Annotated in this window: 55 protein-coding genes and 1 pseudogene (2 of these 56 running past the window's edge); 22 read left to right on the top strand and 34 right to left on the bottom strand. The window is 37.8% G+C overall.

The window, feature by feature from the left end; all coding sequences use genetic code 11:
• A protein-coding gene (gltB, locus tag OW492_RS03785) for a glutamate synthase large subunit (protein WP_290038539.1) crosses the window boundary here: on the bottom strand, positions 1-1,580 show its beginning. 2,938 nt of this gene lie to the left of the window's left edge; the window shows 1,580 of its 4,518 coding nt (coding positions 1-1,580); the start codon lies at positions 1,578-1,580; its stop codon lies off the left edge, out of view.
• Positions 1,581-3,424: 1,844 nt separating this feature from the next.
• A complete protein-coding gene (locus OW492_RS03790; RefSeq protein ID WP_290038540.1) occupies positions 3,425-5,038 on the bottom strand; it encodes a diguanylate cyclase in 1,614 nt (537 codons plus the stop codon).
• A 126-nt stretch (positions 5,039-5,164) separates the two neighbouring features.
• Between OW492_RS03790 and OW492_RS03795 the strand changes: the two genes are divergently transcribed.
• Positions 5,165-5,461: an MGMT family protein gene (locus tag OW492_RS03795; protein WP_290038542.1), complete on the top strand. Its 297-nt coding sequence runs from the start codon at positions 5,165-5,167 to the stop codon at positions 5,459-5,461.
• A gap of 46 nt (positions 5,462-5,507) precedes the next feature.
• Positions 5,508-6,401, top strand: a complete 894-nt coding sequence (gene ppk2, locus OW492_RS03800) for a polyphosphate kinase 2 (protein WP_290038543.1) — start codon at positions 5,508-5,510, stop codon at positions 6,399-6,401.
• 128 nt (positions 6,402-6,529) lie between these two features.
• Here ppk2 and aroC read toward each other — a convergent pair whose 3' ends face one another.
• Both aroC and prmB read right to left on the bottom strand, forming a co-directional pair.
• Positions 6,530-7,618 carry a chorismate synthase gene (gene aroC, locus OW492_RS03805; protein WP_290038545.1) on the bottom strand — a complete coding sequence of 363 codons (1,089 nt, stop codon included), beginning with the start codon at positions 7,616-7,618 and terminating at the stop codon, positions 6,530-6,532.
• A 41-nt stretch (positions 7,619-7,659) separates the two neighbouring features.
• Positions 7,660-8,571 carry a 50S ribosomal protein L3 N(5)-glutamine methyltransferase gene (prmB, locus tag OW492_RS03810; protein WP_290038547.1) on the bottom strand — a complete coding sequence of 304 codons (912 nt, stop codon included), beginning with the start codon at positions 8,569-8,571 and terminating at the stop codon, positions 7,660-7,662.
• 57 nt (positions 8,572-8,628) lie between these two features.
• Between prmB and smrB the strand changes: the two genes are divergently transcribed.
• The 3 genes from smrB to OW492_RS03825 all read left to right on the top strand — a co-directional run bounded on the left by smrB (position 8,629) and on the right by OW492_RS03825 (position 11,156).
• Positions 8,629-9,174, top strand: coding sequence for an endonuclease SmrB (smrB, locus tag OW492_RS03815; protein ID WP_290038549.1), 546 nt, complete (start codon positions 8,629-8,631; stop codon positions 9,172-9,174).
• 43 nt (positions 9,175-9,217) lie between these two features.
• Positions 9,218-10,138 (top strand): DUF808 domain-containing protein, encoded by a 921-nt coding sequence (locus OW492_RS03820; protein WP_290038550.1) that lies wholly within the window; start codon positions 9,218-9,220, stop codon positions 10,136-10,138.
• A gap of 361 nt (positions 10,139-10,499) precedes the next feature.
• Positions 10,500-11,156 (top strand): nitroreductase family protein, encoded by a 657-nt coding sequence (locus tag OW492_RS03825; protein ID WP_290038552.1) that lies wholly within the window; start codon positions 10,500-10,502, stop codon positions 11,154-11,156.
• A gap of 80 nt (positions 11,157-11,236) precedes the next feature.
• On the opposite strand, the gene OW492_RS03830 is transcribed toward OW492_RS03825, so the two are convergent.
• Positions 11,237-11,884: a glutathione S-transferase family protein gene (locus OW492_RS03830; RefSeq protein ID WP_290038554.1), complete on the bottom strand. Its 648-nt coding sequence runs from the start codon at positions 11,882-11,884 to the stop codon at positions 11,237-11,239.
• A gap of 118 nt (positions 11,885-12,002) precedes the next feature.
• On the opposite strand from OW492_RS03830, the gene OW492_RS03835 reads away from it, so the two are divergent.
• Positions 12,003-12,869: a LysR family transcriptional regulator gene (locus OW492_RS03835; protein WP_290038555.1), complete on the top strand. Its 867-nt coding sequence runs from the start codon at positions 12,003-12,005 to the stop codon at positions 12,867-12,869.
• A gap of 14 nt (positions 12,870-12,883) precedes the next feature.
• Here OW492_RS03835 and OW492_RS03840 read toward each other — a convergent pair whose 3' ends face one another.
• The 12 genes and pseudogenes from OW492_RS03840 to OW492_RS03895 form a co-directional block, all read right to left on the bottom strand.
• A complete protein-coding gene (locus OW492_RS03840; protein WP_290038557.1) occupies positions 12,884-13,129 on the bottom strand; it encodes a glutaredoxin in 246 nt (81 codons plus the stop codon).
• A 94-nt stretch (positions 13,130-13,223) separates the two neighbouring features.
• On the bottom strand, positions 13,224-13,616 hold the full coding sequence (locus OW492_RS03845; protein ID WP_290038559.1) for a DUF4112 domain-containing protein: 393 nt from the start codon (positions 13,614-13,616) through the stop codon (positions 13,224-13,226).
• A 275-nt stretch (positions 13,617-13,891) separates the two neighbouring features.
• Positions 13,892-14,341, bottom strand: coding sequence for a carboxymuconolactone decarboxylase family protein (locus OW492_RS03850; protein ID WP_354669217.1), 450 nt, complete (start codon positions 14,339-14,341; stop codon positions 13,892-13,894).
• Positions 14,324-14,701, bottom strand: a pseudogene (locus OW492_RS03855) (carboxymuconolactone decarboxylase family protein); the annotation flags it as partial. The gene OW492_RS03850 and the pseudogene OW492_RS03855, both read right to left, overlap by 18 nt.
• Positions 14,702-14,759: 58 nt before the next feature.
• Positions 14,760-15,125 (bottom strand): MerR family transcriptional regulator, encoded by a 366-nt coding sequence (locus OW492_RS03860; RefSeq protein ID WP_290038560.1) that lies wholly within the window; start codon positions 15,123-15,125, stop codon positions 14,760-14,762.
• 96 nt (positions 15,126-15,221) lie between these two features.
• Positions 15,222-15,629: a GFA family protein gene (locus OW492_RS03865; protein WP_290038561.1), complete on the bottom strand. Its 408-nt coding sequence runs from the start codon at positions 15,627-15,629 to the stop codon at positions 15,222-15,224.
• Between the two features lie 791 nt (positions 15,630-16,420).
• Positions 16,421-16,960: a hypothetical protein gene (locus tag OW492_RS03870; RefSeq protein WP_290038563.1), complete on the bottom strand. Its 540-nt coding sequence runs from the start codon at positions 16,958-16,960 to the stop codon at positions 16,421-16,423.
• A 589-nt stretch (positions 16,961-17,549) separates the two neighbouring features.
• Complete coding sequence (gene arsJ / locus OW492_RS03875) at positions 17,550-18,791, bottom strand: organoarsenical effux MFS transporter ArsJ (protein ID WP_290038564.1); 1,242 nt, start codon at positions 18,789-18,791, stop codon at positions 17,550-17,552.
• A gap of 21 nt (positions 18,792-18,812) precedes the next feature.
• Positions 18,813-19,814 (bottom strand): ArsJ-associated glyceraldehyde-3-phosphate dehydrogenase, encoded by a 1,002-nt coding sequence (locus OW492_RS03880; RefSeq protein WP_290038566.1) that lies wholly within the window; start codon positions 19,812-19,814, stop codon positions 18,813-18,815.
• 35 nt (positions 19,815-19,849) lie between these two features.
• The gene (locus OW492_RS03885) at positions 19,850-20,182 is read right to left on the bottom strand and encodes a metalloregulator ArsR/SmtB family transcription factor (protein WP_290038567.1); all 333 of its coding nucleotides are present in this window, start codon (positions 20,180-20,182) and stop codon (positions 19,850-19,852) included.
• Between the two features lie 219 nt (positions 20,183-20,401).
• On the bottom strand, positions 20,402-21,304 hold the full coding sequence (locus OW492_RS03890; protein WP_290038568.1) for a pyridoxamine 5'-phosphate oxidase family protein: 903 nt from the start codon (positions 21,302-21,304) through the stop codon (positions 20,402-20,404).
• Positions 21,305-21,314: 10 nt separating this feature from the next.
• Positions 21,315-21,752: a VOC family protein gene (locus tag OW492_RS03895; protein WP_290038569.1), complete on the bottom strand. Its 438-nt coding sequence runs from the start codon at positions 21,750-21,752 to the stop codon at positions 21,315-21,317.
• A 212-nt stretch (positions 21,753-21,964) separates the two neighbouring features.
• Here OW492_RS03895 and OW492_RS03900 point away from each other — a divergent pair, with 212 nt between their 5' ends.
• Positions 21,965-22,540, top strand: coding sequence for a TetR/AcrR family transcriptional regulator (locus tag OW492_RS03900; RefSeq protein WP_290038571.1), 576 nt, complete (start codon positions 21,965-21,967; stop codon positions 22,538-22,540).
• Positions 22,541-22,557: 17 nt separating this feature from the next.
• Here the strand turns inward: OW492_RS03900 and OW492_RS03905 are convergent, their stop codons facing one another.
• Both OW492_RS03905 and sixA read right to left on the bottom strand, forming a co-directional pair.
• Positions 22,558-23,955, bottom strand: coding sequence for an aldehyde dehydrogenase (locus OW492_RS03905; protein ID WP_290038573.1), 1,398 nt, complete (start codon positions 23,953-23,955; stop codon positions 22,558-22,560).
• Between the two features lie 78 nt (positions 23,956-24,033).
• On the bottom strand, positions 24,034-24,510 hold the full coding sequence (sixA, locus tag OW492_RS03910) for a phosphohistidine phosphatase SixA (RefSeq protein ID WP_290038575.1): 477 nt from the start codon (positions 24,508-24,510) through the stop codon (positions 24,034-24,036).
• A 415-nt stretch (positions 24,511-24,925) separates the two neighbouring features.
• On the opposite strand from sixA, the gene OW492_RS03915 reads away from it, so the two are divergent.
• From OW492_RS03915 to OW492_RS03960, 10 genes are all read left to right on the top strand, one after another.
• Entirely contained in the window at positions 24,926-25,885 is a 960-nt protein-coding gene (locus OW492_RS03915) for a MoxR family ATPase (protein WP_290038577.1), read from the top strand.
• Positions 25,885-26,826 carry a DUF58 domain-containing protein gene (locus tag OW492_RS03920; protein WP_290038579.1) on the top strand — a complete coding sequence of 314 codons (942 nt, stop codon included), beginning with the start codon at positions 25,885-25,887 and terminating at the stop codon, positions 26,824-26,826. The genes OW492_RS03915 and OW492_RS03920 overlap by 1 nt, the downstream gene beginning before the upstream one ends.
• On the top strand, positions 26,810-27,325 hold the full coding sequence (locus OW492_RS03925; protein WP_290038581.1) for a DUF4381 domain-containing protein: 516 nt from the start codon (positions 26,810-26,812) through the stop codon (positions 27,323-27,325). The genes OW492_RS03920 and OW492_RS03925 overlap by 17 nt, the downstream gene beginning before the upstream one ends.
• Positions 27,318-28,301 (top strand): VWA domain-containing protein, encoded by a 984-nt coding sequence (locus OW492_RS03930; RefSeq protein WP_290038583.1) that lies wholly within the window; start codon positions 27,318-27,320, stop codon positions 28,299-28,301. The genes OW492_RS03925 and OW492_RS03930 overlap by 8 nt, the downstream gene beginning before the upstream one ends.
• Positions 28,291-30,162, top strand: a complete 1,872-nt coding sequence (locus tag OW492_RS03935; protein WP_290038584.1) for a VWA domain-containing protein — start codon at positions 28,291-28,293, stop codon at positions 30,160-30,162. The genes OW492_RS03930 and OW492_RS03935 overlap by 11 nt, the downstream gene beginning before the upstream one ends.
• A complete protein-coding gene (locus OW492_RS03940; RefSeq protein WP_290038585.1) occupies positions 30,162-31,886 on the top strand; it encodes a BatD family protein in 1,725 nt (574 codons plus the stop codon). Before OW492_RS03935 ends, OW492_RS03940 begins: the two co-directional genes overlap by 1 nt.
• Positions 31,887-32,228: 342 nt before the next feature.
• Positions 32,229-33,245, top strand: a complete 1,017-nt coding sequence (locus OW492_RS03945) for an amino acid ABC transporter substrate-binding protein (RefSeq protein ID WP_290038588.1) — start codon at positions 32,229-32,231, stop codon at positions 33,243-33,245.
• 63 nt (positions 33,246-33,308) lie between these two features.
• Entirely contained in the window at positions 33,309-34,493 is a 1,185-nt protein-coding gene (locus OW492_RS03950) for an amino acid ABC transporter permease (protein WP_290038589.1), read from the top strand.
• Between the two features lies 1 nt (position 34,494).
• On the top strand, positions 34,495-35,574 hold the full coding sequence (locus OW492_RS03955; RefSeq protein ID WP_290038590.1) for an amino acid ABC transporter permease: 1,080 nt from the start codon (positions 34,495-34,497) through the stop codon (positions 35,572-35,574).
• Between the two features lie 12 nt (positions 35,575-35,586).
• Positions 35,587-36,333: an amino acid ABC transporter ATP-binding protein gene (locus tag OW492_RS03960; protein WP_354669214.1), complete on the top strand. Its 747-nt coding sequence runs from the start codon at positions 35,587-35,589 to the stop codon at positions 36,331-36,333.
• 84 nt (positions 36,334-36,417) lie between these two features.
• Here OW492_RS03960 and OW492_RS03965 read toward each other — a convergent pair whose 3' ends face one another.
• The 4 genes from OW492_RS03965 to OW492_RS03980 all read right to left on the bottom strand — a co-directional run bounded on the left by OW492_RS03965 (position 36,418) and on the right by OW492_RS03980 (position 38,368).
• The gene (locus OW492_RS03965) at positions 36,418-36,921 is read right to left on the bottom strand and encodes a GNAT family N-acetyltransferase (protein WP_290038591.1); all 504 of its coding nucleotides are present in this window, start codon (positions 36,919-36,921) and stop codon (positions 36,418-36,420) included.
• Positions 36,922-36,967: 46 nt separating this feature from the next.
• Complete coding sequence (nrtS, locus tag OW492_RS03970; RefSeq protein ID WP_290038593.1) at positions 36,968-37,204, bottom strand: nitrate/nitrite transporter NrtS; 237 nt, start codon at positions 37,202-37,204, stop codon at positions 36,968-36,970.
• A 90-nt stretch (positions 37,205-37,294) separates the two neighbouring features.
• The gene (locus OW492_RS03975) at positions 37,295-37,624 is read right to left on the bottom strand and encodes a multidrug efflux SMR transporter (protein ID WP_290038595.1); all 330 of its coding nucleotides are present in this window, start codon (positions 37,622-37,624) and stop codon (positions 37,295-37,297) included.
• Positions 37,625-37,873: 249 nt separating this feature from the next.
• A complete protein-coding gene (locus OW492_RS03980) occupies positions 37,874-38,368 on the bottom strand; it encodes a DUF2798 domain-containing protein (RefSeq protein WP_290038597.1) in 495 nt (164 codons plus the stop codon).
• 166 nt (positions 38,369-38,534) lie between these two features.
• On the opposite strand from OW492_RS03980, the gene OW492_RS03985 reads away from it, so the two are divergent.
• Positions 38,535-38,717: a DUF6435 family protein gene (locus tag OW492_RS03985; protein ID WP_290038598.1), complete on the top strand. Its 183-nt coding sequence runs from the start codon at positions 38,535-38,537 to the stop codon at positions 38,715-38,717.
• Between the two features lie 43 nt (positions 38,718-38,760).
• Here the strand turns inward: OW492_RS03985 and OW492_RS03990 are convergent, their stop codons facing one another.
• Both OW492_RS03990 and OW492_RS03995 read right to left on the bottom strand, forming a co-directional pair.
• Positions 38,761-39,090: a rhodanese-like domain-containing protein gene (locus OW492_RS03990; RefSeq protein ID WP_290038599.1), complete on the bottom strand. Its 330-nt coding sequence runs from the start codon at positions 39,088-39,090 to the stop codon at positions 38,761-38,763.
• Between the two features lie 65 nt (positions 39,091-39,155).
• Positions 39,156-40,472, bottom strand: coding sequence for a CinA family nicotinamide mononucleotide deamidase-related protein (locus tag OW492_RS03995; RefSeq protein WP_290038601.1), 1,317 nt, complete (start codon positions 40,470-40,472; stop codon positions 39,156-39,158).
• 308 nt (positions 40,473-40,780) lie between these two features.
• Here OW492_RS03995 and OW492_RS04000 point away from each other — a divergent pair, with 308 nt between their 5' ends.
• The gene (locus OW492_RS04000; RefSeq protein WP_290038603.1) at positions 40,781-41,965 is read left to right on the top strand and encodes an efflux RND transporter periplasmic adaptor subunit; all 1,185 of its coding nucleotides are present in this window, start codon (positions 40,781-40,783) and stop codon (positions 41,963-41,965) included.
• Between the two features lie 9 nt (positions 41,966-41,974).
• Entirely contained in the window at positions 41,975-45,088 is a 3,114-nt protein-coding gene (locus OW492_RS04005) for an efflux RND transporter permease subunit (protein ID WP_290038605.1), read from the top strand.
• A gap of 64 nt (positions 45,089-45,152) precedes the next feature.
• On the opposite strand, the gene OW492_RS04010 is transcribed toward OW492_RS04005, so the two are convergent.
• Together OW492_RS04010 and OW492_RS04015 are read right to left on the bottom strand one after the other, a co-directional pair.
• Positions 45,153-46,226 (bottom strand): alkene reductase, encoded by a 1,074-nt coding sequence (locus OW492_RS04010; protein WP_290038607.1) that lies wholly within the window; start codon positions 46,224-46,226, stop codon positions 45,153-45,155.
• Positions 46,227-46,457: 231 nt separating this feature from the next.
• Complete coding sequence (locus OW492_RS04015; protein ID WP_290038609.1) at positions 46,458-46,853, bottom strand: hypothetical protein; 396 nt, start codon at positions 46,851-46,853, stop codon at positions 46,458-46,460.
• A 358-nt stretch (positions 46,854-47,211) separates the two neighbouring features.
• Here OW492_RS04015 and OW492_RS04020 point away from each other — a divergent pair, with 358 nt between their 5' ends.
• Positions 47,212-48,582 carry an MFS transporter gene (locus tag OW492_RS04020; protein WP_290038610.1) on the top strand — a complete coding sequence of 457 codons (1,371 nt, stop codon included), beginning with the start codon at positions 47,212-47,214 and terminating at the stop codon, positions 48,580-48,582.
• A gap of 596 nt (positions 48,583-49,178) precedes the next feature.
• On the opposite strand, the gene cyoE is transcribed toward OW492_RS04020, so the two are convergent.
• From cyoE to OW492_RS04050, 6 genes are all read right to left on the bottom strand, one after another.
• Positions 49,179-50,060, bottom strand: coding sequence for a heme o synthase (gene cyoE / locus OW492_RS04025; RefSeq protein ID WP_290038612.1), 882 nt, complete (start codon positions 50,058-50,060; stop codon positions 49,179-49,181).
• A gap of 34 nt (positions 50,061-50,094) precedes the next feature.
• The gene (cyoD, locus tag OW492_RS04030; RefSeq protein WP_290038614.1) at positions 50,095-50,421 is read right to left on the bottom strand and encodes a cytochrome o ubiquinol oxidase subunit IV; all 327 of its coding nucleotides are present in this window, start codon (positions 50,419-50,421) and stop codon (positions 50,095-50,097) included.
• On the bottom strand, positions 50,421-51,056 hold the full coding sequence (gene cyoC / locus OW492_RS04035) for a cytochrome o ubiquinol oxidase subunit III (RefSeq protein ID WP_290038615.1): 636 nt from the start codon (positions 51,054-51,056) through the stop codon (positions 50,421-50,423). Before cyoC ends, cyoD begins: the two co-directional genes overlap by 1 nt.
• A complete protein-coding gene (cyoB, locus tag OW492_RS04040) occupies positions 51,053-53,041 on the bottom strand; it encodes a cytochrome o ubiquinol oxidase subunit I (RefSeq protein WP_290038617.1) in 1,989 nt (662 codons plus the stop codon). Before cyoB ends, cyoC begins: the two co-directional genes overlap by 4 nt.
• Positions 53,042-53,043: 2 nt before the next feature.
• Positions 53,044-54,012, bottom strand: a complete 969-nt coding sequence (gene cyoA, locus OW492_RS04045; RefSeq protein ID WP_290038619.1) for a ubiquinol oxidase subunit II — start codon at positions 54,010-54,012, stop codon at positions 53,044-53,046.
• Between the two features lie 316 nt (positions 54,013-54,328).
• Positions 54,329-54,610: a hypothetical protein gene (locus OW492_RS04050; RefSeq protein WP_290038620.1), complete on the bottom strand. Its 282-nt coding sequence runs from the start codon at positions 54,608-54,610 to the stop codon at positions 54,329-54,331.
• Positions 54,611-55,166: 556 nt separating this feature from the next.
• On the opposite strand from OW492_RS04050, the gene ylqF reads away from it, so the two are divergent.
• A complete protein-coding gene (ylqF, locus tag OW492_RS04055; protein WP_290038621.1) occupies positions 55,167-56,108 on the top strand; it encodes a ribosome biogenesis GTPase YlqF in 942 nt (313 codons plus the stop codon).
• A gap of 178 nt (positions 56,109-56,286) precedes the next feature.
• Here the strand turns inward: ylqF and OW492_RS04060 are convergent, their stop codons facing one another.
• Positions 56,287-57,671, bottom strand: the 3' portion of a protein-coding gene (locus tag OW492_RS04060; protein ID WP_290038622.1) for a peptidoglycan-binding domain-containing protein. Its footprint extends 100 nt past the window's final position; 1,385 of the gene's 1,485 nt are visible here — the last part of the coding sequence; its start codon lies beyond the right edge, outside the window; its stop codon occupies positions 56,287-56,289.

Here is a 57,671-nt window from a genome sequence, read left to right on the forward strand (position 1 = left end):
TGCGCAAATAACTGCTTAAAGTAATGAGACAAATGTTGAGATTGATGCGATAACACAGCTAACGGCCAATCCACACCCATAGCACCCAATGGCTCTTTACCATCGCGGAACATAGGTAGAATGATTTCGTTAACTTCTTCTGATGTCACACCAAAAGCTTGTAAACGTTTTAATAACTTACCTGCATCAGGTTGAATATTACGCTCTAATGCCGCAGGTTGGTTTTCTAACTTAACTAAGTTGTTTTCTAACCATGTTTCATAAGGTTTTCTTGCTGCAATACCATCTTTCACTTCATCATCAGAGATGATACGACCTTGCTCAAGGTCAGCAACGAAGATACGACCAGGTTGTAAACGACCACGTAACTTAATATTTTCAGGTTCAATTTCTACAACACCTGATTCAGATGCCATCACTAGGAAGTCATCTTTAGTTACAGTGTAACGTGATGGACGTAAACCGTTACGGTCAAGCGTTGCCCCTACTTGCACACCATCAGTGAAACAAACAGACGCTGGGCCATCCCAAGGTTCCATTAAGTTTGCATGGTATTGGTAGAAAGCACGGCGCTTAGGATCCATGTTTTTATTTTCTTGCCAAGCTTCAGGAATCATCATCATTAATGCATGAGGAAGACTACGACCTGAAAGTACTAATAACTCCAGTGCCATATCGAAACTTGCTGAGTCAGACATACCATCAGTACAGATTGGCATTAACATATCTAATTCAGAGCGAGTGAAGTATTCTGCTTCTAGCAATGCTTCACGCGCTTTCATCCAGTTGATGTTACCGCGAACCGTATTAATTTCGCCATTGTGAGCAATGTAACGGAACGGTTGCGCTAAACGCCAGCGTGGGAATGTATTAGTAGAGAAACGAGAGTGAACTAACGCTAATGCAGTTACCATACTTGGGTTTTGTAAGTCTAAGAAGTATTGAGGTACTTGCTCAGTAGTTAACTGCCCTTTATAAACAATCGTTTTATAAGAAAAAGTATTAATGTAGAAGTTATCTTCAATACCATTAACTGATTCTAGACAAATACGTGTTGCGTAGTTACGTAAAATAAATAATTTACGCTCTAATACAGCCGGCTCCATATCTGGGCCACCAGTAACAAACATATGCTCGAACTGTGGTTCACTGCTTAGGGGGTCAGCACCAATCATCGAGTTATCTGTAGGAAGAACGCGGTAACCAATGACTTCAAGACAAAGACGTTCAGCGGTACGTGCTAAAATGTCACGACAATGATCACGATGATTTTTATCTTTAGGGAATAGGATGGTACCTACGCCATATTGATCAAACTTAGGAAGGGTAATCCCTTCTTTTAATGCTTCAGTTACTAAAAACTCATGCGGTTTTTGTAAAAGAATACCTGCACCATCACCACTACATGGATCACAACCTTGACCACCACGGTGTTCCATACGCGCTAGCATATCTAAAGCTTGTGTCACAATTTTGTGAGACTTGCTATTTTTAAGATGTGCTACAAAACCGATACCACAGGCATCGTGCTCCATTTCTGGCACATAAAGGCCTTGAGCATTCTGCTCTTTATTAGTCATAAACATGTCCTTCAAGATAAAACAGTAAAAATTTCCCGCACTGCTAAATCTAATGTTTCGAAGTGCTACACACGGCTTGTGATTTATTGAACAAAAAACAAGCAATTAATTTTTTATTACTTTTTGTAAGAAAACTACTTTTTTGAGAAAAGTGCACTTTTACAAAACGTCCTTGCTTAGTAAATAACTCGCATGACAACCCTACTAGCATAGGGCCAGTACACGAATTATTGATAACCACCCTACTGTTAGAGGTGAGAATTCGACGCTATTCTATCTTTTAAGCGACATAAAATCCAATTTTCTTATTCACTTATACTCTTTAGGCTAAAGAATGCAAGATAATGAAACCTAGATCACTTTTTTGAACATTAATTTCCCCAAACACGTTTAAATATGTAGGTAGCCGCTATATCGAAGAAATTAGATTACGAAGAATAATGACTATCATCTACAAAAAAATAGCGCTAAAACCTGCACAAACATGAATTTACATGCGGTAAAAGTGAATATTAATTCATAAGTTAAATGCTTGAAAAACTGTAAAAACAAATTAACAAGTGCTTTACATTTCAACCAAAACCAATCCAGATGATAAAAAAATTACATTTAAATTTTATTTAGTTGAAGTTCTGACAGGGTGATATTCGGACTTGTTTTTTATAACCTTCCCCGTGACAGCTCACACTTTTTTAAAAAAAACTGAAAGTTTATTACTTTATATGGCATTCGTAATGACATAAATTTTCAGTAGAAGTCATTTTATTAAATAACCCTGTGATAAAAAAATTAATTTTAATTACATTGCTTTGTGACTTTACGAGTTTTAAGAGAGCGCCTCAGGATTTTTAACTTTTACTATCATCACTTTATATTTAAAAAGCAAAACACGCAGTTTTACGCTTAGTAATGACTCACATTGACCTTACTATAATAGAGATTTCCTCTTCTAAACTGGTTTGTATCTAACGGTAATGAGTGATACCTCTCGGCTTACATTAAGTTAAAGTAATTAACTCATTGTCCTTTGAAATCGGTTGCTAAATCAGCAATACAAACTTAAACAGTAAGTTATTTTCGAAAAAGAATAGCTTAATTATTAGTCTATACGTGCTCGCGGAACTTATAGATTGCTTTATGATTAATTATTAAAAATCTACCCTAGGGGGAGGTTTAGCTTTGAGCTTCACACCAATAATAATCAGTCCTTTCCAACCAGGTAAACAACGAACAGCACAAAGTAAAAACTATGATTAAAAAAACACTACCGATTAGATTCAATGCAAACTTTCATCAGAGAGTCTAACCATAGACGTTTATCGTACTTGCAGCTTTTTAAGGGGTAAGAGCTCCATTATAGAGTTATGAAGTGAGCTCATTATCGTTTGATAAATGGGGAGGACACTTATAATGTATAGAACAAAGCCTGTAAGTAGATTCTTTTAATCCGGTTTAAGTGTTGTTATTTAAATAAATTCAATAACGCATTTTATTTATTATCTATGCTTTAGTAGATAACTCAACACTAATAAGCTCATAAATAACAACTAAATAGCCATCTATTTTTGAGGCGTTTGTAATTAAACCAGACTTTAAAAATAACTATCAAAAAAGATATCTAGCAAGGCAGGTATTAGTTAAATTATTAATTTCATTATAAAAGCTGTAACTCTAGAATTTTCAGCACACCTTCAGATGGCATTTCTCCGCTAAGATATTTTATCATGGGAGTTAAATTGTTTACTACGCTGCTCGGTACTGTTTAGCTAAAACCAAGAAAAGTGATTAGTTTACCTAGTAATAAATAACCACCTAAATATAAAAAACTTTAGGTTAGTTTTTTATTACTTTAATGGTTTAGTAAAGCAAAGTGTATTTTTTCCTGCTGATTTTGCATCATACATAGCTAAATCTGCGGCTCTCATTAACTGGTCATATTCTTGGCCATCTTCAGGAAATAATGCTACTCCAGCACTACCTGTCACCTTCAAATTAAGGTGTTGATTCATTTTGTATTCATCAAAAACAATATCCAGTAAATCTTTAATAACCGAAGAAACGTGCTGTTTATCCTTCACATCTTGCAATAAAATAACAAACTCATCTCCCCCTAACCTAGCAGGAATAACCTTAGGTAAAGAGTCATAAAAAGCTAATTCAGTTTTAGTTAAATCATTGATAGCAAAATAGTGAGTAAGGCGTTGTCCGAATAAGTACAATAGTTCGTCCCCCACTTTGTGCCCATAGGTGTCGTTAACCTCTTTAAACCCATCAAAATCAATAAAAACTAAAGCGCCCTTTTGATTGTATTTGATCATTTTAGCTAATGCTTTATGAGACAAACGATAAAAGTGATTGCGGTTGGGTAGGCCAGTATTCGAATCAAAATAGGCGAGTTTGGCAATCACGCTTTCTTTTGCTTCAATCGTTTCCATCATATGAGCAAACTGCATTTTTAGTGCATAGATCTCTTTTGGGACAGCCTTAGAAAAGGAAAATGCTAAATTAACTTTACTTTCACCTCTTTTAATTGAATTGATAATTTTTGATAGATTTTCCAATGGTTTAATAATCAACAAAGAAACAGGAATAGCAAATAAACACGCTAAACCCACCCCTATCAACATCACCATGATTGCTGCTTTATCTATCTCAACAGCTCTACCTTCTAACTCTTGAATAGGTTGTGGCACCATCACTCCCCACCCAGCGCCGGGCACATTGGTATAACCCGCAATCATATCCCCTTTCAAAGCAGGCGAGTAAAATTTATCAACCCCGGTTTTACCAGCTAGCATTTTTTGTACAGCGCTGATTTTACTCATATCCTTTCTAGTTTTTATCCAAGAAGCTAAAGGGTGAGCTAAAGCCTGACCAGCTTGATCAACAATCGCAGCATGACCTTTTTCACCAAAGGAGACCCGTTTTCCCATTTTGATAATGTATTCTGTAGACAGGTAACCCAATAAAATCTGATTTCCTAGCTTTTTAACCACTAACAGTAGCGGATTAGCGTCAATATTAGGGGCTTCTGTCACCGTAGAAATACGAATATCACGAATATCCTCTTCTCCTAACGTACTCTTAGCTAAGGATAAAATGGCTTTATCAGTTACAGGCTGACACTGGTCATGGTGACTAAAAATACAGGTTTGCAGTTCGCCATTTTCAGCAATGGCAGCCACTTCAAGGAACTGAAAACTTTTTAATAAAGCATTAAATTCAGGTGAAGTGACTTGTTTTTGAGAACCCGTTTCTAATATAGAAAAAACACCTAATATATCTTGATAGTATCGCTCAAAAGCAGTAGAAAGGTTCTTAGCGATCACTAAATGTTTTTCATTCACTTCTTGAATTTCAAGATCTAACGCTTTTGAATAAGGCCATGCCCAAAAAAGAGTCATAGGTATTATGACAATTAAGCAGAAAGTAATAATAAGTAAACCACGGATATTCATGTTTTTTCCGTTGACAAGTTAATGATGAGATTAATATTTAATATATATTACACGTTAAGTAATATATAACAGCCTTGTTTGATCAAATAACCGGCTAAGAAATCAAAGATATACGGAAACCGATTGATGGATGAATTTGCACAAAATATTTTTACCATTCTATCTTATTTAGAAAAAGGGAAATTAACCACCTATGGGCAACTTGCTAGCCAAGCAGGATTCCCAGCACATTCTCGTCATGTAGGCAAAATATTAGCAAAACTTCCTAAAGACACCCGTTTACCTTGGTATCGCGTGGTGAATTCACAAGGAAAAATTTCTTTAAAGGGTGATGCATTTATTAGACAGAAGGCCTTATTAGAAGCCGAGCAGATAGAAATTAATGAACAGGGAAAGATTATACAATTTAAACAATACCTCTAATAGCATGACCCATTATCTTGAATCTTAAAATAGATGGAGCGTCAACATGAAACAGGAACAATCAAGCGCTAAGAAAATAACCAATGTTAAACAAGCTTGCACGCTGTATTACCAAGCCATTAAAGCAGGTAAAACCACACCATTGTTATCCACCAAAGAAAGTCTCAAATTACTTCATCAAGAAGGTACTTTTACCTATTCAGAACGTCTTAATAAAAAAGAATATGAAACTAGCTTAGCCAAATTACAAATCGAGTTGGTGAAACTACAAGATTACCTATTAAATAGTGGTAAACGTTTAGTGGTGATTTGTGAAGGCAGAGATGCTGCTGGTAAAGGTGGTGCTATTAAACGTTTCACAGAATATTTAAACCCTCGTCATGCAAAGGTTATTGCTTTGGATAAACCCAGTGACCGAGAACAAGGACAATGGTATTTCCAACGTTATATTGACCACTTCCCAAGCGCAGGTGAAATCGTATTTTTTGACCGTTCATGGTATAACCGTGCGGGGGTAGAACGCGTCATGAACTTTAGCTCTAAAGATGATTTAGCACGTTTTTACCAACAAGCACCGTTACTTGAAAGCATGCTAGTAGAGTCCGATATTGTATTAGTAAAGTTTTGGTTTACCGTTGAAAAATTAGAACAACTGCGCCGTTTTCATGAACGCATGAGTAGCCCATTAAAACAATGGAAACTTAGTCCAATGGATTTCGAAGCGCTAGAAAAGTGGAATGAGTACGCCACTGCGCGAGATGATATGTTTAAGTTTACCGATAAAAAATCCACACCTTGGATCACTATTAATTCAAACGATAAACGCCGTGCTCGTATACATGCTATCCGCCACTTACTCAGTCAATTTGATTACCCTGATAAAGACAATAAACTAGTTAACGAGATAGATAACAACATAGTTCTGTTTAAACACAACTAACCCAACTATTTTGCTCTATATAGCTTCGACTCAAACTTATAAGTATTTAGTGACAAACAAAAAAATCCGATGTGGTTAAACATCGGATTTTAAATAACAGTAACTCGTTTTCATTTACTAAATGTAGATTATTTTAAGTGAGGTGTATTGGTTGTTACATGTAAATTTTGAGCACGATGGCGTAATACATGGTCAAGTAATGTGATCGCCATTTGCGCTTCTGCAATAGGCACAGCACGAATACCAACACATGGATCATGACGACCTTTTGTGATCATCTCTGTTGCTTCACCATCAGTCGTAATAGTGCGACCAGGAATAGTCAAACTAGACGTGGGTTTTAATGCAATTGACGCAACAATATCTTGGCCAGTTGAAATACCGCCCAGTACACCACCAGCATGGTTTGATAAAAAGCCTTCAGGTGTCATTTCATCACGATGCTCAGTGCCTTTTTGGTTTGCCACTTCAAAACCATCACCGATTTCCACACCTTTAACTGCATTAATGCTCATTAAAGAGTGTGCTAATTCAGCATCCAAGCGATCAAATACAGGTTCACCTAGACCAACTGGCACACCAGAAGCAACCACGGTTACCTTAGCACCAATCGAATTACCTTCTTTAATCAAGGCTTTCACGCAATCTTCTAGAGCAGTTAACTTACTCGTATCAGGGAAGAAGAAAGGATTGTTTTCTACTTCGTTCCAATCAATAGTATCAGGCGTGATATCGCCCATTTGGCTTAAGTAACCACGGATCTCAATACCAAACTGCTCTTTCAAGTATTTCTTTGCAATTGCTCCTGCTGCCACACGCATTGCGGTTTCACGTGCAGAAGAACGACCACCACCTCGATAATCGCGGTGTCCATATTTTTGATGGTAAGTGTAATCAGCATGACCAGGACGGAACAAGTCTTTAATCGCTGAATAGTCTTTAGAACGTTGATCGGTATTTTCAATGATCAAACCAATACTACAACCCGTTGTTTTACCTTCAAATACGCCCGATAAAATCTTAACTTGGTCACCTTCTTGACGCATGGTTGTATAACGTGATTGTCCCGGACGACGGCGGTCTAAATCATGTTGTAAATCTTCTTCAGTGATCGCTAAATTAGGTGGAATACCATCAATGATGCAACCTAACGCCACACCATGGCTTTCACCGAAGGTTGTCACTTTAAACACTTGACCAATACTGCTTCCTGCCATTGTTAATTTCTCACTTTAATAAATTTCAAAATAGATGTTAATTAAATGCTAATGTTATCAAGCTGTGCTTTAGTTAGAGCAAATACACCATGTCCACCGATTGAAAATTCAATCCATTGGAATGGGATCTCTGGGTAAGCAGCTTGTAAGTGCACTTGAGAGTTTCCTACTTCTACAAATAACACACCATCATCATTTAACATTGAACCTGCTTGACGCAACATTTCACGTACTAAGTCCAGCCCATCATCACCACAAGCTAATCCTAACTCAGGTTCATGTTTATATTCTTCCGGTAAGTTTGCCATATCTTCCGCATCAACATAAGGCGGATTAGATACAATCAAGTCGTACTTCTCATTTTCAACGCCACTAAATAGATCTGATTGAATAGGGAATACTTGTTGAGACAAACCGTGATTCTGGATATTAATATCAGCGACTTCTAATGCATCTTCAGATAGATCAACTGCATCCACTTCTGCATCAGGAAAAGCATAAGCACAAGCAATCGCAATACAACCACTACCAGTACATAAATCAAGAATGCGTTTTGGCGACGTTTGAACCCAAGGTTCAAACTTAGTTTCAATCAACTCTGCAATTGGAGAGCGTGGCACTAAGGTACGTTCATCAACATAAAACTCTAATCCCGCAAACCATGCACTATTAGTTAAGTACGGTACAGGAATACGCTGTTCAATACGTGTCACAATTAATTCAACCAACATTTTACGTTCACGTTGTGTTAGACGTGACTGTAAGATTGAGATATTACTTTGTAACTCAAGGTTTAATGACGGCAAGATTAGTTGTACGGCTTCATCCCAAGCATTATCAGTACCGTGACCAAAAAATAATCCAGCACGATTAAACTCTGTCACAGCCCAACGTAATATATCTTGAATGGTTACTAACTCATCAACCGCTTCATCACTAAAAATCGTATCCAATTTATTCTCCACTTAAGGTAAACTTCGCTCATTCAACTACCTAGTTTAGGAAAAACCATGACCGATTATAATAATGATGATGATTTTTCGCTGTTTAGCGCAGAATTTGCTGGTATCAAAAAATTGCAACAGGATACCATAAAATTGCCCCCGAAAAACATTAAGAATAAAGCGGTCATTAAAGAAAAACGTGAACAAAACTTTGAACAAAGCCATTTCTCTGATGCCTATGAACCATTACTGCCAAGTGAAGGTCCCGTTCGTTATAGCCGAAGTGATGCAGAAAAGTATTTAGTTAAGCAATTACGTCGTGGTGACTTCACACCAGAGATCATTCTTGACTTACATGGTTTAACGCAACAAGAAGCAAAAAGTGAGCTTGCTGCCTTGATTAACTGTTGTAAAAAAGAAGGGTTATATTGTTGTAGTGTGGTGCATGGCATGGGGAAACATGTACTCAAAAAACAAGTACCACTTTGGCTAGCACAACACCCTGATATTTTAGCTTTTCACCAAGCCCCTTTAGAGTTTGGTGGTCAAGGGGCGCTATCAATTTTAGTAGAACTAGAAGATTGGCAAATGAAAGAAGAAAAGAAACGCTAAATTAACATTAATTCAATCACCCGCTCAATCAAGAGGTCACGCTATGGCTAGCTTATTAATTTTATTAGATGACATTGTCACTGTGTTAGATGATGTTGCGTCAATGAGCAAAGTAGCGGCCAAAAAAACAGCCGGCATTTTAGGTGATGACCTAGCCCTGAACGCACAACAAGTGTCAGGCGTTAAAGCAGACCGAGAGATTCCTGTTGTTTGGGCTGTGGCAAAGGGGTCATTATTGAATAAAGCGATCATTCTGCCCATTGCACTGCTATTAAGCACCTTTTTACCCATCGCCATTAATATTTTGTTGTTAATCGGTGGGGTATATTTATGCTTTGAAGGTTTTGAAAAAATAGCACACTCCCTCTTTTCCGCGGACAAAGCACATCAAAAACAACAACGCCTCCAAGCCAATGCAGATCAGAATATTGACTTGCTGGCAGTCGAGCAGAAAAAGATCAAAGGCGCAATTCGTACCGATTTTATCTTATCTGCTGAAATCATTATTATTGCGCTCGCTTCCATCCCTTCAGATGACCTAGTTGCGCAGGTTTTAACCTTAACTGCGTTATCTATAGGATTAACCGGTTTTGTATATGGTTTTGTTGCAGCCATCGTAAAAATGGATGATTTAGGCTTATATTTAATGAACCAGTCTAAAGACAATACAAAATCTATGTTGCCTCTTGTAGGGAAGTCTTTAATCGCCTTTGCGCCTATCTTAATGAAATTATTAGTATTCGTTGGTACAGTGGCAATGTTCTTGGTGGGCGGTGGTTTAATAGAGCATAACCTCTCTTTTCTTGCTGAATGGGTCCATAACATCACAGCTTTATTTACCAATACTCCTGACTTAATCGCATCAATATTACCAAGCCTATTAACTGGAATTGTTGGTTTAGTAGCAGGTGGATTATGTTTCTTAGTGGTAACCCTAATAGGTAAGCTATCTAAAAAAACTTAATTTACCCAGTGGTTCCACTGTTGTTCAGCGTGAGAAACGTGCATACCCGAAGGAGAATAGGTCCATCTTCATTTTCAACTCAGCTTCAATCACCTTCAACATAAACAACACCTACTTGATACCGCCCTAACGCGCCAGTTTTCCGCATCGAATGTTAATTACACCACTGCAATTAGTTGAAGCGTCAGTTTCTATTGAGCCTCTATTATTAACAAATATTAGAAACTGTTTTTAGCATTACCAATCTTATAAAACCATAACAAATCAATATACTAGCCAACATCAAATGAGCGTACCTATTGCACTAATTACGCCCATGACAAAAATCGGCAAGACACTAAAAAATTCAGGAAATAAGATTATGAGCCAACAAATCATTAAAGACTTAAACGTTCGTTACACCACAAAAAAATACGATCAAACAAAACGCATTTCAGCTGAAGATATGCAAATAATCAAAGAAGCACTGCGTCTATCTGCGTCATCTATCAACTCACAACCATGGAAATTCATCGTTGTTGAAAGTGAACAAGGTAAACAACGTTTACATGATACATTTGCTAACAAGCATCAGTTTAACCAACTACATGCAAAAGAAGCATCACATACTATTTTATTTGCTTACGACCCTAAATTTACTAAAGACAAATTCCGTAAACGTGTCGATGCAGAAGTAAGCTCAGGTCACCTGCCAGCTGAAATGTACGAAAACTTCATGGGTGCTTACGCTTTTGCAGACTCAAATACTGATGAACATGGCTTTAACGGCTCATGGACTAAAGCACAGGTTTACCTTGCACTAGGTAACATCTTACATACTTTGCCACGCATGGGTATTTCATCAACACCAATGGAAGGTGTAGATGCTGATTTAATCGGTGAATTATTTAAAGAAGAGTTAGACGGGCACATCTGTGAAGTTGCATTAGCAATCGGCTACCCAAAAACAGAAGAAGATTATAACTATGGCTTACCAAAAGCACGTTTAGCAATGGATGACGTGATCACGGTTGTTTAATAAAATAATGCTAGTCACACATCCATGTTAGCTAGCTAAACCAATCTAGGGGACACAATGTTGTCCCCTTTTTATTGGCGTTAAACCTCTACACCCGCTTCATCGCATTCGACAATATCAGTTTCAGTGAGTGCTTGTGCTATCCAATCCTGCAACACAGGGCAACTCATCACAGACTTACAATACTGCTCCGCCAGAGGAGATAACCTAATTTGATATGTTTTTAAACGTAATACCACTGGAGCATACATTGCGTCTGTAATACTAAACTCACCAAATAACCATGAATTAGGGTACAACTCTTGTTGGCTAGCAAAAATATCATCAATACGCGCAATATCTTGTTTAGCCGCCGCTGACAACTCAACCTTACGCGTTGCTCTTATATTCATTGGCATTTCGTTTCTTAACGCCATAAATCCAGAATGCATCTCTGCACTTAAACTACGAGCTTGGGCTCTCTTTACAATATTTTTTGGCCATGCAGTTCCTGATAAATAAGCATCATTGATGTATTCACAAATCGCTAATGAATCCCATACTTTTAAATCACCATCAATCAGCGCAGGGACTTTCTGTACTGTAAAATATTTTTGTAGCGCAATATAAAAGTCTGGTGTATCAAGTACCAACTGAGTCTCATCAAATAATACATTGAATTTACTCATTAAATACCAAACTCTCAATGACCATGTAGAATAATTTTTATTACCAATAAATAATTGCATTACAACTCCTAAATGATTAAGTTATAAACAATATAAAGCATGGTGTAATTAAATACTCGCCAAAGTTTTTCATACATTACATCAATTAAACTGATGTATTATATGTTATAGGATGTAAATGGATATTGATGCTCTTCGTACATTTTTAGCCTTTGTTGATACAGGCAGCTTTACTCGTGCCGCACAGCAAGTCTGTCGGACTCAGTCAGCGGTTAGTATGCAGATGAAGAAACTGGAATCGGATGTTGCTAACCCATTATTTGTTAAACAAGGTCGACAACTTGTGCTTTCTAATGCAGGTATTCAGTTAGCCAGCTATGCTAAACAATTAATTGCACTGCATGACGAAGCTTATAAACAATTAAAAACAAGTGCTGGCCAGGTTCGTATACGTCTAGGTTGCCCTGATGATTATGCTCTCTCGATATTGCCCAAAATCACCGAACTCTTACATCAACTTATTGAACAACTAGATTTACAAATCACCTGTGCATCAACTACAGAACTAAAGAACCAGCTAGATCAAGGCTTACTAGATTTAATTATAGCGACTCGTTCTCCTAGTTCAGAAGAAGGATACTTCCTACATGCAAGTAGCGGTGTATGGGTTAAAAGTAAAGAGTTTAGTTACCATCGAGATATGACCTTACCAATCGCTATTTTTATGCGTGATTGTAAATTTCATCAAGCCGCAATAGAAGGATTATTAAAAACTGAGCGACAATTTAAAGTGATTGGCTGTTGTTCGAGTTTAAGTGCGCTTGATGCGCTAGTAAAAAACCATTTAGCAATAGGTGCAATAGCAGAAATAAGCAAAGCAGAGTCATTAATCATCATTGATGACCCAAGTTTGCCTGCTTTGCCAGCGGTAGATATCGTATTATTACTAGCAAACCATACTCATAACCCGATTAGCCAGACTATGGTAAAGCAATTAGCAGAGCAATTTGTTAATCAAGATAAGCTGGTAAAACCACCAGCTTAGAACAACTGTAAACATTAATAATATTGTTTTAAAAAGTGAATAATATCTTGAGACTCATACAGCCACTGGTCACTTTTGCCCTTTTCAGAAATCAATAAACAAGGTACCTGTACTTTACCGCCACCTGCCATTAGCTCTTTTCTCAACTTATCATGTACATCTAAATCTTTATAAGTCACCGCGACTTTCTGGCTTTGAATAACTTTGATGACTCGCTTACAGAATGGGCAATGTCCCATGTGATAAAGCGTTAATTTCATAAGGTTTCCTTTCAGATTAATATGTATAGATAACGCTTAACAATACGTAAAATGGTATGAATAACAACATAAATTAACCTGAATCCTTAACTTCTCAACCGACCTTCCCTTGCTTCATTAGATAATCTTTTAATAAATCCGTATTACGCGTATTGGCTTTAAAAAAGGCATCGAAAAGGTCACCAAACAAGGGAATCAGGCCACCAAAAAAATCGATCAATATATTAACGATCATCTTTAATTTAATACCTTTACTGACTCCCACCCGCTGCGCTTCAAACAACACATAACTTGATAACAGCACACCAATGGCATCACCAACAATAGGCACTAAGCCAATGATCGCATCAACCCCAACTTTAAATTGGGTAAAAGGGATACGAATACTGCTATCCGTTAATTTACTAAAACGCTCAAGACGTTTGATAGCCGCATCAATTTTTTGTTGAGAGAGTTTCTCGTTCTTTGTTTGTTTTGAGTTAAACACACTTTCTCCCCTTTTAAGTCACTCATTGAATAGTTTAATGGTATGTCTTTAATCACTTTTTATGACTATTACTTCTAGCATCATGATATTTATACGGAGACTGCCTGAACAGCTTTTATTCTAGTTAACTGCATCAAAAAATATAAGTCAGATAACTAGAGTATTTATAAGGTAAAACCGCTAGTACAACATAGTTCTATGTTAAACAGCAGTGTTGATTCGCTTTTCTTAACGCCCCTGTATTGAAGTTAAATAATAAATGCTAGAAGCCCTAGCTATGATGAACTACTTTCACTCATCACCTCTTTCAAAACTAAAGTGCCATTAATAGCGGCAGGGAAACCACAATAGACACTCATTAAAATAATGATTTCTCGAATCTCTATCTGGCTGACGCCTATATGTAAAGCGGCTTTAATATGAAATTTAAGCTGTGCTGAAGCAGTACCCATGGCAGTTAAAGCTGCGAGGGTGGCCATTTCTCGATGCTGAATATCTAAAGCGGGTCTTGAAAAAATATCGGCAAAACCGTATTCAATCACTAACCTAGCGAGATCGGGGGAGATATCTTCAAACGTCGCTTCTAAGTTTTCAACTTGATTCTCATCCAATTGACTTAGGCTTTGCACACCTAGCGCATAACGTGAAGCTCCTTCAGGAACAGAAGATGGCCGACTAACCCCAACTTCATCTAACTTGCCCTCTTGTTCGCGTTCCGCAACCACTTCCTTTAAGGCTAACATGCCATTAATCGCAGCGGGAAAACCAGCATAGCTAGACATTTGTAATATCACTTCTTGGATTTCAGCGATATTAGCCCCGACATTCAATGCACCATGAATATGTACTTTTAACTGCGGTGCCGCATTTCCCATGGCGGTTAGAGCAGCCACTACGCTTAACTCTTTTGACTTAAGTGCTAGCTCTGTACGGTTATAAACATCACCAAACCCATATTCGATAATGTACTTCACTAAGTCTGGTGAGCAGTCAATTAAACTCTCGACCACTTTTTCACCTGCCTCTTTATCGATGATTTTTAGATTCTTTAACCCTGTTTCATAACGCTCGTTTAATGTTGTCATATTAACCTCTATTTATTAATGGGATGAATAGAGGTTAACCCTTAGAGTAAACTCTAAGTCAACCGTTTAAGTTTTCGTAATAGAGGATTTTTTCTTTAATCTTCTTGAGGTGCAATGCCTCTAAAGCAATTCTTTCTTCTAAGATAACAACATGCTCTTGCAACAACTGCTTGCGTTGCTCTGCCGTTGACTCGCCCTGCTCTCGTAGATCGGCATACAACTTAATATTATCCAGCGGCATCCCCATCTCTTTTAAACGTTTAACAAATTCAATCCATTCGATATCTTTAGTAGTGAAAAATCGATGCCCACTACTATTTCTAGCGATGTGCTTTAACACACCAATTTTTTCATAATAGCGAATAGTATGGGAAGAGAGGTTAGTTAAGGTTGAAAAACGTTGAATATTGATAAAGACCTCCAAAGACGTTAATTCGAGAGAGATTGAAAGTGATGGTTAATCATTTAAGTCTAAAATCTATGTTTTACCTAGGAATCAGCTTTACTTTGCTATCTACTTTTAAAATTCTCTGCCTTCACAAAATGCGGGTATCTCAGACTGAAGAGTACTCCAATTAGCTCGGTACTTTGTATAGATTTGAGCGTCAATGATCACGGGAATATCATCATCAAAAAGGGCAATAGCTAATTCTATTTCTTCTATTGGTGCGTCTTTAACTCTAAAGCCTAAACTTGAGCCGCACTCTTTACAAAAAGAGCGAGTGGTACCATTCGGGGCTGTAAAATCTTTTATAAACTCAACCCCAGTACTCCATGTTAATCCTTTTACACTGACCAGTGTACCAAATGCAGCACCATGAAATTTTTGACACATAGTGCAATGACAATTAGCCGCCTTTTCGTTAAAGCCATCAACGACAAAAGTAATTCGATGACATAAGCAAGAACCTTTGTATGTATGATTCATAGTGATTCCCGATTAGGTAACTAGTTTTATGATTTCTATTTTGGATAAGTGGTAGGCATTCTGTTTGTAACTTATAAAGCTACTGTTCTTATTTTAGGCCTAAGGGCGACAAAAGCCGCCCTCGCCAAAGATCAAATAAATAAAAGCAACAAATAAGCAGAAGCTTTGATAATTGCCGCTATATCAATACTAATCTCGATTTTCGAAGTTTTAAGAGTGAACATAATGTTCTCCGTAATAAACCCCGAGCCGGCTCAGGAAAATTAAACACCTGAGCTTAACGTCACAGGCCAGTGACGCCATTTATCGGATTGCTGCCCAATAAATGGATTTGTGGTGAAGGTACCAACTTCACCAGCAGGGTGTGGTACCACAGACATCAAAGGTCTGGTAAGACATTGCTGGGTTCAGCTCAATGATATTCATGCACCCCTAACACGAAATGTAGGTTATTCCAGCCTTGCCAGAGCCAACACTTCGGTATTCTTTAAAAAAGAATGAGGCTGTAGAGTTTCTCTATTTTCGACAAAAATTAGCAACTCTTGAAATTAATAATCTAATAAAACAATAAGGTAGAATTGTAATTTGTCATAAATTTGTAAAAACGAGCTCTTTTACCACTTGTTGAGAAACAAACATAGCACACTTTTTTTATTTCATTTAAAGTACTTTTAGCATTATTTATGGGAAATTTTTAATTAATTTATACGTAATACTACTGTTATTGGCTTCGAGAATTTCAAGGAAAGCTCCTTTGTAACCAATTATTTTTGATGATGATAAATCATACTCTACATCATTGTTAAATACTGACCTCCATTATTGTTACTGAATTCTCTATAACCTATGTTAATTTTGTCTCCGACTCGACCACTATAAATTAAAGTTTGCTGAAAACTACTACCTCTTTCAGATAATTGTTTTTTACGTTCGTAATCTCCCGTATAGCATTCTTTATTACCTAAAGTTGTCACCACACATAATTTTGAATTTTGGGTTTTACGCAATGATAATGCTTGGATAGGATCTGCTAAAACACTCCGAGAAACACCTTGAGATGAATAGAAGTCATCTTTATTATCAAACCCAATTTGTTTATATTTTTGAGGAGGAATATCATAAAGTAAACCATCAATCATTTGATTAACTACCAGTACATCTTCTTCTGTAATTGTGCCTTTTTGAACTAAGTAATCTCCAATATAAACTGTAATAACTTTATTTAGTTCAGGATAATCAACTTGATTGACATATGTTTCAGTTCCATTGTATTTAACTGTAGTACAAGCACTTAAAAAGGACACTAAAAATAGTGATAGAAATTTTTTCATTTAAATCTCCGAAAATTGAAAAATACTACTAACCAACTCCTTACTGAGATGCAAAAATAGTTAGCTAATACAATTGATGAGGATAGTGTTAATACAACACAAAAAGCTGTAGGACAAAACTTCAAACTCACATAACCGAAGGAACAAACTTGCTAAACCTGCAGAAGTAAGTTTCATCATCAACTTGCTTCTTTAACAACCTCTCAGTCTCATAAAGGATAAGAAAAACGGTTCAGAATTTGTTCTCAGTTTTAGGTTTAAAACCGATCATACAGGTGTTAGCTGCTGGACCGCACTTAGATACATTAAATGGAACCTCCAAGCATTTTCCATACATACCAAGAAACCAAGTTATTTCATGTTAACAATGAAAGTACGAAATAGTTTAATTTGCTAAAATATACGCTGAAAGACAATAAAAAGTCAAAAAAATAATAATTAAACACAAAGGAAAGATCCCTATTAATAATAAAAATAGGGAATAATAACTCTCTTAACATCAACACATTATAACTTTAAGAAAGGTTTTGAATTATTTCTCCTCCCCTTTTATAAACTAAAGGCCTTAAGTTATTGCCGCTAGTAATATTTAACCATTCGGATTACTTGCATCGCTTCCCTGCTCAGGTAGCTTCAATGAAATGATGCTAGTGATCACTAGGAAAGCAAAAGCTATCCATAAACACGCGGCAAAACCGTAGGCTTGATAAACCCAGCCAGATAATACGGTGCCGACTAAACGCCCCATTGCGTTTGCCATGTAATAGAAACCTACATCTAATGACACCCCATCTTGTTTGGCATAACTGATGATTAAGTAGGAATGTAACGAGGAGTTGATCGCGAAAATAGCACCAAAAATCAATAATCCAACGATAATCAAGGTTTGTACTTGCCACTCAAGTTGTATACCTATCGCTAACAGACCTGTTACAACCGCTAATAATGTGCACCATAGCATGGCATTTTTACCGCCTGGTGTTGTTCCCTCTTTCGCAAAGAAGGCGGTTATTTTAGGGGCAAAGCCTTGCACTATGCCGTAGGCAATCACCCAAGCGGCGAGGAAAGCGCCAACGACAGAGTGTGACCAACCAAAGATGCTGGCTAAGTAAATAGGTAAAGCCACCACAAACCATACATCACGTGATGCAAACAGGAATAAACGTGCTGCTGATAAGATGTTCACTGGGCCTGATTTTGAAAACATCTGACTAAACTTAGGTTTAGTTTTAGCTTTCCCTAAATCCCCTTCGAGGAACATCAAGCTCATCACAAACACCGCGGCCAATAGACCCGCCATGATCAACAAGGCTACTTGGAAACCCACCAGCGTTAACAGTAATCCACCGATGAAAAAACCTGCGCCTTTTAACGCGTTTTTAGAGCCAGTTAATACTGCAACCCAATGGTAAAGTTTACCCTGTTGATTATTAGGAATAAGCGTTTTGATGGCGCTTTTAGCACTCATTTTATTGAGATCTTTAGCGATACCAGACAAAGCTTGCGCCATCATCACCCAAGGTATGGTTAACCATTCACTAGGGACGGTAAGCAACAATAACGCAACGACTTGCATGGCTAAGCCAATGTTCATGGTGCGATTTAAACCTACTCGCGCACCCAACCAACCGCCAACAAGGTTGGTGATCACTCCGAATACTTCATAAAATAAAAACAATAAAGCGATGTTTAAAGGGCTATAGCCTAATTGATAAAAATACAGCACCACTAACATGCGAAGTGCGCCATCTGTTACGGTAAAATTCCAATAGTTAAAGGTTACTAATAAATATTGTCGTAAGGATTTATCTAACGTTAAAAACCACTTCATTGCTTTTATTCCTAACGGCTATTACATTAATGAGAATTTTTTAATTAATTCAGCAGTACGCGTTGCGTAACCCATCTCGTTATCGTACCAAGCATAGATTTTTAACATACGCTTACCGATTAACATGGTTGATAAGGCATCTACTATGGTTGAACGTTGGTCACCGCGGTAATCAATTGATACTAATGGGCGCTCTTCATATCCTAAAATACCCGCTAATTCACCTTCTGATGCTTTTTTTAATAGTTGGTTAACTTCTTCGACGCTGGTATCTCTTGCCACTTCAAAAACAATGTCTGTTAATGATGCATTAGCTAATGGTACACGTACTGCATGACCGTTAATTTTGTCTTTTAAATCAGGGAAAATTTCAATAATTGCTTTTGCTGATCCCGTCGTTGTGGGAATTAAGCTCATGCCACAAGCACGCGCACGACGAAGGTCTTTGTGGGGCGCATCAAGAATAGTTTGTGTATTGGTTAAATCATGAATAGTTGTGAATGCGGCATTAGTAATGCCCAGTTTTTCATAAATAACTTTCACAACCGGTGCGATACAGTTAGTGGTACAAGATGCTGCTGTAATGATTTTATGAAACTCTGGTTTGAAGGTTTCTTCATTCACACCTACCACAATATTAGCGACATCAGGGTGTTTAACCGGAGCTGAAACCACCACTAATTTAACGCCTTGTGCTGTGTATTTATCTAATAAGGCCTTCTCTTTGTTAACGCCTGTTGATTCAATAACAACATCACAGCCAGACCAATCAACAGCATCGATTTCCCCCTGTTGCGTTACTTTAATTGATTGCCCTGCTACTTCCATAGTGTTGTCAGTGCAAGTAACGGCGTGATTCCAACGACCTTGTACTGAGTCAAACTCTAATAGGTGCGCTAAGGTTTTTGCATCACCAGCTACATCATTTACTTGTACAAATTCAACTTCTGGCCAATCGAATGCTGCGCGCATTGCTAAACGACCGATACGTCCAAATCCATTAATACCTACTTTAATTGTCATGTTCGCTCTCTCTTTTTAATTTACATTTAATCTGGTTATTTTTCTGTCATTTTGCTTTGTTGATAGTTTTCAATATCATCAAGGTATTCTGCTTTTAAACATTTTGAAGTGGTTAACCCTGCAATCACTTTGCGCATCCAACCTGGTAACGCAGGATTGACTTGGTAATAGATCCACTGTCCTTCACGCTGATCCAAGAGCACACCCGATTGACGTAAAATTGCAAGGTGACGTGATATTTTTGGCTGACTTTGATCCAGTGCCAAACACAGTTCACCGACACTGATCCTTTCCTCTCTTGCGATTAAGATAAGGCAGCGTAATCGTGTTTCATCGGATAACATTTTAAAAAACTGATGCGGTTGCATATAAAATTCCATATATTCACATATGCGTATATTATAGTAAGTAAAAATAAGAATGCAATACGACATAAACCAATGCACTAGATTTTTCTATCCTTAATACAAACAGAATAAACTATGAAATTGACAGTTATATGAACCATCCAAACCACTGCTTTATGATGTATTAAAAAACTAATAACTGACTTTAAGAGAAGGTTTAATGTAAATAGAAATGAATGATTATTGACTACGGTAAGCTAGGCTATTGCTTAATATAGTAAATTTATGAGGTGTGAAGCATAACGTACGTTTTGCTTCGCTCTGTTTCTGGTTTGATTGACCTTGTATTGTATCTGGCCATAGTATTTCACAGGTCACTTTTATCTGTATAGCATGTCCCTGCTGCCAATCACAAAATAATAAGCTCGCCGTGGGATTCTCCAGTAAGTTACCTAAGGTATTAAAAAAGCCATTACCTAAATAATCTTCGACTAATAATTGCCCCTTGTTGTTAATACGAACAAAACCAGCTTCCCCGCCACGATGCGAGATATCAGCGCCACGACTTCTGTTATCTTCTCCATCATCAAAGTAGCTGGCAATAAAAAAACTATCTGCTTGGCAAATCAAGGTTCGCAGGTTATTGGTCATTATGGTCGAAGATAGCTGCGACGTGGGATCATAATGTGCATTGCTGACCAATGTTTTAGGTTGAATATATTTAGGGCAATTTCCATAACTCTGTAACACCAATACTTTGATGTTCTTTTGGTTAATCTCAGTAATGATCGCATTAACGCGGTTACGTCGCTTTGTATTAAACTCAATAGCGAGTAAACCAATACGATCTCCCACGTTAATTTGATTGTTCCTGAAATCACTCATTGGGTTTTGTGTATTGATCCATAATTCAGTCTCTGTGGGTGAAGAAATAAAGCCCTCTTCACCAAACAAAATACTGCTTTGAATGATTGAAGTGGTATCACGATAAGCCATGAAAATCATAGTCTGAGACTGAAAAAATTCACGATGTTGTAAAGGCATAAATTCACGAATGAATTTAGGGCCAATGTCAGCCATTCGTTGTTCAGTACCTACCCGCTTCTGTATTAAGCGCTCACCTTGATGCCAACTATTTTCCATCGTATTCTCTTTATTGACTAATCAATTCAAGTCTAATACCACCCGGAATCGAACACATCATGTGTACAAAAGGCGAATCACCTAATGCTTCTGGTGCAAACTCAATAGCTACTTGATCAAGTTTAAGTAGCTTCTGATAAAGAGTATGTAATTGTTCGATGCTATTCACTTTTAACGCAAAATGATGCAAGCCAACATTCTTAGTACGATCAAACGCTATCAAATTCTCTGCATCTTTGATCTGCCATAACGTCAACATAACAGTGCCATCAGATACAAAAATGGCAGGGTAAGCTGGTTTTTCACCTACTTTTTTAAAGTTTAATTGTTCAATAAAGAAAGCGGCAGTTTGTTTAATATCTGGAACAGTAAGACCTAAATGATGGATACCTGAAGTAGCAATTGTTGTAACGGTTGCATTACTGCTTTCTGTTGATGTAGAGCACATAGTAAATACCTTTATTAAGTTTTCATTTATAAAAATATTTGTTTCACAAATAACAGTATTAATGCCAATAGATATGATGACAAAAACAAGAGTGAACAAATCTGTTTACCACTATAGGTGAACAGAACTGTTTACGTCAAGTTTAAATTGGTTATAATTCAGTTATCACATGCCGTGTATTAACATCGCTCCTAAAGAGGACAGCCAATTAAATGCAACCAAGAAAACAACACTTAATCGATATAGCATTGATTTTATTCAATAAATATGGATATCACGCAACCGGAATCGATTTAATTTTAGCGGAATCAGGGGTTTCTAAGGCAACACTGTATAAGCATTTTCGTAGTAAAGAAGAATTGATATTGGCAGCATTACAACTTCGTCATGAACAAGTTGTCAGTAAATTGAAAGATAAAGTTGAAGGTAATAAGCAAAGCCCCAAAAATAATGATCCCGTTGAGAATGTATTGGTTATTTTTGATAATTTAAGTGAATGGTTTAATAGTGAAACTTTCTTTGGGTGTAATTTTATTAATGTCAGCGCAGAATACGCAGACTCTAATCATCCAATTAATATTTTTGCGGCAAAACATAAACAGGTGATTGTAGATATTATTGCAGCGCAATTAGCCACTAAAGCAACTGATAAAGCCACTCAAAAGAAAGCAGATCAAATAGGATTATTAGTTGAAGGAGCGATTGTGATGGCCCACACTCGAGGCATGAAGCAATCCGCATTGATCGCAAAAGAGATGGCCAGAATAATACTTAAAACACAACCCTAAAAATCCCAATAGTTCAGTTATTTAAATAATCTTTTAAGCAGTGATAATTTGTTTTTATAGGGTGGATATAGCAAGGGTAGGTCTAACCAAGTAGATGCCCTAAGTACACTCTTTTGATGTGAAAAACAGTCAAAACCGTGTTTGCCGTGATAGCTCCCAATACCACTTAAGCCTACCCCACCAAAAGGTAGATTCGGGTTAGCAAGGTGTTGAACACAATGGTTGATAGCAATACCACCTGCTTGGATTTTTGAGTTTAACAGTGCTTGAGTCTGTTTACTTTCAGAGAAGATATAAGCGGCTAGTGGATGCGCTGGTAAATGTTCAATAACCTGCAATACCTGATCGTAATTGGTAAAACCTAACACGGGTAGAACAGGCCCGAAGATCTCTTGTTGCATGATTGCATCAGATAAATCTACGTTGGTCATCACTGTCGGTGCAATATAGCCTTGTTCGATATCAAACTGACCGCCTACTAGCACCTTATCTTGTTCAATTAATTCACTAATGCGCTGCGTATGTCGCTGATTTACAATTCGCCCTAATGCTTCATTATTGAAAGCATTATCACCGTATAACTCAGTGATTCTCGCTACTAGTTTATCTAAGAATGTTTGTTTAATACTGTCATCAACTAATACATAATCAGGAGCAACACAGGTTTGTCCGGTATTTAACATTTTACCGTAAACAATACGTTTAACGGCGATATCAATATTCGCATCGGCACACACAATACACGGGCTTTTACCACCTAACTCAAGAGTCACTGGCGTTAACTGTTTAGCCGCTTGCTGCATCACAATTTTTCCCACTTCGCTACTGCCAGTGAAAAAGATATGGTCAAACTTTTGGGCTAACAAAGCGGTCACATGCTCGACTTCACCACTAATACAGTGGACATATTCAGATGCAAAAGTGGCATTAATTAACGAGGTTAATACGCGACTCACATTAGGTGTTAATTCAGATGTTTTAATAATACATGTGTTACCTGCAGCAAGTGCAGCAATTAACGGAGAAAGGCACAATGAAACCGGGTAATTAAAAGGAGAAATAATTAAGCAAACACCTAAGGGTGTTGCATGGATATGACTTTTTGCAGGTTGTAAAAAATATGGCGTTGATACTTTTTTAGGTTTCATCCACTTTTTAACATGCTTTATGGTGTCCGTTAATTCATTTAACACAAACCCGACTTCAGTAAGATAAGCCTCAAACTCTGATTTATGCAAATCGACATTGAGGGCTCCAATCAAAGCGCTTTTGTTTGCTGTCACCGCCTGTTTCAATCGTGTTAGCTGTTGTACACGATAAGCTAATGAGAAAGGTTTATTTTTCATGAAAAAAGTACGTTGGGCTTGTACTCTTTGTTCATAATCAGCCATTAAAAAAGCAGTATCTTCGAGCATAGTTGAGGCTACCATATATGGAATATATATTTATGCGGAGCAATGATACGGCGTGTTAACGCCGAGCAAGAAAAACCGTTAATCTATGATTTGAGATACTGTCGTTAAACTAACTAATTCAGCAAAGCCATCTTCATCATTAAGTGAGATATGTCCAACAGCAGAGGTAGAGAAAGCAGGAACACCAGCCGAAGGTACTAATTCACCAACGATGTAACCTACTAAAGGGAGATGTGAAACCAGTAATACAGATTGAATACCTTCAGCTTGTAAAGCGAGTATTTCATCAACAGATTTTCGAGCACTGCCGGCTGGCGTTAAACAGGGTAAAACTTGGATATTGCTAATGCCTTCAAAAAAAGGACTGACTGATTGCCAGGTTTGCTGGGCTCTTATGTAGGGGCTCACTAATACAGCATCAAATTTAACATCTTGTTTTACTAAATACTTAGCCATTATCTCTGATTCATGACGCCCTTCATCCGTTAGGTTACGTTCTGAATCTGAATTAGCCATCATTTCTGCTTGTCCATGGCGCATAATATATATTTGCATAAATTCATTTCTCCAAATAAATAAGTATCACGAATATTGTGTTCGTTACTTATGATAGTAGTTAGCCACGGTTATTACCGTCTAACTGATTTTATTAATCATCAATAAATGCATTGCCTACTAACGTTCGATATAGGTTAATACGTTATTGTTATGCAATATGATCAATTCCACTGTGCATTGCTGTTCCTTAGCAATAGCGATAAAGCGGCTTAAAATCATACTGCAATATAACTCAAAGAAAAGCGTAAAGCTTTTATTTCAGTAAAGGTTTTTAACTTATACGATTGTTTTACTTTTATTTTACAAATAGTTTTAATCCCCTTAACACGAATTTAAAACATTTTGAAGATTGAAGTTGCTTGGGTTTGGCAGTATATTTTCCGCACCATCAATTTAAATGCAGATACCCGCAATGGCAAAACAACAGTTAAATCAATTACGTGACTATTTAAATAAAATGATTTTGGGTCAAAGTGAGCTGGTTGACAGCTTATTGATCGCACTACTAGCAGATGGACATATACTAGTTGAAAGCCCACCAGGTTTAGCAAAAACCCGAGCAATCAACGCATTATCAGACGGAATTGAAGGTGATTTTCACAGAATCCAATTTACCCCAGATCTCCTCCCTTCGGATGTCACTGGGACAGATATTTTTCGCCAAGAGACAGGCCAATTCATTTTTGAAAAAGGCCCTATTTTCCATAACTTAATATTGGCAGATGAAATTAACCGCGCACCAGCAAAAGTACAATCGGCGTTATTAGAAGCGATGGCTGAGCGACAAGTTACTGTAGGTAAAACCACTTACCCTCTACCACCGCTGTTTTTAGTAATGGCAACACAGAACCCGTTAGAGCAAGAAGGTACTTACCCATTACCGGAAGCACAGTTAGACCGTTTCATTATGCATTTGCAGTTAGATTATCCAGATGCTGATACGGAACGCCTTATCCTGCAATTAAATCAAAAAGAGATTTTAAAAGAGAAAATTGCAGCGGTAACACCATTACTTAATGAGCAAATTTTTGCGATGCGTGAAGAGGTGATGAAAGTCAGCATTGCTCCGCACTTAGAGCAATATTTGATTGATTTGATCATGGCTACGCGTCAACCAGAGCGTTTTGGTGAAAAACTCGGTGAGTGGATCAGCTATGGTGCAAGCCCTCGTGCAACGCTTGCTTTAATGCGCACAGCAAAAGCACGCGCTTGGTTAAATGACCGAGACTATGTGATGCCTGAAGATATTATCAGCAATTTATATCCGGTTTTACGCCATCGACTTATTTTAAGTTATGAAGCAGAAGCACAAGGGTTGAATGCTAATCAGGTTATTCAAGAAATTATTAATCAAGTGGCGATCGCAGGCTAATGAGCACACATATTCCCGCTATTTTTACTAATACGCCCTATACCACGGGCGTTGATGTTCAATTGAACGAACTTCTCAGTTATAAACAGCATGGAAAGCTATCTTTAAGTAGCAAGCAATTACAGGCAACACGTCAATTGTCAGGTAATTACTTAGCCAATATTAAAGGCCGCGGCATGGAATTTGCCGAAGTTCGACATTATCAACCCGGCGACGATATCCGATCTATCGATTGGGCTGTCACCGCCAGAACTGGAAAAGCACATACTAAGCTATTTCAAGAGGAGAAAGAGCGGCCTGTTTTTTTATTAGTAGACCTCTCCGATAGTATGATATTTGGCAGTCAATTTGTATTTAAGTCGGTACAAGCTTGCCATTTAGCATCACTATTGAGTTGGCAAGCTAAACAAAGAAACGATCGTTTAGGCGGAATTGTCTTTAACCAGCAGGAAGTCGCAGAGTTAAAACCGACCTCTCGTAATAAAGGTTTAATGGCATTTCTACATCAAAGCCAAATTTTATGTCAAAAATCAGCCTTTAAAATACCGCAACAACAATCCCTCTTCTTACAATTAAAACGTCTTTCTCATCTAGTACAAACCGGTAGCCAAGTTCATTTAATCAGTGATTTTTCACAATTAGATGAAGCCTGTTATAAGTTGATTAACCTTTTAAGGCGACATAATCAGGTGACCATTTGGCAAATTAGCGACCCATTAGAGTCGCATTTACCGAAGAAGATGTTACAAGCTAATTTAAAAATTAACTCGTTAAAAGGAAGTGGCTTTTTACGTAATCAGCGTCAGCAAAAGTCTTATAATGCAGCTGCGATGGAACGCCAGCAACAGATGCAAACTCACTTTTTAAAGCATGGTATTGCGCATTATCAAATCAGTGCTGCCACCCCACTATTGGAGCAATTCAATGCCAACGCCCAATAATCCTTTTGAACAGATAATACTACCAACGCAAGTACCGTCAGCTTGGCCACCAGCGCCAATTTACTGGTTAATTTTAGCCGTCATAATCAGTGCAGTGACCGTACTTGTTTGGTGGCTGAAACAACGACGAAAAAAACAGCAAAAGGTCAAGCAAGCTTTATTAGCACTGCAGCAATTAAGGCGACAAGATTCAGCTAGCTTTGCAGAATTGAATCAATTACTTAAAGGCTTAGCACTGCAGTATTACTCTAGACAAAAAGTGGCTTCATTGACTGGTGAAGCTTGGTTTAGTTTTATACAAGCACACCATACTGGTAGCACCCCACTATTTGGTGAGCAGGTACAATTTTGCCAACGTTTATATCAACAGCCTTCGATGTGCGATGAACAGGACTTCAAATCAGTCTCACATTGGATAAAAGGATTTCCCGCACAGGTAAAAAGGCTGCAAAAATCAACTGTGGTTGATCAATCATTAACAGGCCAACATCATGTTTGAATTTAGTTACTGGTGGGTATTCCTTTTATTACCTTTACCATTATTAGCAAGACTTTTATTACCGCCTAAAAAACAATCTTACACGCAATTATGGATCCCATTAGCGGAAGGTTTAGCAGAGCAAAAGAGTAAAAATTCTAATCCATTATTGGGTTATTTTGTACCTTGGTTATTGTGGGCTTTGTTATTAGCCGCGATTGCCAAACCAGTGTGGTTTGGAGAGCCTATTCGTATTCAGCAGCAAAGCCGAGATATGATTCTATCTTTAGATTTATCGGGCAGTATGCAAGAAGAAGACATGCCTTTAAATGGACGCACAGTTGATCGTTTGACCTTAGTTAAATCCATTGTTAAAGACTTTGTTAAGCAACGAACTGGTGATCGTTTAGGGCTTATTTTATTTGCTGATCATGCATATCTACAAACTCCTCTCACCTTTGATGTTGATACGGTATCGACCATGGTTGATGAAACACAAATAGGTTTAGTAGGCAAACAAACAGCTATTGGTGAGTCTATTGGTATGGCGATTAAACGCTTTGTTGAAAACCAAAATGAGCAGCGTGTGTTAATTCTATTAACCGATGGAGCAAACACTGCTGGCTCAATCAAACCAATTGCAGCAGCTAAGCAAGCTGCTAAAAACAATATTAAAATTTACACCATAGGGATTGGTGCAGATTCGATGATTAAACCCGGTTTCTTTGGTAATCAACGCGTTAATCCATCAGCTGATCTTGATGAAGGAATGCTAAAAGAGGTTGCTTCTTTAACCAATGGTCAATACTTTCGAGCGCGTAGCCAAGAGGATTTACAAAAAATCTATGACACCATTAATCAATTACAACCCGTTGATGGAGAATATTTAGAGTTTCGTCCTGAGAAGAATCTATTTTATTGGCCATTATCAATAGCCGTATTGATTCTGCTGGTAGTAATATTGTCATTAAAGATAAGAGGTGAAGATGAACTTTAACGACACCCTAGACAGTAGCTTCGGCGCATTAGAATTCCTTCGCCCCTACTGGTTAATCGGACTTGTTATTATTTTCGTGTTAAGTTTATGGCGCTACAAACAAGGTAAAAATCAATCAAGTAATGTGATTGCCAATCATTTAAGCGAGCATTTGGTAACCCAACCCGAAACCAAAACAAGCAACCGTTTTGCATTAAGTTTATTAGCTGTGATTGCCTGTATCGCTTTATCTGGCCCCAGTATTCGTTCGGTTAAGTTACCCGTTTATGAAATACAAAAAGCGCAGGTTATCGCCTTTGATTTATCTTATTCAATGTATGCTACTGACGTTAAACCTAATCGTTTAAATCAAGCTAAGTACAAAGCGATTGACCTATTAAAACAATGGACAGAGGGCGATAAAGGCTTTATCGCCTACGCCGGTGATGCTTTTACTATCACGCCATTAACGAAAGACAGCAATTCGATCATCAATCATATTCCTAATCTGTCGCCTGATTTAATGCCAGCAAGAGGTTCTCGACCTGATTTAGCATTAGCCAAAGCTATCTCTTTGCTCAAAAATGCCGGGTATCAACAGGGACATATTGTGTTTATTAGTGATGGTATTGACCAAGAAAGTGCCGATAAAATGCAAGAAATGATCGAAGGTACTGACTTTATGGTGTCAATTCTCGCGGTCGGTACCGCAGAAGGCGCGCCTATTAAGTTACGCGATGGTAGTTTATTAAAAGACAGTAGTGAGAAAATCATTATTCCTAAATTAGACACCGATGCGATGTACGCTGTGACACAAAGTAGTAACGGTTTGTACAAAAATTTCGACCATACTGGTAATGATATTTTTCAATTAGCCGCCCATTACAATAATGAGCAACTTAATAAGCAACAAGATGAACAAGCTAATAATAGTAATAGTGAACAATTAATCGATGATGGCTATTGGTTAAGTTTCCTGTTGATTCCGCTGTTTTTATTATTGTTTAGAAAAGGTGTTTTCTATGTTGCCCTATTGAGCTTTACCTTAAGCTTGCCCTTTGCAAATACTAAAGTAGAAGCATCGGTTTGGGAAAATAGCCAACAAAATGCTTATCAAGCCTTCCAAGCTGGGGATTATAAATCTGCTGGGGAACAATTTGAGGATCCAAGTTGGAAAGCCTCTGCTTTATTCAAAGATAAACAGTACCAACAGGCTGAAGCTATCTATGAAAGTCAAAAAACTCAAACACCTAATGATACAAACAACCTTTATAACTTAGGTAATGCGCAGGCCATGCAGCAAAAGTATAAACAAGCACTGGCGAGCTATAATGCAGCATTAGCGATAAAACCAGACTTTGCTGAAGCACTGGCAAATAAAAAAGCAGTTGAAGAGTTGTTAAAACAGCAAGAACAACAAGATCAAAAAGACCAGCAATCTTCTGATAATCAGCAGCAAAACCAACAAGATCAACAGTCTTCTGATAGTCAGCAGCAAAACCAACAGCAAACTCAACAAGACCAACAGTCTTCTGATCAACAGCAAAATCAACAACAAAGTCAGCAAGACCAACAGTCTTCTGAGCAACAGCAAAATCAACAACAAGAAATAGAAGAAGAGGAGCAACAAAGTCAGCAACAAGCACAACAAGCTTCTGCTGAGTCAGGCGATGATACACAAACTCCAGAACAAGAAGCTGCTGCGAGTACGGTACAAGGCTCGGAGGTTAATCAAGAATATGAAGATTTACCACTGTGGTTGAAAAATGTACCCGATGACCCATCACTGCTATTAAAAAATAAAATGCAGCTTGAATACAACAAGCGAGCTGCTAATCAACCTGTTCTAAATAACAATAATAATAACGGAGACATCTGGTAATGCCGTTTATACAAAAATTCTTACATATCAGCCTATTATTCATTGCATTGTGCATGCCTGCAGTAGCCGCAACACAAGCAACCGCTTCCATCAGTAGTAATACTATTTATTTAGGTGACACTTTTTATCTCACCGTACAAGTCGATGATACTGGCTCTGATTACCAATTAGATACTAGCCAATTAAGCAATGACTTTAATGTTGGCTCCCCTTCACGTAGCCAACAAACCTCTTACATTAATGGCAACTTTACCCAGCAAACAACATGGACAGTAAGCTTACGAGCGAAGTCAGTGGGTAAATTTACTATACCTGCACTAACTTTGGGTGATTTAACAACTCAAGCCATTCAAATCGAAGTGAAACAACCAGGTAAGCAGCAACAATCAACATCCAGCGATACCATTTTTATTGAAAATTCAATTAATAAAAATAGTGTTTATATTGATCAACCCGTGATCATCGATACAAAAATATTTGTAGCTGAAAATGTTGCTAATGGCGATATTCAACCCCCATCATTGAGCGATGCTAGTATTGAGCCACTTGATGTTGATCAGCAACAAAACCAAGTTATTCGTAATGGGTTACGTTACCGTGTATTCCATTACCAATATAAAGTCACACCTTCAGTGGCTGGCGATGTCTCTATTATCTCTCCTTTATTAACCGGTTCTGTGCAACAAGTGACTCGCGTTAATGGCTGGCAAGACAGAGTGAAAACGACACCGATTAATATCCGAGGTAATAACCTTCCTTTAACAGTGAAGGCGATGCCAGCTGGATTTAAAGGAGATTGGTTAATTAGTGAAGATGTCAGACTAATTGAAAATAATGATCTACAAGCTGAAGAGCATTTTGTGGGAGAACCAATCACACGCAGTATCAGCCTGCAAGTTGCTTCAATTGCACTTGATAAAATGCCTGAAATCGATCTTAACTACGATAAAGCTTTGCGTGTTTACCCTGACCAAGATGATTTAAAACAAGGCACTATTGATGGCCTCATATATAGTCAACGCACAGTAACACATGCCATTATTGCTAATAAACCAGGTAAACTTGTGCTACCAGAAATAAAAGTTGCTTGGTGGAATAGTAAAACAGAAAAACAAGAGTATGCGACATTACCTGCGCAGAACCTCACTATTAATCCGGCTCCACAAAGTGCTAATCAATCTAATAATAGTAGTGCAAATAGCAGTGTTCAGAGCCATCAAGATTTTTCTGCTTTACCAGCAACGCCTAATAGCGCAGCAACCAATAATCAAACATCAGAGGAACAAACCACCCAATTGCTGTATTGGCAAATAAGCACATTGGTTTTATTACTATTATTAGTCTTATTAAGTTTTTACCATGTAAGAAGCACTCGTAACTTAACCGTAGCACCTAAAGTCCCGAAAAAGACCAAGCAGAGTACGCCTTATAAAGCCTTATTAGCGGCTCTAAAAGAAGCTAAACCAAGCCAGGTTTATTTGGCACTTCTACAATATGGACAAGTACAGCAGCCAAATATGAATAAATTAGCGCAGCTTTGTGAGGTTGATGGGTTAGATAGTGATCTCAAACAACAATTATTAATTAATTTACAGCAACTTGAGCAGGCTTGTTCTGGAAAGGCGCACCATTGGGATGCACAACAGCTACTGAAATTAATAAAAATGCACCATCAAGTCACAGCGATGAGTGATCCAAGTCAAATAACTAATCTCAATCCGTAATGTTCCACCCATTTATGAGCAAATAACCCTCTGAAAAATTTGCTCATAAATGGTGCATAAAACCCAAATCCTGCCATAAAAACGATGGAAATATGACCTGAATCAAAAAAAATGATGGGTTAGGCTCTTAGGGGGTAGTAAAAGCCTGCCTCTATCTTATGATTAATCTCGTTAAATATATTGGTGGCATGCAAATTGCTCTTATGTATTTATATGAATATTGTTCTAAATATGAAATGGCATGGAACTTGCCATAATTATTTTTATATGAGTATCGTTCTAAACCACGTTATCTATATTCATAGTGATTTATCAATAATTTTAAGCCATAAGGAAAATACGATGAAAGTAACAAAACTAGCTTTATTACTTGGTCTAACAGCGGCAGTCCCTACTCTATCTCATGCAGGTACACTAGAAGACGTTATCAAAGAAGATGTACTTAAATGTGGTGTTTCTACAGGTATTCCAGGTTTCTCTGCAGCAGACTCTAACGGTGAGTGGAAAGGTCTAGATGTAGATTTCTGTAAATCAGTAGCAAGTGCTGTGTTAGGCGATGCAAGTAAAGTGAAATACTTCCCATTAACAGCTAAAGAGCGTTTTACTGCCTTACAAAGTGGTGAAGTTGATGTACTAGCACGTGCAACAACTTGGACTGCTACTCGTGACGCTTCTCTAGGTTTAAACTTTGCTGGTGTTAACTACTACGACGGTCAAGGTTTCTTAGTAAGCAAAAGTTTAGGTGTTAACTCAGCTAAAGAGTTAGATGGCGCGACTTTCTGTATTCAAGCAGGTACAACAACTGAGCTTAACTTAACAGATTACTTCAAAGCTAATGGCATGGAATACAAAGCCGTAACTTATGATACATCAGGTCAAACAATCGATGGTTTCAAAAAAGGCCGTTGTGACGCTGTAACATCTGACCGTTCTCAATTAGCTGGTTTACGTATCAAACTTGATGATCCAACATCAGCAATTCTTTTACCAGAAACAATCTCTAAAGAACCACTAGGTCCTGTTGTACGTCAAGGTGACGATGCTTGGTTTAACGTAATTCGTTGGACTATGTTTGCAACAATCGAAGCTGAAGAGCTAGGTGTATCATCAAGCAATGTAGATGAAATGCTTAAATCATCAGCTAACCCAGGCATTAAACGTCTATTAGGTTCTTCAGGTAAAACTGGTGAAGATCTAGGGCTTAAAAATGATTGGGCTTACCAAATTGTTAAACAAGTTGGTAACTACGCAGAATCATACGACCTAAACGTAGGTAAAGACTCACCAATCCAAATCGAACGTAGTTTAAACAAACTGTGGAATGATGGTGGGATCATGTACCCAATGCCAATTCGTTAATTTTAACCAGTCTCTAGGGGAAGTTTTACTTCCCCTTTTTCCTAGCTGATTAAAAGGCACATTATGACAAACAAACAGCTCCCAGTAGACGGTAAAGGATTGTTAAACAACCCTCAACACCGCGCAATTTTCTTCCAAGTTTTCGCTTTAGCGCTCGTTGTGTTTTTTGCATTCTATTTTGCAAATAACATGTTTGATAATATTGAAAGCCGTGGCATCACCACTGGTTTCTCATTTTTAGACAACACAGCTGGCTTCGGCATCAGCCAAACGCTTATCCCTTACGACGATGGCACATCTACCTTTATGGATGTATTTATCGTTGGTTTATTAAATACCATTCTAGTGTCGGTATTGGGGATTATCTTCGCTTCAATTATTGGCTTATTATTAGGTGTCGCTCGCTTATCAAGTAACTTTTTGATTTCAAAACTTGCACTTGTATACATTGAAACATTCCGTAATATTCCAATTTTGTTACAAATATTGTTCTGGTACAACGTTGTACTTGCAGCATTACCAGGTCCACGCCAAAGTTTCGCTTACTTAGACAGCGTATTCTTAAATAACCGTGGTTTATTATTACCTGAACCTATTTTCCAAAGTGGTAGCGGCGCAGTCTTGGTTGCGTTTGTATTAGCTATTGCTGCGATAATTTACCTGATTCGTTGGTCTCGTAAGCGTCACGATGATACAGGTGAAGAGTTCCCAATCATCAAAGTATCATTGGCGATTTTAATTTTAGCACCAACCTTAGTGTACTTTATTGCTGGTCAACCAATTACTGCTATTTACCCTGAATTAAAAGGCTTTAACTTTAGGGGTGGTTTAACCATCATTCCGGAATTACTTGCTCTATTATTTGCGTTAAGTATCTATACAGCTACTTATATTGCAGAAGCCGTACGTGCAGGTATTGAAGCCGTGCCTAAGGGGCAAAAAGAGGCAGCTAAGTCATTGGGCCTTAAAGACTATGTAATATTAACTAAAGTGGTATTACCACAAGCATTACGCGTCATCATTCCTCCTGTTATTAATCAGTTTTTAAACTTAACTAAAAACTCATCATTAGCAACGGCGATTGGTTATCCTGAGTTAGTTACACTCTTCTCTGGTACAACCTTAAATCAAGTAGGACAAGCGATTGAGATTATCCTCATGACCATGGCTGTTTACCTCACCATCAGTATCCTCATTTCACTGTTGTTGAACTGGGTTAATGCGAAAATGGCGATAAAAGGACGTTAAGATGGCAACTTATACAATGAAAGAAGCCAAACCGGCTCCAACGGCTAATAAAGGCGTTGTTTTTTGGTTAAGAGAGAATCTTTTTCCAGATGTAAAAAATACGTTATTAACACTTGCAGGGTTATATATTCTGTACGCAATTATTCCACCATTATTGGATTGGATGATATTTAATGCAACCTGGACTGGCACAAAAGAAGAAGTCGTAAACAGTGGTGCCCGTTGGATATTTATTGTCGAGAAATTCGACCAATTTATGTACGGGTTTTACCCAGAAGCATTACATTGGCGTCCTAACCTAGTAGGCATTTTAAGTATTGCACTGATTTTTGGTTTTAAGTACATCAGTAGCGTTAAACTTAAAATTGCCACTATTATTCTTTTTCCAATTATCTGCTTTGTATTAATCAGTGGTGGATGGTTTGGTTTAGAAGTGGTTGAGACTGAAAAATGGGGTGGCTTAATGCTAACCATTCTAGTCGCAGCGGTAGGTATTGTTGCTTCATTTCCAATTGGTGTTGTATTGGCATTAGGTCGTCAATCGAACATGCCGATTCTAAGAACTCTATGTATTGGTTTTATTGAATTTGTACGTGGTGTACCACTGATTACGATTCTATTCATGGCATCGGTACTCTTACCGCTATTCTTCCATGATGGGATTGAGTTTAATAAATTACTACGTGCATTGATCGGTATTACGCTATTCCAAGCGGCTTATATCGCAGAGGTAATACGTGGTGGTTTACAGGCGATACCAAAAGGCCAATATGAAGCAAGTGAAGCATTAGGCTTAACTTACTGGCAGGGTATGATTTTAATCATCCTTCCACAGGCTTTAAAAATATCTATCCCGAACTTAGTGGGTTCATTTATCTCACTGTTCAAAGATACAACGCTTGTTTTAATTATCGGTTTATTCGACATTTTAGCGATGGTGACACTGACTAACAGTGATACCAATTGGCTAGGCTACGAAGTAGAAGGTTACGTATTTGTAACACTTATTTACTGGGTATGCTGTTTTTCAATGTCACAATACTCAAAATCGATTGAACGCAAATTTAACACCGAGCATTAAAAAGGAAACGTCATGTCTGACCAAGAAGTTATGATTACAATGAAGGACGTCAATAAGTGGTATGGTGATTTCCATGTACTAAAAGATGTAAACTTAAACATTAAAAAAGGCGAAAAAGTGGTTATCTGTGGCCCATCGGGTTCAGGTAAATCAACAACTATTCGTTGTTTGAATCACCTTGAAAAGTTCCAAAAAGGTAGTATCAACATCAATGGCACTGAGTTAATTGAAGATGTGAAAGTAGTACGTCATATTCGCTCTCAAGTGGGTATGGTGTTCCAACACTTTAATCTTTTCCCGCATTTATCAGTGTTAGAAAACCTGTTGATTGCGCCAACTTGGGTACATAAAAAGCCACGTAAAGAAGCAATTGAAACGGCTATGTATTATTTAGAGCGCGTTAAAATTGCAGAGCAAGCGCATAAATACCCTAACCAACTTTCTGGTGGTCAACAGCAACGTGTAGCGATTGCACGTTGTTTATGTATTAACCCTGAAATCATGTTATTTGATGAGCCAACATCGGCATTGGATCCTGAAATGGTATCTGAAGTACTCGATGTAATGGTTGAGTTAGCAGATGAAGGTATTACTATGATTTGTGTGACACACGAAATGGGCTTTGCGAAAAAAGTAGCAGACCGAGTAGTGTTCATGGATGCAGGACAAGTCATTGAAGAGAACGAACCTAATGAGTTCTTTGATAACCCACAATCTGATCGTTTAAAACTGTTCCTAGAGCAGATCTTATCTCACTAAATGAATGAGTGAGTATTTACCAATAAAAAAGGGCTAATGATTAGCCCTTTTTTTATACTTGTAAATCATCACATTAGCATAAGATTATTTTGGATTTATTTGTTGAATCACTTTTTTATGAAAAGTCTGGTCAGAATAAAACTGAGTCACTAAATAACGTGGCGCAATACCTGCTCGTTGGATTAATGGCACCGCCCTTTCAGTAGCAACGATATAAGCGTTAACGTCCTGGTGACGAGCTAATAGCGGTATGATGACCTGTTTATATATCTGTTTCGCTAATAGACTGGCATAACCTTTTTTACGATGTGCTGGTAGTGTTACAAAATGTAGTACCCCGAGGTCTTGGTACACTTCACCTTCCACCCACTTCATTTTGTCATCGCAAGCTTCGTAATTCTCCAACAGACTGTATGCTACTAACTGCTCATCCATGTATAACTTAACGACTTCAGCCTGTGTACCATGACGCAACTCACCGTGTTCCACTAACCAAGTAAATAGATACCACATTTTCATATTAATTTGCCCGAGCGCTAATAGCTCTGGAGCACATTGTTTTGCATTACACAGTTCAAAACGTTGCATCGTTAACTTTGCCTTTGTTGTCGTCTACTAGCATAAACTATTGTTACTAAATCTTATCTCGCTGTTGAATTGCTTTGACCGCTGAATAAGTCGATACACAATAAGGAACGAAGTAAGTTAAAATAATTTGAAATAAGCGTTGGCTATCAAAATCCATTTGCATTATCGCACTACCGTGATTAATAACCGCGAGCAGCGTGCCAACGATGAGTGATACTTTTAAGGCAGCTATAATAATTTTGCTACTACAGGCTAATTCAAAAAAGCGAGGCGATGTTTTCATATAAGTAATTTCCTAAAAGTGCGATTAAATGTTGAAGCTAAACACAACAGCTACCACTCATCATCGAGAATTATGCTGCTACGCTTTCACTTAATGACCGGAGTTATTAGAAAAAACATTCAAAATAACCACACCAATGATAATAAAAGCCATGCCGATAATCGCTGCTAGATCAGGTATCTGTTTATAAACAAGCGCACCAACAGCAGCGACCAGTACAATACCCATCCCAGCCCAAATGGCATAAGCAATACCAATTGGTACAGTCTTTAAAACAAGAGATAAAAAATAGAACGCAATAATATAAGCAATGACACAAACACCGCTGTAAACCCAATGACTAAAACCATCTGACGCTTTTAACGCTAGCGTGCCTATTACCTCAGATATGATGGCAATAGCTAAATACCAATAACCCATTTGTATTCCTATATTGTGTAATACCAATTGTAATAAATAGCTAAATTTACGTTATAAAAATGATTTATTTAAACGCGTAAGTTGAGCCTTTTGAAGATTAACTTCATTAATTGTCTATCAACAATTAACGAAAAGAGACTACTTTTTAGGTGGTTACTTCCTTTACAAATTTACAACCAAACAATAACTTTTTAATCCACAAAATAGCTCCGTTAATGAGTATGATTGGTATAATGACAATGGGTACAACTAACTTCTAATAAAAGCTTCTATTTTAGGCTTAATGGTTAATGACATGATCACCATAATTGCTAATCCTACTGGTAACGATCCTAAATACCCAGCTAACCAACCTTGATAAAAGTTACCTAAGTCTGCTAGACCGATATTGTTTATGGCAGTACTACATGACATCACAGCCTCCATGATAACCGCCATTATCGTCCCAGTGATTAAATTTCGTTGCAATTCACTTAGTAGAGGATATTTTTGATTAATCAGTTTAGTGATGACAGCCATCACTAAAAAACCAATGGGAATAACTAATAAAGAAGACAAAAATGAACTAAACCAGTCCATTAAAAAATGCTCTGTATAACCTAAGTTCATATAAGTCATGATGGCGGTTAATGTACCGGTAAAAAAGCCCAATAAGCAAAGTATAACAAACACTTTATGGCTTAATGGTGTTTTTGTTGCGGTTAAGCCAGTCTGTTCATTTTGATTTAATAGTTCTAACGGCATATTTTTCCCACTGTTACCAAATTAAATATAGTTGACAAAAACAACTATATTTAATTTAGTTGATAAAAGCAACCTATTTTCTATTTTAAATATGTGTACATAAAAATGAACCTAAAAAGTAATCTAAACGTATTAATCTGGGTAAAATAAGATAAAGGAATAAATTATGTTTTCTATATTTAAAAAAGACCCATTAAAACAACTCAATAAACAACTTTCGGCTAAGTTAGAAGAAGCTATGCATGCACAGAGAAATGGTGATATTAAAAGTTACTCGCAGTTAAGCTTTGAAGCACAAGAGATAGATAAGCAGATCGTAGAGATTGAAGAAAGCTTGAAAGTACAATAAACATTAAAAATAAATACTCACTATTTTTCAAGAGGTTAAATAATTAATTTAACCCTCTTTTCTTTTTTGCTTCTTCAATACTCCCTTCATTAATTACAAATTCATAGCCCGCTTGTTCTAAAGCAGACAAGGCGATATCAGATCTACCACCTGTTTTATCATAAAGATGAATTTCTGTGCTTTTATCTGGGTATAATTTTGTCACTTCTCTCACTATATTAGAGTGTGAAATGCGTAGATCACCAGGAATGTTATTACGTAAATTTTCAGATAAGGTGCGAACATCAATCCACACCGGATCAGCAAAAGCAAAGGAACTCATAATAGAGAAGCACATAAGTAATCCCCCGTAATACATTTGTATTTTTTTCATAATTCTCCTGATTCTATTGACGCTAACGCTATGCTTAATTTACTAGAAGGCTGAATAATTAAATATTAAGTAAGTAGCTCTGATATTGGATATACCGCTGAATTAACACGAGTAATGTAGTGATACTCAGCAATAGGTGAAATACCAATAATAGCACGTCGTAACATATCTAAAGCAATAGCTGCGCTAATATCTCGAATATAAGTACGGCTGCGTTGTGACGAAAGGCGAATAGTTTGACAATAAACTTGGTTGTCGTCTTTAACAGCAATTACCACCGTACCGACTGGGTTTTGCTCTGTTCCACCACTTGGTCCAGCAATACCTGTTGTTGCAAGTGCAAAATCGGTTGTGTCTATTCTAGTATTAGCAGTGGCCACACCAGCTGCCATCTGTGCTGCACACAATAAGGAAACTTCAGTGTTTTGTTCAATACACTGTTCAGTGACTTTCAATAATGACATTTTGGCTTCGTTACAGTAACTCACAACACCTTGCTGAAGATAATGAGAGCTTCCGGGAAAGGCGACTAACTGGTTACAAATATCACCACCTGTTAAAGATTCAGCTATTGCCAAGGTACTTTCTTTAGCGAGTAATAATTGGTGAACCTCTGCAGCAAGTGTATCTTGATTACGTGCAACAACTGCATCTCCTAACTCAGTCAGAGCTTGCTCAATAGCCATCGTTTGCTGTGCTTGTGGCACATCGCGGGCGATTAATTTTAATTCTAAGTAAGGCATATAGGCTCTGTAACCAAGAGTAATGCCAGCTGGCCATGACAATTTCTCTAACCGTTCAGCCATTGTTGACTCACCAATTCCAATACTCAATAACTTAGTGACTTCTACTTTACTTTGTAGCCCTGCTTCAGCTTTTACAAAAGGAATAAATTGCTCTAATACCATCTTTTTATATTCATGAGGTACACCAGGGGTAAAAAATAACCATGCGCGGTTTAATTTCACTCGAAATCCACAAGCACTCCCAACTGGGTTATCAACTAATACGGCTCCTTCTGGTAACCAAGCTTGTTTCAGGTTACTTGCCGTTAAGGTAATACCACGTTCAGCTCCCCAAAGAGTTAATTGATCTAACCATTGTTGATTTTCAACCAATGCAACGCCCATCGCATCTGCCATCGCTTGTGCAGAAAGATCGTCAGCTGTCGGCCCCAGGCCACCATTCACTAAAATGATATCGGCTTGCATGCTACGTTCTTGGAAAACGTCTACTAAATCCTCTAATCGGTCACCAACAGTGGTGCGACGATGCATTTCAAAGCCATGATTCATCAATTGATTACCCAACCATGCCGCATTGGTATCAACGATTTGACCTGCTAATACTTCTTCGCCTGTACATATCATTTCTAATTTCATCGATGCCTCTTCGCATATTATTAATAACTGATTATAGTTAATTAAGAGTACTACAAATACATTATATTAATCACACAGTTAATAAGATTTTTATTAACTTAATTTGTAATCTTTACTGGCCACTCTAGCTGAAGTGATAACTTTATTAATTATTAAAATGGTATTAGCATATTAATGGCTTATACCAATCAACATTATCCACTTTTTTATTGTCTAAAAAAGTGGATAGCCCATCATCTTAACTCTGCCTTAACTTCTTTTATGGGATAGTTATGATCCATTGTTTTATTTTACACCGAGGTTGACCTATGACTTTTGCTAACGCAATTAAATACCCTTTACTGTTGAGTCTTTCCTTAAGTCTATTAGGCTGTGGAGATCAAACACCGTCAAATCAAAAAGCGGCAGCAGAAATTCATGTTGATACATTAACCGTAGATTATATTAATTTACGGTTAAGTAGTGAATTACCGGGTCGGGTGACTGCGTTTAAAGAAGCTGAAGTAAGACCTCAAATCACCGGTATTGTAAAAAGTCGTTTGTATGAAGAAGGTAGCTCAGTTGAAGAAGGCGATACGTTATTCTTAATCGATCCAACCACTTACCAATCAACAGTTAACAGTGCAAGTGCTGAACTGAAAAAAGCACAAAGTAGTGAACGTAATGCAAAAAAAGAGCTAGACCGTTACGCAGAACTATTAAAGAAAAAGCTGAGTAGCCAACAACTTTATGACCAAGCTGAAGCAACATACCTTGAAGCAAAAGCAGAAACAGCCATTAGTCAAGCCGCATTAGATTATGCCAACATAGAACTTTCATATACTAAGATTAAAGCGCCTATTTCAGGCCAAGCTGGCTTCTCTAATGTTTCTGAAGGCTCTTTATTAACCTCAGGCCAAACAGATTACCTTACTAGTATCATTCAAACAGACAATGTATACGTAGATATGCAACAGTCCGCTGTAAATCTATATAAATTAAAGCGACAATTTAAAGGCGTACCGACAACAAAACCAGTAGTACCCGTAACGTTAACTTTAGAAGATGGCACAACTTACGAGCAACAAGGTACCTTGGGTTTTGTTGATACACAGGTAGAAGGTTCAACCGGTACTGTGACATTAAGAGCGGTATTCCCTAACCCTGATGGTGAATTGTTAGCAGGTATGTATGTTCGAGCACATATCGCTTACCCAGAAGCACGAGATTACCTAGTAGTACCGCAAAATGCAGTCGTAAGAAGTCAATCAGGCGCACCTTCTGTTTATATCGTGAATGAAGACAATGTTGTTGAGAAGAAAAACTTGGAACTCAGTAATGAAATAGGCAATAACTGGGTGGTTGAAAAAGGCCTAGAAGCAGGTGACCGTATTATTACCAACAACCTGACTAACATAAAAAGTAAAGTCACTGTTGTCGTTGATAGTAACACCACCAGTGCCGAAACAGCGGTAAGTACTATTTTCTCACCAGCAACAGATACAGCGGAATAGGAACTGAGTATGTCTAATTTTTTCATTCATAGACCCATTTTTGCGTGGGCGATGACCATAGTGGTATTAATTGCAGGCATCGCCTCAATTTTAAATTTACCAATTGCACAATACCCAACTATTGCACCACCCTCAGTTGAAATTAAAGCCACTTATACTGGAGCATCAGCAAAAACCATTGAAGACAGTGTGACTCAAGTTATTGAGCAGAGCATGACTGGGATTGATAACTTGCTGTATATGTCTTCAACCAGTGACTCTTCTGGTAGCGCATCAATTAATTTGACCTTTAGTACAGAAACAGATCCTGATATTGCACAAGTACAGGTACAAAACAGCTTACAACAAGCAACTAGCCGCTTACCTACCGCCGTTCAAAATGCAGGTACAACCGTCACTAAAAGTACTTCAGGCTTTATGTCTGTAACCGCGCTTTATTCTCCTGATGGTTCAATGAATGCCGGGGATATCCAAGATTATGCTAACTCAAGCATCAAAGATATTGTTAGCCGTGTAAGTGGTGTAGGTAGTGTGACCATTTTTGGTCCCTCTTATGCGATGCGTATATGGCTAGACCCTGCCAAATTATATAGCTACAACTTAACACCTGTTGATGTATCAGATGCGGTTTCTGTGCAAAATAGCCAAGTAACGGTAGGACAAATTGGTGGCACGCCATCCACTAACTCACAAATGATTAATGCCACTATTACCGCACAAAGTTTATTAACAACGGTTGATGAATTTAAAGAGATTTTACTAAAAGTAAACGAAGATGGCTCTAAGGTCCGCTTAAAAGATGTAGCAAGAGTAGAGTTGGGTAGTAAGAGTTCAAGTGTAGTTCCTGTATTCAATGGATATGCAACTTCAGGTATTGCTATCACACTTGCTTCAGGCGCTAATTCTCTTGATACACAAAACGCAGTAGATGAAAAATTAGCAGAGTTATCTAAATCATTCCCAGAAGGTTTAGCGTTAAAAAAAGCAACAGATAATAACAAATTTATCCGCTTATCCATTGAAGAAGTCGTTAAAACCTTAGGTGAAGCTATCATTTTGGTTTTCTTTGTAATGCTACTTTTCTTACAAAACTTTCGAGCAACCTTAATTCCTACTATTGCCGTACCCGTTGTATTACTAGGTACTATCACTATTATGTCACTGTTAGGTTTCTCCATTAATACCCTAACAATGTTTGGTATGGTATTAGCCATTGGCCTATTGGTAGATGATGCAATCGTAGTGGTAGAGAATGTTGAGCGTATAATGCATGAAGATAAACTCTCACCGCTAGAAGCAACTAAAAAATCGATGGGGCAGATCACTAGTGCCTTGATTGGTATTACCATGGTATTGACGGTTGTATTTATCCCAATGGCCTTTATGTCAGGTTCAACAGGGGTTATCTATAAACAATTCTCAATTACTATTGTAACTGCAATGGTGTTATCAGTAATCGTAGCCTTAACCTTAACACCAGTACTTTGTTCAACATTATTAAAACCGGTAGACAAAACTAAATCATCAAAAGTATTTACCTATTTTAATCTAGGCTTTGATCGTTTGTTAAAAGGTTATCACGGTTCAATTGGACGCGTATTAGCTCGCCCTGCCCGCTTTGTCATTATTTACGTGGCTTTATTTGCTGGTGCTGGCTACTTGTTTAACAGTATTCCAAGTTCATTTTTACCCAGTGAAGACCAAGGTGATTTTAATGTGATGGTGCAATTGCCGACGGGTGCAACCATCAAACAAACGGCTGAAGTTATGGACGATGTGAGAAACTATTTCCAAGAAAATGAAGAAGATACCGTTAGCACCATATTTACTGTCTCTGGCTTTAACTTTGCTGGTTCAGGGCAAAATGCTGGTATGGCGTTTGTAGGTTTGAAAGATTGGTCTCAAAGAACCACAGATGAAACCAATGTAAATGCTATTATTCAACGCAGTATGGCCTATTTTTCGTCTTATAAAAAAGCCTCGATTGTTGCCTTTAATTCTCCTGCTATCCGTGAATTGGGCACATCAACAGGTTTTGATTTCTTCCTTGAAGATATAGGTGGTGTCGGTCATAGCAAGTTAGTCGAGTTACGCGATCAACTATTAGCTAAAATGGCAGAGAGTCCTGTATTACAAAGAACGCGATCCAATGGTTTAGAAGATAATGCACAGTTCTACCTAGATATCGATTATGAAAAAGCCAAAGTTTACGGCCTTAGCATTAGCGATATTAATGATACTTTATCAATTGCTTGGGGTTCATCCTATGTTAATGACTTTATTGATAAAGGTCGTTCTAAGACCGTATATATTCAAGCAGATGCGCCATACCGTATGAGTCCAGAAGATTTAGATCACTGGTATGTACGTAATAGCCAAGATCAAATGGTACCATTTTCTGCCTTTACCTCTTCCCATTGGGGCGTAGGATCACCGCAATTATCGCGATATAACGGTAATTCGGCATTAGAGATTCTAGGTGAAGCGGCAACGGGTTACAGTACAGGTGATGCTATGGCTGAAGTTAATAAATTAGCGGCTGAAGTTTCTAGCGATGTACAGGTGAGCTGGACAGGTACCTCATACCAAGAGATACAAGCCGGTAACCAAGCACCTATTCTATACGCAATTTCAATCTTGATGGTTTTCCTCTGCTTAGCTGCTTTATATGAAAGCTGGAGCATTCCCTTAGCAATTATTTTAGTTGTACCATTAGGCGTATTAGGAGCATTAACAGCTATTCTACTTCGTGGCTTTGAAAATGATGTTTACTTCCAGGTTGGTTTATTAACCACTGTCGGTTTAACCGCGAAGAACGCAATTTTAATAGTAGAGTTTGCCAAAGAACAATACGACAGAGGCGTTGATCTGGTTTCCGCAACAGTACATGCTTGTGAAATGCGTTTACGCCCTATTATTATGACCTCTCTAGCCTTCGTATTAGGGGTATTACCACTAGTTGTGAGCACTGGAGCAGGTGCTAACGCTCGAAACGCACTGGGTACGTCAGTAATGGGCGGTATGATTGCGGCGACTTGTCTAGTAATGTACTTTGCACCACTGTTCTTTGTGATGATAGTAAAACTATTTAAGACCAAGCCTAAACCGAAAATGGTAGATTAAACAGCATCATTGAAAAGAGCGGCATTAGCCGCTCTTTTTGTTTCTACTAAATTAAATGATTTACTTATGCCATAAATGGGTAATCAGTATAACCTTCTGCACCTGACGTATAAAAAGTATGTTGCTCAGGAGTATTTAATTCAGCTCCTTGTTTGATACGCTCTACAAAGTCTGGATTAGCTAGAATACTAGTGCCAAACGCAATACTGTCAGCTTGATTATTATTAGTTACCTCAATTGCTTCCTTGGCATCATATCCCATATTAACCATTAGATGACCTTGGTATGCTTGTCTAGCCACGGGAATAACATCCGCTTCTTGTAAACCAAAAAAGTCTGCTCGCATCACGTGTAAGTAAGCTAATTGATATTGATTAAGTGTAGTCGCAAGATAAGTTAACCAAGCAAGAGGGTCACTATCTTTCATGCTATTAAAGCTATTTAAAGGTGATAAACGCACACCTACTCGCCCACTCCCTATTACTTCAGAAACCGCTTCAATCACTTCTCTTAAGAATCGTGAACGGTTTTCAAAAGAGCCGCCATATTGGTCAGTTCGTTTATTTGCGCTATCGCGTAAGAACTGATCAATTAAATAGCCGTTTGCAGCATGAATTTCTACACCATCAAAGCCAGCTTCTTTCGCATTCACGGCTGCTTGACGGAAATCAGCAACAATAGCTTGAATCTCTTCAACCGTCAATTCACGTGGCACAGTGTATGGCTTTTTACCTTCAGGTGTATGTGTTTCATCTTCAATAGCAATTGCACTCGGCGCAACAGCTTCTTTGCCACCATTAAGCAATGGATGAGCCGCACGCCCTGCATGCCAGATTTGCATAAAGATACGACCACCGGCTTTATGTACCGCTTCAGTTGTTAACTTCCAGCCTTCGATTTGTTGTTGTGAATAAATGCCAGGATCATCACCAAATGAAGATGTTCCTTCACTGACCATAGTACACTCTGTAATAAGTAAACCAGTACTTGCACGTTGGGCGTAGTATTCAGCCATTAGTGCATTTGGTTGGTGATTAGGAGCACGAGTACGCGTTAATGGCGCCATTACAATACGATTCGCTAATTCAACATCACCCACAGAGACAGCTTGAAACAATTTATTTTCAGCTAAAGTCATCAATAACTCCTAATTTTTAACAATATACAGCGCCGGCTAGCGCTGCTTCAATAAGTTTGTACGGCTATAGTAAAGTCATCTCTAGTGAACAACAATATGGATAAATGAAATTGACTATTGCTCATATAGCAACAATGGTCGTGCCTCAATGCAACATTTAAGATGGTTAGTTCTAACGGTTAAACATTAAAGCACTCTTTTAAAAACAAGCCAGAGAGTAAAAGTGTTCACTTACTTTACCGCAGCCGCTAATTTAATATGAACTGCCTGTAACAATTCATCACCTATCAATTGTGCAGTATGACCATGTTTTGTATCATCAAATATTTCATCATCCCCTAATCTGTCTTGCGCAATAAATAGGTCTCCAGTAGAAAAGTCTCGATACTCCCCATTGCGTAAAGCGATTCTTAAAGTACCAGAACGAATAATAATCAGTGTCGGATCACCAGCAACATGCCATGAACTAAAATATTCAGGCTCACTGATACGGTATCGAAAATTAAGTACATCTTGCCTCTCGGTGATCATTAAGCCATTATAATCTTCAACTGAATACTCAACGTCTTTAAACACCGAAATAGAAGATTGCTCATTGGTTAAAACTGGCACTGTAATTTTATGCATATAACCTCCTCTTACTAAAAATTTCTCTCCTCAATTCTGGATAATAACGGCGCTTTTATATTTAAAATCATAACGCTTTATTAATTATCTTTATCTAGAACTAAGGTTAGTTAATAAAAGCCTTTTTCTACCATCGCTAGCGATAGATTAATAGTTAAATTGGTGTTGATCATTTTGCTTCTTGTACATGACTCTACCTTCATTCGCTCTTTGCTTTAAAGTGATTTAACACGCAGTACTAATTCACCTATTACTTACAAGGTTGTTTACCTTGATGCGCGTGATAAAATAATTAATTCCTTCCCTGCGACTTATCACCCTACTTAGGGCTTCACGACAAATTGAGTTTATATATTTTATGAGTGCTACTGGTTTAAATAGTATCGAAAAAAGAGCGGCTTTTTCATTAGCAACTGTTTTTGGTCTTCGCATGTTGGGTCTCTTTATGATCCTGCCCATCTTTGCAATTTATGGCGAGCAATTAATAGGCTATAGCCCAGTCTGGATTGGTATTGCGATCGGTGCTTATGGGTTAACTCAAGCTATGTTACAAATTCCCATGGGCATTTTATCGGATAAATTCGGTCGTAAGCCGATTATTCTCATTGGTCTGCTTATCTTTTTAATTGGTAGTATTGTTGCCGCTATGTCAGACACTATTTATGGCGTAGTATTTGGGCGAGCATTACAAGGGATGGGAGCTATTGCAAGCGCAATATTAGCCCTTGCAGCCGATTTAAGTCGTGAAGAGCAACGTCCAAAAGTGATGGCTACTATTGGTATGTTCATTGGTTTATCCTTTACCATTGCAATGGTTGTTGGACCTATTACTGCTGAAGCATTTGGGTTAAGCGGCCTCTTTTGGTTCATTGCAATACTCACGATTTTTGCCATGTTATTGATTCAATTCTATGTTCCAAACTCTATTAATAAAGCACCTCGTGGCGATAGTGTTGCCTTACCAAACCAGATTAAAAAATTATTAAGACATCCTCAATTATCTCGACTCAACTTTGGTGTCTTTACCTTACATATGGCAATGACAGCCTGCTTTATCACCTTGCCAAAACAGTTCGTAGCAAGTGGGTTGATGTTAGAAGATCATTGGCAACTTTACCTACCAACATTGATAGGCTCTTTTTTCTTAATGATCCCATTTATGATATTTGCAATTAAAAAACAAAAAGAGAAGCAAATGTTATCGGCATCAGTATTATTCCTGAGCTTATCCTTATTCTTGCTATGGTACTTACCAAGCAGTTTCACTAGTTTAGTCATCATGGTTGTGATGTTCTTTACCGCATTTAACTACTTAGAAGCCACCATGCCTTCTCTGCTGTCTCGCATCGCGCCTGCTGGCGTGAAAGGCAGCGTAATGGGTATCTACTCGAGTAGTCAATTCCTAGGCGCATTCACCGGTGGTGTATTAGGTGGGGTTATTGCAGGTGAATTTGGTGAGCAAGCGATTTTCCTCGCAATGGCCATTGTTAGTGCGATTTGGTTTGTCGTTTCATTAACTATGAGAACACTTAAAAAGTCTAAAAACTTTAGTTTTGCAATTAATGTAAAAAATGAAAAAAAGGCAGGTGAAGTGGCAGAACAATTGATTAATATGCCAGGTGTTATTGAAGCGACAATTGTATTTACAGAAGCGATTGCCTACTTGAAAATTGATGAGAAAGTTGTAAATATCGCGGATATTAAAGCCCTATTAAACCAACCTAAATAACCCTTCAATATTAATAGGTGTTATGCATTTAATGTACAACACCTATAGTATTTCTTTCATGAACTATCCCCTATTCAACGAATAAACGAATAAACGAATAAACGAATAAACGAATAAACACTATAGCTTTTCTCATTTTTAGAAATAACTTGTTAACAAAAAATTTAGTTATATTTAAATCTTTTTTAAATACCGCAGAAAACCAAATAAGCAATAAACCTATTTATAAATAGTCACTGATTATCACGATACAAAAGTAAGTTGATACTAACTATATTAACTAAATAATCTAAGTTTTGCGTGGTAAAAATGACTTAGTTTAAGGCGTAATTTTAGCCTTCAAAATTAACTGCGTTAATAATCTATCGGAGAATTAACGAAAGAATATTAATTCTTTAATAGTTGCTCTATGTACGAAAGCGACAACGAAAAATAAGTTACTTTAACAAGTAAAACAACTTAGTTAACCAGTGTTATTAGTACAGCGTTGATGACCAATTAGCCGTTGCTTAACAACTTCTTACGAAACTTTTCGAAGACAAAAAAAAGCCTTGGGTATTCACCCAAGGCTTTTTATATCTTATAGCGTGATTTGCTTAAAAGTTAATAACTTGCGGTGCAATGCTTTGGTAATCCAATGCCATTGCAATACTTAATGCGGTGATATTAACAATTGAGAATGCAAATACTCTACGTGCCCAACCGACGATGTCAACATCACGGCGATAACCACGTAGGGCCATTATCAACCACCAAAAACTTGTCGTACAAGCAACGGCCATAAAGGCTAAACCCGTAAAACCAGCAATCGGTAGTAACATGACAACTAATGCATATATTGCAATATAAATCACAATACGCTGCTTCGCTTTATCAATGCCATGCGATACCGGTAATACTGGAATATTAGCAGCTTGATAGTCTTTAAAGCGGAAAATAGCAATGGCGTAAGAGTGAGGCATTTGCCACAAACTAAACATCACTAATAAGATCACCGCTCCCATATCAAACTGACCAGTTACTGCACAGTAACCAACAACAGGAGGCACTGCACCAGATAGACTACCAACAAAGGTGCCATATACTGATTTACGTTTCATATATAAGCTGTAAACAACTACATAGATGAAGTAACCAAATAGACCAAATAATACTGCCACAGGAGTGGTATAAGCGATTAATAGACCAAAACCTATAATCCCTAATACTACTCCGTGAGATAACGCACTGAATGCAGACATTTCGCCGGTGACAGTGACTCGTTTACGAGTACGTGCCATCACCACATCTATATCCCTATCAATCACGTTATTGATTGCACAACCCGATGCTATGATCAGTGATAAACCAATTAACGTGGCACACATTAACCATAGGTCGACATCACCACGAGAAGCAAGTAGAAAACCACCTGCTCCACTGATGAAGTTACCCATGATAATGCCAGGTTTAGTTACACTTAGATAACGACGAAACATCTCTAACCTCTTTCTTGAAAATGCACTAGTTAAACTAGTGCATCATCATTGCGTTTGATTCGTAAATAATCCAAACAGACAAACCTACTACCATGACAATAATGAGCGCACTGAATAGGAATGAGAAGGTATTTGCACGACCATCTTCGGTAACAAAATTTAGGTGTAAGAAGTATTTTAAGTGCACCCAGATTTGAATAATCGCTAATGTAACGATTGACCAAATCGTAGTGGCTTTAGAAAAGTCACCACCCATTACCATATAAAATGGAATCGCAGTTAAAATAACCGATAGCACGAAGCCAATTAGGTAACTTTTAACTGTACCGTGCGATTCATCATGATGTGTATCTTGACTCATTACATTGCCCCCATTAAGTAAACAACGGTAAATACGCAAATCCAAACGATGTCTAGGAAGTGCCAGAATAAGCTTAGGCAGCTTAAACGTGTTACTGTCGCTTTACCTAAGCCACGACGAACCACTTCTATCATCATGATTGTCATCCAGATCAAACCAGCTGTTACATGTAAACCGTGTAAACCAACTAATGCAAAGAATGAACTTAAGAAAGCACTATGTTGCGGGCCATGACCGTTAACGATCAAGTGATGGAATTCATAGATTTCCATACCGATGAACACCGCACCTAAACAGAACGTAACTAACAACCACGCTAATGTTAATGCTTTCTTTTGGCCTTGCGCTGCAATCATTGCAAAACCAAAAGTGATACTACTCAATAATAATGCTGCTGTTTCCACAGCAACAAAATCTAGTTCAAAAATGTCTTTACCTGACACGCCACCTGCTGTGTTCATAAACAACACAGCGTAAGTAGCAAAGAATGAGGCAAATAATAGACAATCCGTCATTAGGTATAACCAAAAACCAAATACGGTATCACCTGACGTGTCATGATGATCGTGATGATCATCATGTGTTGATACAGCATCTACGTTAGTAGATGCTAAATCTGCTGAAAGTGTACTCATGCTTTAACTCCTTCACGGCCACTTAAATTAAATGCTTGCTCAGTTTCGAGAATCTCATCAGGTTGTACGTAGTAATCAACATCGTTGCAGTAACAACGCTTAATAAATACTGCGATAGCACCAATTAGACCTGCACCTGCTAACCACCAGATATGCCAAACCATTGCAAAACAGAAGATAGTTAATGCTGCACCCATTAGGACACCTGCAGAGGTATTCTTAGGCATATGAATCGGGCTGTAGCTAGACTTGGTAATGTAAGCTTGACCTTTTTCTTTCATATCTGTCCATGCATCAATATCATCAACGTGTGGAATAACAGCAAAGTTATACGCTTGTGGTGGTGACGCAGTCGCCCACTCAAGTGTATGACCGTTCCATGGATCACCTGTTTCATCATCAAGTGCTTCACGGTCTCTAAAGCTCACGTATAATTGAATCACTTGTGCAATGATACCGAACATAATAATGATCGCACCTACTGCTGCTAGGTATAGCCAGAAGTTCCATTCAGGCGTATTAGTATGATTTAGACGTCGAGTCATACCTAGGAAACCTAGTACGTATAACGGCATAAATGCAACGAAGAAACCAACGATCCAGCACCAGAAAGATACCTTACCCCACTTCTCATTAAGCTTGAAGCCCATTGCTTTAGGGAACCAGAAAGCAAAACCAGCTAGGTAACCAAATACTGCACCACCGATAATTGTGTTATGGAAGTGAGCAATTAGGAATAAGCTGTTATGTAATACATAGTCAGCGCCAGGAATTGCTAATAGTACGCCTGTCATACCACCGATAGTAAAGGTCACCATGAAACCAAGTGTCCATAATACTGGTACTGTGATACGTAAACGTCCGCGGTAAATAGTGAATAACCAGTTAAATAGTTTCACACCAGTTGGAACCGCAATGATCATGGTCATTACACCAAAGAAGGCATTTACATTAGCACTTGATCCCATCGTAAAGAAGTGATGTAACCAAACGACGAAGCCTAAAATAGAAATTGCACCACTCGCGTAAATCATCGATTTGTAACCAAATAGACGTTTACCCGTAAATGTAGAAATAATTTCTGAGAATATACCAAATGCCGGTAAAACTAGAATGTATACTTCAGGATGACCCCATGCCCAGAACAGGTTGATGTACATCATTGAATTACCACCAAGATCGTTGGTGAAGAAGTGGAAATCCATGTAACGGTCAAGTGTTAACATTGCCAATACAGCAGTTAAGATTGGGAATGAAGCTGCAATTAGAATGTTAGCCCAAGTACAAGTCCAAGTGAAAATAGGCATTTTCATTAGAGTCATACCAGGAGCACGCATTTTGAATACCGTTACTAGGAAGTTAACAGAAGTTAACAGTGTACCCAGTCCCGATATCTGCAAGGCCCAAATATAATAATCGACCCCCACCCCAGGGCTAAAGGTCAACTCCGATAACGGAGGATAAGCTACCCAACCAGTCTTAGCGAACTCACCAAATACAAGTGAAATATTCATTAAGATCGCGCCGCTGGCAGTTAACCAGAAACTTAGGTTGTTTAAGAAAGGAAATGCTACATCACGCGCACCGATCTGTAATGGCAAGATAATGTTCATTAGACCAACCATGAATGGCATTGCCATAAAGATGATCATAATGACACCATGTGCCGTAAAGATTTGGTCGTAATGTTCTGGTGGTAAGTAACCAGGAGAACCATTAGTAGCAAGTGCTAATTGTGAACGCATCAGAATTGCATCACTGAAACCACGGAATAACATGATTAATGCAAGAATGATGTACATGACACCTAGACGTTTGTGATCAACCGAAGTGATCCAGCCGTGCCATAGCACGCCCCATTTTTTATATTTTGTGATAAGCCCTAATAAAATAAGGCCCCCTAGTGCAATACCAATCATGGTCACCACAAGAATGGGATCATGTAGTGGAATTGCATCTAAAGTAATTTTGCCTAAAAACGACATGATTATTCCTCGCCTTGGGTGTGAGATGAATGCGCTGAATGCTCAGAGTGCTCTGAGTGTCCTGAATGATCTGCATGTTCATCCATTTTATGATCCATGCCTTTCATTTCAGAAATGTCAGACTTACCAGACATATGCACCATGAATTTCATGATGATTGTATGGAATAAGTTGTCTTCAACATTACCGTAATATGTTACAGGATGATTTTCAGTAGGTTCAGCTAACTGGTAATAAGCATCTTTAGTTAACGTATTACCCTGTGCTTTAACATTACTTACCCAATCATCAAAACCAGCTTGGGTAGGTGTTGCAATCGCGTTGAATTTCATTCCAGAGAAGCCTGCACCACTATAGTTCGCAGAAATACCTTTAAACGTACCAGGTTCATTAGCAATCAAATGCAATTTAGTTTGCATACCAGCCATTGAATAAATTTGGCTACCTAGTTGTGGAATGAAGAAAGAATTCATCGTGCTTTCAGAAGTGATCTTAAACTCAACAGGCACATTAGTCGGGAATACCAATTCATTTACCGTAGCAATGCCTTGCTCAGGATAAATAAATAACCATTTCCAGTTTAGTGACACCACTTCAACAGTGATATGTTCACCTTTACCTTCAAGGGGCTTATAAGGATCTAAACGATGCGTAGACTCCCAAGTAATTACACCTAAAATAATAACAATTATGATAGGCACAGCCCAAACGACAGCTTCAATCTTGGTAGAGTGAGCCCATTTCGGTGCGTATATTTCGTGAGTTTGAGTGTCTCTATATTTCCATGCAAAATATAAAGTCATTACGATGACGGGAATAACAACGAGCAACATAAGAACAGTTGCTATGATGATTAGATTTTTCTCATCATAGCCAATCTGTCCTTTTGGATCGAGTACTCCGCCTTTACAGCCTGACAAAGTCAAGACTATGCTAGCTAAAGCTATATTACAAAGGTTGCGAATTAACAATGGACCATCCTACTAATACCAATCCGTGTAACTATCCATGAAAGTGACTAGTAAAAATAAGTGAAAAGGTTGAATTTTTCACACACTTTTATTACCTACTTTGACACATATTAATTAAACGTATTGCTATAACCTAAAGTTAAAAGATGCTGTATTAACTAAACTAAGAAATACAACAGTATAAGATTATTCTCAAATGGGTTTTCATCTCTGATAGAAAACATTAATGAAAACAATAAGAGAAAAGTAACTAAATCGACTAAATAAAAAACAACCACAAAAAATAAAAAAACATTATTTGCAGCGACAATTTAATCTATACCTGAGGCGGCGCACGACAGCCACGGGTATTAGTCACAATAAAGGTATGTGATGCTTCACAAAAAATTATAGCAGCTTTTTGTAAAACAACAGCAGTTCGACGGATAGGAAAGAAGTATAAGATTAACCAACATAAGCCGACTATTAAGTGGTTAGACATTAGAGGGCTAGTGAAATAACCTAAAGCATTGACTAAAAAAGTTTCAGAAAATGCAACTTTCGCCATCAAACTACCTATTTCATTTTTTCCTTCGATAACACCCTGAAAAAGTACCATCGTATTCAAAAATAAAATAACCAATATTGAGAGTACGTTTCGTTCCATAAAAAAGTTTCGCGCACACGAAAAAAATCTACAGATAATAGACAATAATTCCGTTTGCTGACAATACTGTAAACTCAAAGGTATAACCTTATATGCTTTATGAACGAACTGGAAAGAAATGACTACTGTACTTTTACGTTATTTATTATGATTTAAGTCAAAAAAACAACTGTAGCCATTAAATTTTCGCAAGTATATCAAAGTCACCCTAGTCAACAAGTAGAAAACAGCTTTAGTACAAAATTAATTGTTAAATATTGAGATCATAAGCTGACAACATATTGTTCAACAATTTGATTAACTATTTACTGGATAGTAACCAATATAACCATTCTACGTATTTTCTCCCGTTAACAACTGATAAGTGTTAAAATTCATTGATTACTGTTAACTTTTCATAATAGTTGAATCATCTTACGTTTTAATCGTTTTTTATAACGTAGTTATGGCTATCATGATGCTCAAGAAAACAATTTAAACCAGTACATTTTAGAAGGCTACAACATACATGAGTAAAGCAAATATCCAGTGGTTTCCAGGGCACATGCACAAAGCACACAAGCAAATTAAGGAAGTATTGCCACAGGTAGATATCATCATTGAAGTAGTAGATGCTCGCATTCCTTACAGCAGTGAAAACCCATTAATTGGCGCTATTCGTGAAAAAACACCTTGTATTAAAGTGTTAAACAAAGCTGACCTTGCCGATCCTGCTATCACTCAGAAATGGATTGAGTATTTGGAGCAAGATCAAGATATTAAAGCAATTGCTATTACAACCAGTAAACCTGAGCAAGTACATCAAATTACAAAGCTATGTGAGCAAATGTTACCGCACCGCCTCGGCCAAGATAAACAGATTCGCGCAATGATCATGGGTATCCCAAATGTTGGGAAATCGACTATCATTAATATTCTCGCAGATAGAATTATCGCTAAAACAGGTAATGAGCCAGCAGTAACTAAAAATCAACAACGTATTCGTTTACCAAGCGGTATTATGCTTTCTGATACACCAGGTTTTTTATGGCCTAAGATTGAAAATGCAAATTCAGGCTATCGCTTAGCGGTAACAGGCGCAATTAAAGATACAGCAATAGAATATGAAGATATTGCTTACTACGCAGCAGAATACCTTATTGAGCATTACTTACCGCGTTTGCAACAACGTTACGAATTTGATGACGTTCCGCAGTCTGACCATGAACTAATGGAACTAATTGCCAAACGTCGTGGAGCTTTACGTGCAGGTGGACACTTCGACATTTACAAAGTATCGACAATATTATTGAATGAGCTTCGTTCTGGCGCGCTAGGACCACTAAGTATTGAAACGCCTGAAATGGCCGCAATAGAAAAAGTAGAAGTCGCTGAGTTGATGGCGTTACAAGTAGAAAATAAAATAGAAAAGAAAAAATCACGAAGACGTAAATACAACAAAAGGAAATAACTCTTCTTCGAGTTGATAACTACCATTCAAAGATTATAGCACCACCGAATAGAAGCTATTTGTTATCCCTCATTACAATAATTACTCTATTTCAATCTACACTTCTAACATTAAAGCATAAAAAAACCCACTTCAATGAAGTGGGTTATTAGGTATTACTTAATAAAGAGCTAAAGAATTATTGAACACCTAGTTTCTCTAGTGTCTCTAATGTTAACGCACCTTTATTTAAGTTTTGATCTTCTTGGTATGCATTAACTGCGGCTTTAGTTTCTGCACCGTAAACACCATCAATTTGTGTGATGCTGTAATCTTTCTTTTGTAGTGCAAGCTGCAATTTAGAAACAACATCTTCTGTTGTATTTGTTTCACATAAAATTTCTTGCCATTTTAAGTAAGGTTCTGCAGTTTTAACGCTAGTATCGTAAGTTTCGTATACCGCAGGGATAGAGATTTTAGTCTCTTTAGCAGGTACATCTAACTCACGTGTTTTAACCATCTTACAAATTGCTGGGATTTTCACTTCTTCAGTCGCTGCAGGAGTATCTAAAACATTACTTGTTACTAATTCATAAACTGCAGGTGTAACAACTTCTTTAGTTGTTGCTGGCGTCACTAACTCTTGTTTAGTAACCGTTTCGTAAATAGCTGGCGTTACCACTTGTTTTGTTGTTGCTGCAGTCACTAATTCTTGTTTAGTCACAGTCTCGAATACAGCAGGTGTCTTCACTTCTTTAGAACTTGGCGCTTTGTCCAGTGCTCTTGTTTTAACTGTTTTGTAAACAGCTGGTGTCTTCACTTCTTTTGTATAAGCATCTTGATCTAATACTTTAGTTGTCACTGTTTTGTATACTGCAGGTACTTCAACTAAACATAGAATCTCGCCAGTAGCATGGTCAACTTTTTCAATTTCACCACGACCTTTTTTCCATTCTGTGTGTGCTGGAGAAACAAGTACTTGCTCAGATTGCATTTTGTAAGTAGCAGGTATAGTGACAAGCTCAATTTTCTCAGGCTCAACCATAATGCTTTCGCTGATTGTTTTGTAAGTAGCAGGCACTGCAACAAGTTCAGTTTTCTCAGGCTGAACCATAACACTTTGCGTCACTGTTTTATAAACCGCAGGGACAGCAACCAATTCAGTTTTCTCAGGTTCAACCATCACACTTTCTGTTACTGTTTTATAAACAGCTGGTACCGGTACTAATTCAATTTTTTCTGGTTCAACCATAATGTTTTCAGTCACACTTTTATAAGTGGCTGGAACAGGAATAAGTTTAGAGCTTGCTTGTCTAATTGTTACCTTCTTTTCAACTACTTTATAAGTAGCTGGAGTAATTTCAATTTTAGACTGTGCTTCTTTAATTAAACGCTGTACTGGATCTGTACGATATTGCGCAGGTACTAGTACTTTAGCGTAACAGTGACCTAATTCTGCATTGGGTGGAATAAGAGAGTTCGCAACAGACGCTTTGTCACTAGCACCAGGTGTTGCGTTTAAAGCGGCAAGAGCATTGTTTTTCTCTTGAAGTTCTTGATTTAGCTTCTCAATTTGTTGATCTT

Origin of the sequence: Psychromonas sp. 14N.309.X.WAT.B.A12, assembly GCF_030397575.1 — a bacterium.
In the GTDB taxonomy this organism is placed as follows: Bacteria; Pseudomonadota; Gammaproteobacteria; order Enterobacterales; family Psychromonadaceae; genus Psychromonas.

Bases quoted from the DNA above. Each gene is read 5' to 3' on its own strand.
- OW492_RS03790 (WP_290038540.1), bottom strand. From the start codon at position 5,038: ATGAATATCCGTGGTTTACTTATTATTACTTTCTGCTTAATTGTCATA.
- OW492_RS03795 (WP_290038542.1), top strand. From the start codon at position 5,165: ATGGATGAATTTGCACAAAATATTTTTACCATTCTATCTTATTTAGAA.
- ppk2 (WP_290038543.1), top strand. From the start codon at position 5,508: ATGAAACAGGAACAATCAAGCGCTAAGAAAATAACCAATGTTAAACAA.
- aroC (WP_290038545.1), bottom strand. From the start codon at position 7,618: ATGGCAGGAAGCAGTATTGGTCAAGTGTTTAAAGTGACAACCTTCGGT.
- smrB (WP_290038549.1), top strand. From the start codon at position 8,629: ATGACCGATTATAATAATGATGATGATTTTTCGCTGTTTAGCGCAGAA.
- OW492_RS03820 (WP_290038550.1), top strand. From the start codon at position 9,218: ATGGCTAGCTTATTAATTTTATTAGATGACATTGTCACTGTGTTAGAT.
- OW492_RS03825 (WP_290038552.1), top strand. From the start codon at position 10,500: ATGAGCCAACAAATCATTAAAGACTTAAACGTTCGTTACACCACAAAA.
- OW492_RS03830 (WP_290038554.1), bottom strand. From the start codon at position 11,884: ATGCAATTATTTATTGGTAATAAAAATTATTCTACATGGTCATTGAGA.
- OW492_RS03835 (WP_290038555.1), top strand. From the start codon at position 12,003: ATGGATATTGATGCTCTTCGTACATTTTTAGCCTTTGTTGATACAGGC.
- OW492_RS03840 (WP_290038557.1), bottom strand. From the start codon at position 13,129: ATGAAATTAACGCTTTATCACATGGGACATTGCCCATTCTGTAAGCGA.
- OW492_RS03865 (WP_290038561.1), bottom strand. From the start codon at position 15,629: ATGAATCATACATACAAAGGTTCTTGCTTATGTCATCGAATTACTTTT.
- OW492_RS03870 (WP_290038563.1), bottom strand. From the start codon at position 16,960: ATGAAAAAATTTCTATCACTATTTTTAGTGTCCTTTTTAAGTGCTTGT.
- arsJ (WP_290038564.1), bottom strand. From the start codon at position 18,791: ATGAAGTGGTTTTTAACGTTAGATAAATCCTTACGACAATATTTATTA.
- OW492_RS03880 (WP_290038566.1), bottom strand. From the start codon at position 19,814: ATGACAATTAAAGTAGGTATTAATGGATTTGGACGTATCGGTCGTTTA.
- OW492_RS03885 (WP_290038567.1), bottom strand. From the start codon at position 20,182: ATGCAACCGCATCAGTTTTTTAAAATGTTATCCGATGAAACACGATTA.
- OW492_RS03890 (WP_290038568.1), bottom strand. From the start codon at position 21,304: ATGGAAAATAGTTGGCATCAAGGTGAGCGCTTAATACAGAAGCGGGTA.
- OW492_RS03895 (WP_290038569.1), bottom strand. From the start codon at position 21,752: ATGTGCTCTACATCAACAGAAAGCAGTAATGCAACCGTTACAACAATT.
- OW492_RS03900 (WP_290038571.1), top strand. From the start codon at position 21,965: ATGCAACCAAGAAAACAACACTTAATCGATATAGCATTGATTTTATTC.
- OW492_RS03905 (WP_290038573.1), bottom strand. From the start codon at position 23,955: ATGCTCGAAGATACTGCTTTTTTAATGGCTGATTATGAACAAAGAGTA.
- sixA (WP_290038575.1), bottom strand. From the start codon at position 24,510: ATGCAAATATATATTATGCGCCATGGACAAGCAGAAATGATGGCTAAT.
- OW492_RS03915 (WP_290038577.1), top strand. From the start codon at position 24,926: ATGGCAAAACAACAGTTAAATCAATTACGTGACTATTTAAATAAAATG.
- OW492_RS03920 (WP_290038579.1), top strand. From the start codon at position 25,885: ATGAGCACACATATTCCCGCTATTTTTACTAATACGCCCTATACCACG.
- OW492_RS03925 (WP_290038581.1), top strand. From the start codon at position 26,810: ATGCCAACGCCCAATAATCCTTTTGAACAGATAATACTACCAACGCAA.
- OW492_RS03930 (WP_290038583.1), top strand. From the start codon at position 27,318: ATGTTTGAATTTAGTTACTGGTGGGTATTCCTTTTATTACCTTTACCA.
- OW492_RS03935 (WP_290038584.1), top strand. From the start codon at position 28,291: ATGAACTTTAACGACACCCTAGACAGTAGCTTCGGCGCATTAGAATTC.
- OW492_RS03940 (WP_290038585.1), top strand. From the start codon at position 30,162: ATGCCGTTTATACAAAAATTCTTACATATCAGCCTATTATTCATTGCA.
- OW492_RS03945 (WP_290038588.1), top strand. From the start codon at position 32,229: ATGAAAGTAACAAAACTAGCTTTATTACTTGGTCTAACAGCGGCAGTC.
- OW492_RS03950 (WP_290038589.1), top strand. From the start codon at position 33,309: ATGACAAACAAACAGCTCCCAGTAGACGGTAAAGGATTGTTAAACAAC.
- OW492_RS03955 (WP_290038590.1), top strand. From the start codon at position 34,495: ATGGCAACTTATACAATGAAAGAAGCCAAACCGGCTCCAACGGCTAAT.
- OW492_RS03960 (WP_354669214.1), top strand. From the start codon at position 35,587: ATGTCTGACCAAGAAGTTATGATTACAATGAAGGACGTCAATAAGTGG.
- OW492_RS03965 (WP_290038591.1), bottom strand. From the start codon at position 36,921: ATGCAACGTTTTGAACTGTGTAATGCAAAACAATGTGCTCCAGAGCTA.
- nrtS (WP_290038593.1), bottom strand. From the start codon at position 37,204: ATGAAAACATCGCCTCGCTTTTTTGAATTAGCCTGTAGTAGCAAAATT.
- OW492_RS03975 (WP_290038595.1), bottom strand. From the start codon at position 37,624: ATGGGTTATTGGTATTTAGCTATTGCCATCATATCTGAGGTAATAGGC.
- OW492_RS03980 (WP_290038597.1), bottom strand. From the start codon at position 38,368: ATGCCGTTAGAACTATTAAATCAAAATGAACAGACTGGCTTAACCGCA.
- OW492_RS03985 (WP_290038598.1), top strand. From the start codon at position 38,535: ATGTTTTCTATATTTAAAAAAGACCCATTAAAACAACTCAATAAACAA.
- OW492_RS03990 (WP_290038599.1), bottom strand. From the start codon at position 39,090: ATGAAAAAAATACAAATGTATTACGGGGGATTACTTATGTGCTTCTCT.
- OW492_RS03995 (WP_290038601.1), bottom strand. From the start codon at position 40,472: ATGAAATTAGAAATGATATGTACAGGCGAAGAAGTATTAGCAGGTCAA.
- OW492_RS04000 (WP_290038603.1), top strand. From the start codon at position 40,781: ATGACTTTTGCTAACGCAATTAAATACCCTTTACTGTTGAGTCTTTCC.
- OW492_RS04005 (WP_290038605.1), top strand. From the start codon at position 41,975: ATGTCTAATTTTTTCATTCATAGACCCATTTTTGCGTGGGCGATGACC.
- OW492_RS04010 (WP_290038607.1), bottom strand. From the start codon at position 46,226: ATGACTTTAGCTGAAAATAAATTGTTTCAAGCTGTCTCTGTGGGTGAT.
- OW492_RS04015 (WP_290038609.1), bottom strand. From the start codon at position 46,853: ATGCATAAAATTACAGTGCCAGTTTTAACCAATGAGCAATCTTCTATT.
- OW492_RS04020 (WP_290038610.1), top strand. From the start codon at position 47,212: ATGAGTGCTACTGGTTTAAATAGTATCGAAAAAAGAGCGGCTTTTTCA.
- cyoE (WP_290038612.1), bottom strand. From the start codon at position 50,060: ATGTTTCGTCGTTATCTAAGTGTAACTAAACCTGGCATTATCATGGGT.
- cyoD (WP_290038614.1), bottom strand. From the start codon at position 50,421: ATGAGTCAAGATACACATCATGATGAATCGCACGGTACAGTTAAAAGT.
- cyoC (WP_290038615.1), bottom strand. From the start codon at position 51,056: ATGAGTACACTTTCAGCAGATTTAGCATCTACTAACGTAGATGCTGTA.
- cyoB (WP_290038617.1), bottom strand. From the start codon at position 53,041: ATGTCGTTTTTAGGCAAAATTACTTTAGATGCAATTCCACTACATGAT.
- OW492_RS04050 (WP_290038620.1), bottom strand. From the start codon at position 54,610: ATGGTACTTTTTCAGGGTGTTATCGAAGGAAAAAATGAAATAGGTAGT.
- ylqF (WP_290038621.1), top strand. From the start codon at position 55,167: ATGAGTAAAGCAAATATCCAGTGGTTTCCAGGGCACATGCACAAAGCA.